The sequence below is a fragment of the Candidatus Microthrix subdominans genome, assembly GCA_016719385.1.
In the GTDB taxonomy this organism is placed as follows: Bacteria; Actinomycetota; Acidimicrobiia; order Acidimicrobiales; family Microtrichaceae; genus Microthrix; species Microthrix subdominans.
In genome coordinates, this window is the sequence record JADJZA010000004.1 from 1 (window position 1) to 51,512 (window position 51,512).

Annotated in this window: 52 protein-coding genes, 3 tRNA genes, 2 pseudogenes and 1 riboswitch; of the genes and pseudogenes, 23 read left to right on the forward strand and 34 right to left on the reverse strand. The window is 66.9% G+C overall.

From position 1 onward, the window contains the following. From IPN02_07355 to IPN02_07365, 3 genes are all read right to left on the reverse strand, one after another. Nucleotides 1-326 (reverse strand): glycosyltransferase family 2 protein (locus tag IPN02_07355; protein ID MBK9296649.1); only part of this gene is annotated, 326 nt, incomplete at its 3' end. A gap of 85 nt (nucleotides 327-411) precedes the next feature. Continuing rightward, the gene (locus IPN02_07360) at nucleotides 412-1,188 is read right to left on the reverse strand and encodes an NTP transferase domain-containing protein (protein MBK9296650.1); all 777 of its coding nucleotides are present in this window, start codon (nucleotides 1,186-1,188) and stop codon (nucleotides 412-414) included. Then, nucleotides 1,185-2,165: a galactokinase gene (locus IPN02_07365; protein MBK9296651.1), complete on the reverse strand. Its 981-nt coding sequence runs from the start codon at nucleotides 2,163-2,165 to the stop codon at nucleotides 1,185-1,187. Before IPN02_07365 ends, IPN02_07360 begins: the two co-directional genes overlap by 4 nt. Nucleotides 2,166-2,224: 59 nt before the next feature. Between IPN02_07365 and IPN02_07370 the strand changes: the two genes are divergently transcribed. Next, the gene (locus IPN02_07370) at nucleotides 2,225-3,016 is read left to right on the forward strand and encodes a 4-hydroxy-tetrahydrodipicolinate reductase (GenBank protein MBK9296652.1); all 792 of its coding nucleotides are present in this window, start codon (nucleotides 2,225-2,227) and stop codon (nucleotides 3,014-3,016) included. Here IPN02_07370 and IPN02_07375 read toward each other — a convergent pair. Together IPN02_07375 and IPN02_07380 are read right to left on the reverse strand one after the other, a co-directional pair. Beyond that, complete coding sequence (locus tag IPN02_07375; GenBank protein ID MBK9296653.1) at nucleotides 3,002-3,643, reverse strand: hypothetical protein; 642 nt, start codon at nucleotides 3,641-3,643, stop codon at nucleotides 3,002-3,004. The genes IPN02_07370 and IPN02_07375 overlap by 15 nt on opposite strands. Nucleotides 3,644-3,718: 75 nt before the next feature. Next, nucleotides 3,719-4,273, reverse strand: a complete 555-nt coding sequence (locus IPN02_07380) for a hypothetical protein (protein MBK9296654.1) — start codon at nucleotides 4,271-4,273, stop codon at nucleotides 3,719-3,721. 216 nt (nucleotides 4,274-4,489) lie between these two features. Between IPN02_07380 and IPN02_07385 the strand changes: the two genes are divergently transcribed. The 4 genes from IPN02_07385 (at nucleotide 4,490) to era (ending at nucleotide 8,390) form a co-directional block, all read left to right on the forward strand. Further along, entirely contained in the window at nucleotides 4,490-5,482 is a 993-nt protein-coding gene (locus IPN02_07385) for a PhoH family protein (protein ID MBK9296655.1), read from the forward strand. Continuing rightward, the gene (gene ybeY / locus IPN02_07390) at nucleotides 5,466-6,008 is read left to right on the forward strand and encodes an rRNA maturation RNase YbeY (GenBank protein MBK9296656.1); all 543 of its coding nucleotides are present in this window, start codon (nucleotides 5,466-5,468) and stop codon (nucleotides 6,006-6,008) included. Before IPN02_07385 ends, ybeY begins: the two co-directional genes overlap by 17 nt. Next, entirely contained in the window at nucleotides 6,005-7,396 is a 1,392-nt protein-coding gene (locus IPN02_07395) for an HlyC/CorC family transporter (protein MBK9296657.1), read from the forward strand. The genes ybeY and IPN02_07395 overlap by 4 nt, the downstream gene beginning before the upstream one ends. 94 nt (nucleotides 7,397-7,490) lie before the next feature. Then, nucleotides 7,491-8,390, forward strand: coding sequence for a GTPase Era (gene era, locus IPN02_07400; GenBank protein MBK9296658.1), 900 nt, complete (start codon nucleotides 7,491-7,493; stop codon nucleotides 8,388-8,390). An 18-nt stretch (nucleotides 8,391-8,408) separates the two neighbouring features. Here the strand turns inward: era and IPN02_07405 are convergent, their stop codons facing one another. Further along, a complete protein-coding gene (locus tag IPN02_07405) occupies nucleotides 8,409-10,487 on the reverse strand; it encodes an ATP-dependent DNA helicase (protein MBK9296659.1) in 2,079 nt (692 codons plus the stop codon). A gap of 61 nt (nucleotides 10,488-10,548) precedes the next feature. On the opposite strand from IPN02_07405, the gene recO reads away from it, so the two are divergent. Continuing rightward, nucleotides 10,549-11,262 (forward strand): DNA repair protein RecO, encoded by a 714-nt coding sequence (gene recO, locus IPN02_07410; protein MBK9296660.1) that lies wholly within the window; start codon nucleotides 10,549-10,551, stop codon nucleotides 11,260-11,262. A 53-nt stretch (nucleotides 11,263-11,315) separates the two neighbouring features. Here recO and IPN02_07415 read toward each other — a convergent pair whose 3' ends face one another. Continuing rightward, the gene (locus IPN02_07415) at nucleotides 11,316-12,185 is read right to left on the reverse strand and encodes a hypothetical protein (GenBank protein ID MBK9296661.1); all 870 of its coding nucleotides are present in this window, start codon (nucleotides 12,183-12,185) and stop codon (nucleotides 11,316-11,318) included. 93 nt (nucleotides 12,186-12,278) lie between these two features. Continuing rightward, a complete protein-coding gene (locus tag IPN02_07420; GenBank protein ID MBK9296662.1) occupies nucleotides 12,279-12,650 on the reverse strand; it encodes a tRNA-binding protein in 372 nt (123 codons plus the stop codon). Between the two features lie 151 nt (nucleotides 12,651-12,801). Here IPN02_07420 and IPN02_07425 point away from each other — a divergent pair, with 151 nt between their 5' ends. From IPN02_07425 to IPN02_07450, 6 genes and pseudogenes are all read left to right on the forward strand, one after another. Further along, on the forward strand, nucleotides 12,802-14,130 hold the full coding sequence (locus tag IPN02_07425) for a glycine--tRNA ligase (protein ID MBK9296663.1): 1,329 nt from the start codon (nucleotides 12,802-12,804) through the stop codon (nucleotides 14,128-14,130). A gap of 21 nt (nucleotides 14,131-14,151) precedes the next feature. Then, nucleotides 14,152-15,690: a hypothetical protein gene (locus IPN02_07430; GenBank protein ID MBK9296664.1), complete on the forward strand. Its 1,539-nt coding sequence runs from the start codon at nucleotides 14,152-14,154 to the stop codon at nucleotides 15,688-15,690. 4 nt (nucleotides 15,691-15,694) lie between these two features. Then, nucleotides 15,695-17,611, forward strand: coding sequence for a DNA primase (locus IPN02_07435; protein ID MBK9296665.1), 1,917 nt, complete (start codon nucleotides 15,695-15,697; stop codon nucleotides 17,609-17,611). After that, complete coding sequence (gene rpoD, locus IPN02_07440) at nucleotides 17,598-18,878, forward strand: RNA polymerase sigma factor RpoD (GenBank protein ID MBK9296666.1); 1,281 nt, start codon at nucleotides 17,598-17,600, stop codon at nucleotides 18,876-18,878. The genes IPN02_07435 and rpoD overlap by 14 nt, the downstream gene beginning before the upstream one ends. Nucleotides 18,879-18,940: 62 nt before the next feature. Further along, nucleotides 18,941-19,013, forward strand: a tRNA-Asn gene (locus IPN02_07445). A gap of 358 nt (nucleotides 19,014-19,371) precedes the next feature. After that, nucleotides 19,372-20,644 (forward strand): annotated as a pseudogene (locus IPN02_07450) (DUF222 domain-containing protein). Between the two features lie 10 nt (nucleotides 20,645-20,654). Here IPN02_07450 and IPN02_07455 read toward each other — a convergent pair. From IPN02_07455 to IPN02_07475, 5 genes are all read right to left on the reverse strand, one after another. After that, nucleotides 20,655-21,488 carry an ECF transporter S component gene (locus tag IPN02_07455; GenBank protein MBK9296667.1) on the reverse strand — a complete coding sequence of 278 codons (834 nt, stop codon included), beginning with the start codon at nucleotides 21,486-21,488 and terminating at the stop codon, nucleotides 20,655-20,657. Beyond that, nucleotides 21,485-23,107, reverse strand: a complete 1,623-nt coding sequence (locus IPN02_07460; protein ID MBK9296668.1) for an ATP-binding cassette domain-containing protein — start codon at nucleotides 23,105-23,107, stop codon at nucleotides 21,485-21,487. The genes IPN02_07455 and IPN02_07460 overlap by 4 nt, the downstream gene beginning before the upstream one ends. After that, a complete protein-coding gene (locus tag IPN02_07465) occupies nucleotides 23,104-24,192 on the reverse strand; it encodes an energy-coupling factor transporter transmembrane protein EcfT (protein ID MBK9296669.1) in 1,089 nt (362 codons plus the stop codon). Before IPN02_07465 ends, IPN02_07460 begins: the two co-directional genes overlap by 4 nt. Further along, nucleotides 24,189-25,190, reverse strand: coding sequence for a hypothetical protein (locus IPN02_07470; GenBank protein ID MBK9296670.1), 1,002 nt, complete (start codon nucleotides 25,188-25,190; stop codon nucleotides 24,189-24,191). The genes IPN02_07465 and IPN02_07470 overlap by 4 nt, the downstream gene beginning before the upstream one ends. 128 nt (nucleotides 25,191-25,318) lie before the next feature. Continuing rightward, entirely contained in the window at nucleotides 25,319-26,782 is a 1,464-nt protein-coding gene (locus IPN02_07475) for an LPXTG cell wall anchor domain-containing protein (protein MBK9296671.1), read from the reverse strand. A 65-nt stretch (nucleotides 26,783-26,847) separates the two neighbouring features. Next, a riboswitch (cobalamin riboswitch) is annotated at nucleotides 26,848-26,987 on the reverse strand. 61 nt (nucleotides 26,988-27,048) lie between these two features. On the opposite strand from IPN02_07475, the gene IPN02_07480 reads away from it, so the two are divergent. Then, nucleotides 27,049-27,121, forward strand: a tRNA-Ile gene (locus tag IPN02_07480). Nucleotides 27,122-27,144: 23 nt separating this feature from the next. Here the strand turns inward: IPN02_07480 and IPN02_07485 are convergent. Then, nucleotides 27,145-27,936 carry a methyltransferase domain-containing protein gene (locus tag IPN02_07485; protein MBK9296672.1) on the reverse strand — a complete coding sequence of 264 codons (792 nt, stop codon included), beginning with the start codon at nucleotides 27,934-27,936 and terminating at the stop codon, nucleotides 27,145-27,147. 156 nt (nucleotides 27,937-28,092) lie between these two features. On the opposite strand from IPN02_07485, the gene IPN02_07490 reads away from it, so the two are divergent. Further along, on the forward strand, nucleotides 28,093-29,256 hold the full coding sequence (locus tag IPN02_07490; protein ID MBK9296673.1) for an acyltransferase: 1,164 nt from the start codon (nucleotides 28,093-28,095) through the stop codon (nucleotides 29,254-29,256). 3 nt (nucleotides 29,257-29,259) lie between these two features. Here the strand turns inward: IPN02_07490 and aqpZ are convergent, their stop codons facing one another. The 3 genes from aqpZ to IPN02_07505 all read right to left on the reverse strand — a co-directional run bounded on the left by aqpZ (nucleotide 29,260) and on the right by IPN02_07505 (nucleotide 31,410). Continuing rightward, entirely contained in the window at nucleotides 29,260-30,027 is a 768-nt protein-coding gene (aqpZ, locus tag IPN02_07495; protein MBK9296674.1) for an aquaporin Z, read from the reverse strand. 88 nt (nucleotides 30,028-30,115) lie between these two features. Next, complete coding sequence (locus IPN02_07500; protein MBK9296675.1) at nucleotides 30,116-30,832, reverse strand: DUF2510 domain-containing protein; 717 nt, start codon at nucleotides 30,830-30,832, stop codon at nucleotides 30,116-30,118. A 2-nt stretch (nucleotides 30,833-30,834) separates the two neighbouring features. Further along, entirely contained in the window at nucleotides 30,835-31,410 is a 576-nt protein-coding gene (locus IPN02_07505) for a hypothetical protein (protein MBK9296676.1), read from the reverse strand. Nucleotides 31,411-31,603: 193 nt separating this feature from the next. On the opposite strand from IPN02_07505, the gene IPN02_07510 reads away from it, so the two are divergent. The 3 genes from IPN02_07510 (at nucleotide 31,604) to IPN02_07520 (ending at nucleotide 33,060) form a co-directional block, all read left to right on the forward strand. Beyond that, nucleotides 31,604-32,410 (forward strand): hypothetical protein, encoded by an 807-nt coding sequence (locus IPN02_07510; GenBank protein ID MBK9296677.1) that lies wholly within the window; start codon nucleotides 31,604-31,606, stop codon nucleotides 32,408-32,410. 9 nt (nucleotides 32,411-32,419) lie between these two features. Beyond that, nucleotides 32,420-32,959 (forward strand): NUDIX hydrolase, encoded by a 540-nt coding sequence (locus IPN02_07515; GenBank protein ID MBK9296678.1) that lies wholly within the window; start codon nucleotides 32,420-32,422, stop codon nucleotides 32,957-32,959. A 24-nt stretch (nucleotides 32,960-32,983) separates the two neighbouring features. Beyond that, a tRNA-Val gene (locus tag IPN02_07520) sits at nucleotides 32,984-33,060 on the forward strand. On the opposite strand, the gene IPN02_07525 is transcribed toward IPN02_07520, so the two are convergent. From IPN02_07525 to IPN02_07550, 6 genes and pseudogenes are all read right to left on the reverse strand, one after another. After that, nucleotides 33,017-34,117: a recombinase zinc beta ribbon domain-containing protein gene (locus tag IPN02_07525; protein MBK9296679.1), complete on the reverse strand. Its 1,101-nt coding sequence runs from the start codon at nucleotides 34,115-34,117 to the stop codon at nucleotides 33,017-33,019. The two genes, IPN02_07520 and IPN02_07525, sit on opposite strands and share 44 nt — an antisense overlap. 270 nt (nucleotides 34,118-34,387) lie before the next feature. Then, a pseudogene (locus IPN02_07530) lies at nucleotides 34,388-34,954 on the reverse strand (recombinase family protein). Beyond that, nucleotides 34,891-35,421, reverse strand: a complete 531-nt coding sequence (locus tag IPN02_07535; GenBank protein MBK9296680.1) for an ImmA/IrrE family metallo-endopeptidase — start codon at nucleotides 35,419-35,421, stop codon at nucleotides 34,891-34,893. The pseudogene IPN02_07530 and the gene IPN02_07535 overlap by 64 nt, the downstream one beginning before the upstream one ends. Nucleotides 35,422-35,510: 89 nt before the next feature. Next, on the reverse strand, nucleotides 35,511-35,936 hold the full coding sequence (locus IPN02_07540; protein MBK9296681.1) for a helix-turn-helix domain-containing protein: 426 nt from the start codon (nucleotides 35,934-35,936) through the stop codon (nucleotides 35,511-35,513). A gap of 181 nt (nucleotides 35,937-36,117) precedes the next feature. Further along, on the reverse strand, nucleotides 36,118-36,438 hold the full coding sequence (locus IPN02_07545) for a hypothetical protein (GenBank protein ID MBK9296682.1): 321 nt from the start codon (nucleotides 36,436-36,438) through the stop codon (nucleotides 36,118-36,120). Nucleotides 36,439-36,540: 102 nt separating this feature from the next. Beyond that, nucleotides 36,541-36,867, reverse strand: a complete 327-nt coding sequence (locus tag IPN02_07550; GenBank protein MBK9296683.1) for a helix-turn-helix transcriptional regulator — start codon at nucleotides 36,865-36,867, stop codon at nucleotides 36,541-36,543. A gap of 260 nt (nucleotides 36,868-37,127) precedes the next feature. On the opposite strand from IPN02_07550, the gene IPN02_07555 reads away from it, so the two are divergent. Together IPN02_07555 and IPN02_07560 are read left to right on the forward strand one after the other, a co-directional pair. Next, on the forward strand, nucleotides 37,128-38,270 hold the full coding sequence (locus tag IPN02_07555; protein MBK9296684.1) for a hypothetical protein: 1,143 nt from the start codon (nucleotides 37,128-37,130) through the stop codon (nucleotides 38,268-38,270). A 12-nt stretch (nucleotides 38,271-38,282) separates the two neighbouring features. After that, nucleotides 38,283-39,686, forward strand: a complete 1,404-nt coding sequence (locus IPN02_07560) for a hypothetical protein (GenBank protein MBK9296685.1) — start codon at nucleotides 38,283-38,285, stop codon at nucleotides 39,684-39,686. Nucleotides 39,687-39,802: 116 nt separating this feature from the next. Here IPN02_07560 and IPN02_07565 read toward each other — a convergent pair whose 3' ends face one another. The 4 genes from IPN02_07565 to IPN02_07580 all read right to left on the reverse strand — a co-directional run bounded on the left by IPN02_07565 (nucleotide 39,803) and on the right by IPN02_07580 (nucleotide 43,225). Next, the gene (locus IPN02_07565; GenBank protein ID MBK9296686.1) at nucleotides 39,803-41,293 is read right to left on the reverse strand and encodes a hypothetical protein; all 1,491 of its coding nucleotides are present in this window, start codon (nucleotides 41,291-41,293) and stop codon (nucleotides 39,803-39,805) included. Nucleotides 41,294-41,350: 57 nt separating this feature from the next. Continuing rightward, a complete protein-coding gene (locus IPN02_07570; GenBank protein ID MBK9296687.1) occupies nucleotides 41,351-41,935 on the reverse strand; it encodes an antirestriction protein ArdA in 585 nt (194 codons plus the stop codon). A gap of 106 nt (nucleotides 41,936-42,041) precedes the next feature. Continuing rightward, on the reverse strand, nucleotides 42,042-43,076 hold the full coding sequence (locus IPN02_07575) for a site-specific DNA-methyltransferase (GenBank protein ID MBK9296688.1): 1,035 nt from the start codon (nucleotides 43,074-43,076) through the stop codon (nucleotides 42,042-42,044). Beyond that, complete coding sequence (locus IPN02_07580; protein ID MBK9296689.1) at nucleotides 43,073-43,225, reverse strand: hypothetical protein; 153 nt, start codon at nucleotides 43,223-43,225, stop codon at nucleotides 43,073-43,075. The genes IPN02_07575 and IPN02_07580 overlap by 4 nt, the downstream gene beginning before the upstream one ends. 215 nt (nucleotides 43,226-43,440) lie before the next feature. Here IPN02_07580 and IPN02_07585 point away from each other — a divergent pair, with 215 nt between their 5' ends. Further along, nucleotides 43,441-43,686, forward strand: coding sequence for a hypothetical protein (locus IPN02_07585; GenBank protein MBK9296690.1), 246 nt, complete (start codon nucleotides 43,441-43,443; stop codon nucleotides 43,684-43,686). Nucleotides 43,687-43,981: 295 nt separating this feature from the next. Here the strand turns inward: IPN02_07585 and IPN02_07590 are convergent, their stop codons facing one another. The 7 genes from IPN02_07590 to IPN02_07620 all read right to left on the reverse strand — a co-directional run bounded on the left by IPN02_07590 (nucleotide 43,982) and on the right by IPN02_07620 (nucleotide 48,843). Further along, the gene (locus IPN02_07590) at nucleotides 43,982-44,227 is read right to left on the reverse strand and encodes a hypothetical protein (GenBank protein ID MBK9296691.1); all 246 of its coding nucleotides are present in this window, start codon (nucleotides 44,225-44,227) and stop codon (nucleotides 43,982-43,984) included. Nucleotides 44,228-44,623: 396 nt separating this feature from the next. Beyond that, a complete protein-coding gene (locus tag IPN02_07595; protein ID MBK9296692.1) occupies nucleotides 44,624-45,421 on the reverse strand; it encodes an IS110 family transposase in 798 nt (265 codons plus the stop codon). 250 nt (nucleotides 45,422-45,671) lie between these two features. Beyond that, a complete protein-coding gene (locus IPN02_07600) occupies nucleotides 45,672-45,851 on the reverse strand; it encodes a hypothetical protein (GenBank protein MBK9296693.1) in 180 nt (59 codons plus the stop codon). 62 nt (nucleotides 45,852-45,913) lie between these two features. Continuing rightward, entirely contained in the window at nucleotides 45,914-47,347 is a 1,434-nt protein-coding gene (locus IPN02_07605; protein ID MBK9296694.1) for a type IV secretion system DNA-binding domain-containing protein, read from the reverse strand. An 816-nt stretch (nucleotides 47,348-48,163) separates the two neighbouring features. After that, the gene (locus IPN02_07610) at nucleotides 48,164-48,331 is read right to left on the reverse strand and encodes a hypothetical protein (protein ID MBK9296695.1); all 168 of its coding nucleotides are present in this window, start codon (nucleotides 48,329-48,331) and stop codon (nucleotides 48,164-48,166) included. Nucleotides 48,332-48,343: 12 nt separating this feature from the next. Beyond that, the gene (locus IPN02_07615; GenBank protein ID MBK9296696.1) at nucleotides 48,344-48,577 is read right to left on the reverse strand and encodes a hypothetical protein; all 234 of its coding nucleotides are present in this window, start codon (nucleotides 48,575-48,577) and stop codon (nucleotides 48,344-48,346) included. Beyond that, on the reverse strand, nucleotides 48,574-48,843 hold the full coding sequence (locus tag IPN02_07620; protein MBK9296697.1) for a hypothetical protein: 270 nt from the start codon (nucleotides 48,841-48,843) through the stop codon (nucleotides 48,574-48,576). Before IPN02_07620 ends, IPN02_07615 begins: the two co-directional genes overlap by 4 nt. Before the next feature lie 71 nt (nucleotides 48,844-48,914). Here IPN02_07620 and IPN02_07625 point away from each other — a divergent pair, with 71 nt between their 5' ends. The 3 genes from IPN02_07625 to IPN02_07635 all read left to right on the forward strand — a co-directional run bounded on the left by IPN02_07625 (nucleotide 48,915) and on the right by IPN02_07635 (nucleotide 51,352). Then, nucleotides 48,915-49,739 carry a hypothetical protein gene (locus IPN02_07625; protein ID MBK9296698.1) on the forward strand — a complete coding sequence of 275 codons (825 nt, stop codon included), beginning with the start codon at nucleotides 48,915-48,917 and terminating at the stop codon, nucleotides 49,737-49,739. A gap of 270 nt (nucleotides 49,740-50,009) precedes the next feature. After that, nucleotides 50,010-50,600: an rRNA adenine N(6)-methyltransferase family protein gene (locus tag IPN02_07630; GenBank protein MBK9296699.1), complete on the forward strand. Its 591-nt coding sequence runs from the start codon at nucleotides 50,010-50,012 to the stop codon at nucleotides 50,598-50,600. A 329-nt stretch (nucleotides 50,601-50,929) separates the two neighbouring features. Continuing rightward, nucleotides 50,930-51,352, forward strand: a complete 423-nt coding sequence (locus IPN02_07635) for an adenylyltransferase/cytidyltransferase family protein (GenBank protein ID MBK9296700.1) — start codon at nucleotides 50,930-50,932, stop codon at nucleotides 51,350-51,352. The last annotated feature ends 160 nt before the right edge of the window (nucleotides 51,353-51,512 follow it).

Sequence of the window (51,512 nt, forward strand, 5' to 3'; positions counted from 1 at the left end):
ATGACGTCGATGGCGTCCAGGTAGGCCCGACCCAGCCCCCGCTTGGGGGTGCGAAGGACCCGGGCCCCGCCGGCCAGGGCGATGTGGGGGGTGTCGTCGGTCGAGCTGTCGACGATCAGGATCTCACCGCGCACGCCCGCGTCGGCCAGGCCCTGGTGGCACCACGCGACGAAGGCCTCCATCGTGATCGCCTCGTCGAGGGCGGGGATCACGATCGACACCTCGGGGTCGGTCACGTCGTCGACGGGGATCCACACCTCCAACGCCGGATCGGTTGGGTGGGCTTGCACCGCGCCGGGTCGGTCCAGCCGGGCATCGGTGCTCATCGTCGGTGCCGGATCATGCTGGGGCGGGGGCTCCATCGTGGGTGGGACGTGCCGTGTATCGGCGCGCCGTGTGGGTGAGATGGTGTCAGCCCGGACGCCCGGGTGCCAGTAGCGCCGCCTCCAAGCGGGCGACCCCTTCGGGCGTGCCCACCTCGTCGTAGGGCCGGGTCGTCTCGTGGGCGGCGACGCGGCCGGCCTTCGACCAGGTCTCCATCATGTGGGCCAGGTCGCCTTGGGCGGGCCCATCGACGTCGAGCAGCGACGACGACAGGACGCTGATCCCGTAGTCGATGTGGGTGGCGCCGGCACTGGCACCCACCTCGCCCCGTGGTTTGCGGTAGCGCACCAGCGGGCCGTCGATCGTGGCGTTGGATGGTTCGGAGCCGTGCCGATTGTCGATCACTGCCATCGTGGCCGGCAGGTAGTCGTCGGCGTGAGCCTCGGCATGGCGCCACAACTCGTTGATGTCGAGGCGCAGCCAGGAGTCGCCGTAGAGCACCAGAAAGCGGGGGGCGAGCAGCCCGCGACGGTGGGCCAGGATCAGGGCGCCGCCGGTTCCGGGCCGGGTAGAGCCGTCGGTTGCGTCGGGATCGCGGCTGTAGGTGACCGACAGGCCGAAGCGCCCGCCGTCGCCCAGCGACGAGATGATCTCGTCGCCCAGATGACCGATGCACTCGACGACGTCGCCGACCCCCTGCGCCGCCAGCCATTCCAGCTGGCGGTGGGCGAAGGGCCGTCCAAGCACGTCGACCAGGTGCTTGGGTTGGCGGCGGCCGAGCTCACCGAGCCGTGTGCCCAGGCCGCCCGACAGGATTGCGCACTGCAACGGCCGGTCATCTCGCTCGTCCAGCGGTTCGCTCACTGGGCGGTCAGCACGGTCGAGCCCAGGTGATCGAAGCGAAAACGCAGCTCGTCGAGACCTTCGGCCTTCATGGCGCGACGCACCTTGGTTGGTTCGGGCGCATAGACGAGGAGGAAGCCCCCGGCCCCGGCGCCAACCACTTTGCCGCCCAGTGCGCCGGCCGAGCGTGCCACCGCGTAGTAACGGTCGATGTCGGGGTTGGACATGCCCGACGTGCGGGCTCGTTTGGCCTCCCAGTGCTCGTGCATCAGCTCCCCGAACGCTGCGGTGTCGCCGGCGATGAGGGCGTTGGCGATCTCGTCGCCGAGCGCCATCGTGTGGTCGAGGTTGGCCAGCATTGCCTCGTCCGCCTCAGTCGAGCGGCGGTCCTGGTCGGCCAGCATCTGCGACGCGGCCCGGGAGTAGCCCGTGAAGAACAACAACAGGTGCTCCTCCAGCTCGCTCAAGGTGTCATCGGACACCTCGAGACGAGCGGCGTCCACTCGGTCGTCGGGATGGAACGCGAACGAGGTGACCCCGCCGTACGCGGCGATGTACTGGTCCTGTTTGCCCACGGGCTCCTTCAGGTGGTCGATCTCGATGGCGCAGGCCTGCTCGGCCAGTTCGTCGGTCAGCACCGGCTGGAGGCGGTGGGCGTACAACGCCCGCAACAGCCCCACCGTGAACGAGCCGGAACTGCCCAGGCCGGTACCGGCGGGAATGTCGGCCATCGACACGATCTCGATGCCCGGCGCCATCTTGTGCAACTCGAGGGCGGTGCGCAGGATGTCGTGGTCGATCTCGGCGGTGGTCGCCACCCGTTCGATCGTCGAGTACTTCAACAGGTAGTCGTCGGTGAAGGTGGTGTTGATCGAGATGTAGACGTAGCGGTTGATCGCCGCCGACACCAGGCGACCGCCGTTGCGGCGGTAGTAGCTGGGCAGGTCGGTTCCGCCCCCGCCGATCGAGATGCGGAGTGGGGTTCGGGTGATGATCATCGGCGTCGATCGTACCGGGCGTGTCACAACCTTCACGATGGCCGCTAGCGTGACCGACCATGACGATACGGGTCGGTGTGTTCGGGGCCGGGGGCAGGATGGGTTCGGCGGTGTGCCAGGCGGTGGCTGCCGACAGCGAACTGGAATTGGTGGCGGCGGTCGACCCGCACCATGCGGGGCTCGACCTGTCGGCGGTGGCCGGCCCGACGGTGGGCGACCTCCAGATCGCCCACGACGCCGATTCGCTGGCGGCCGCCGGCGCCCAGGTGGTCGTCGACTTCACCCATCTCGACGCCGCCCGAGCCAACCTGGCATGGCTGGCCGACGCAGGCATCCACGCCGTGGTGGGCACCACCGGCTTCGACGATGTCGACCTGGCCCGCTTCCGCTCGGAGTTCATCCGCTCGAACTGCGTGATCGCCCCCAACTTCGCCATCGGCGCCATCTTGATGATGCGCCTCGCCGCCGATGCTGCGCCTTACTTCGAGACCGCCGAGGTGATCGAGTACCACCACGACCAGAAGGTCGATGCGCCATCGGGCACGGCAATGCTGACCGCCGAGCGGATCGCCGACGCGTCGGCGCAGTGGGCGGACGACCCGACGACCACGACGGTGGTCGAGGGTGCCCGCGGCGGCGAGGCCCAGCCGGGCGTGCGCATCCACTCGGTGCGCATGCGGGGCATGGTCGCCCATCAGGAGGTCGTGTTGGGGACGACCGGCCAGACCTTGACCATCCGTCACGACAGCTACGACCGCACCAGCTTCATGCCCGGCGTCGTCATGGCCGCCAAGGCGATCGCCGACCGACCCGGCGTCACCGTCGGGCTGGACGTCCTACTCGACCTCTGAGCCCGCCGGGTTCTCTGGGATGTCGGGATCGCTCAGGTCCTCGGCGCTGCCGGCCAGACGACGCAGCTGAATGACGGTGTAGAACGCCAGCACGACCAGGGTGATGCGGGTGAACCAGCTTTGGTAGTCGACGATCGTGTCGACCAGGCGGTCGAGCTGATCGGCGAAGAGGGCGGCGAGCAGCCGGATCAGGGCGATGCGGGCCAGCGTTCCGGCAATGTTGAGCGACCAGAACAGGCGGGGCGGCATGCGGATGACGCCGGCGGCCAGACACACCGGGTTGTTGGGGGCCAGAAAGGTGAGCGCTGCCAGGGTGCGGTGGGCGCCGGGGTTGGCCCCGCTGGTCAGCTCGGTCAGCCAGTCCTTGGCGCCGGGGTACAGGTCGGACCCGAAACGCACGGCGACGTCCCGGTAACGGGCCCCCAGGGCATAGAACAACTGGTCGGGCGCCAACAGGCGCAGCAGCGGCACGGCGAAGAACACCCATTCGGGCACCCGTCCGGCCACTGCGATCAGGATCTTGTTGGTCGAGTTGAAGGCGAGCAACAGCGCCGGACGCGTGTCCACCCAACGGGCGAGGTTGGCGAAGCCGATGTTGTTGGCGGCGATCAGCAGCCCGATCGCCACGAAGACGGCGACGAGGGCCGGCTTGCCAAACGGCTTGACCGGGGGATGGGCCTCTGGTGTGGCGATCAGATCACGCTAGCGCCGGTGGTGCCCGGCGTCGGTCGGGGGTCGGGCGATCTGGGCCACCGAGACGATCTGTTCCGGGTCAACCCAATCGATCGAAGCGCCCGGGGCACCGAAGCCGATCGTCCGATCGCCCAGCGAGACGAGGGGCCCGCGCACGGTGGAGCCATCCCTGAGGACAACGGTCAGGTCCGAACCATCGCGGGCCAGCTCGGCGATCGCACGGGGCAGCGGGGGAGCATCGGGGGAGGTCAGTGGTGCCGCTCGGGGTCCGGTGCGCACCTCGGCCACGGTGAGACGGACCAGGGCATCGACGGCAACGTATGCCAGACGGGTCGGGCCGGCGCCGTTGGTGCTCTCGATCGTCAATAGGGCGTCGTCCGCGGCCAGAGCGATGCCCGCCACCGACGTGTTGCCGATCAGGAAGGCCCGCACCCGCAGCCGCCGTTCGGCGGCGTCGCGGCAGCGATCGGCGATGGTGAGGCCGCGATCGAGGCGGTACGCCTCGACCCGTCGGGCGCGTCGCTCCTCGAGCGCCGCTTGCACCGGGTCACCCGAGGTCTCCACCAGCTCATCGTTTCCACCGCGAACGCAGGTGTCAACCCTTCGGGCCCGGCCGAGACAGCCCCGATCGCGGCCGGTTTGTGCCCCGAGCGGACCTATGCTGGGGGCGAGTCGATCGGCACTGCGCTCAGGCGTCGGGCACCGACGAGTACGCCAGCGATCAGAACCGGGTCTATGACCAAGCCTTCCCCGTCATCTCAGCCTTCCGAACCAGCGCTCATGCCGACTGCCAGCGCTGTCGTTCGCATCCCGGCCAACCACCTGATGGGCACGCTGCTTGGCCCGGCCGACGAATACCTCGACGTGATCGAGCACGCCTTCGCCGGCACCGCCGTGCACGTCAGGGGCAACGAGATCACCGCTGACGGGCCCGAGGCGGCCAACGTCGCCCGGCTTTTTGAGGAGCTGCTGGTGGTCGCCGAGGCCGGCCAGCGCATCGACGCCGGCGTCGTGCGCCGTACCACCGACATGGTGCGCGCCGACGAGGCACCCGCCGACGTTCTGACCTCGACCGTGCTGCGGCGCAGCGTCGGCGGCAACGTTCGCCCCAAGACCGCGGGCCAGAAGCGCTACACCGACGCCATCGCCAACAACCTGGTCACCTTTGGGATCGGCCCGGCGGGTACCGGCAAGTCCTGGCTGGCTGTCGCCACCGCAGTGCAGGCGTTGCAGGCCAAGATGGTCGACCGCATCGTCTTGACCCGCCCGGCGGTCGAGGCGGGGGAGCGGTTGGGGTTTCTTCCCGGCGACCTGATGGCCAAGGTCGATCCGTACCTGCGCCCGCTCTACGACGCTCTTCACGACATGGTGGGGGCCGAGGGCGCAGCCAGGTTGCTCGAGCGCGGCACCGTTGAGGTGGCGCCGCTGGCCTTCATGCGGGGTCGCACCCTCAACTCGAGCTTCATCATCCTCGACGAGGCGCAGAACACCACGCCCGAGCAGATGAAGATGTTCCTGACCCGCATCGGTTTCGGTTCCAAGGCGGTGATCACCGGCGACCGAACCCAAAAGGACGTCGGCACCGGTCGCTCCGGCCTGGACGGCCTGGCCGAGGTGCTCGAGGGCATCGACGGGGTGGCCTTCGTAGAGCTCACCCGACGGGATGTGGTGCGGCACCGCATCGTGGCCGAGATCGTCGATGCCTACGAACGCTTCGACGCCCGCACCGCCGCCGGGGCGCAGGCGCAGGGGCCTCGTGGCCAACCCAGCTGAGGACCGGACCAGCATCGACCCGGCGACGTCGATCTCCGTCGAATTCGATGACGCGCGGGACCGCGCCGACCCGCTTCCCGTCGACCCAGCGCGCCTCATGGAACTGCTGAGAGCGACGCTCGAGGCCGAGGGGGTGAGCGGCCCGGCCCAGGTGGGCCTGAGCCTGGTCGACCCGGCTGAGATCGCCCAGCTCAACGCCGAGCACCTCGACGGTGAGGGCCCGACCGACGTGCTCAGCTTTCCCCTCGAGCCGTTTGCCGACCCCGACTGGCCGGCCGGGCCCGGCGAGCCTGCCCGTCTGATCGGCGACGTCGTGGTGTGCCCGGCGGTGGCCGAGGCTCAAGCGGCTGGTCATGCGGGCAGCCCGGCCGACGAGCTGGCGCTGCTCGTCGTGCACGCCGGACTCCACCTGGCCGGCCACGACCACGCCGAGCCCGCCGAAGCGGCTGCGATGGTGACCCGTGAGCGGGAGATCCTCAAGCGCTGCTGGGGGCCGCTGGCCGGCGACCCGTGGGCGACGCCGTGATCGCCGCTGAGCTCGGCACCACCGAATGGATCCTGGCCTCGGTCGTCGTGGCGCTGGTCGTGACGATCGCCGTCCTCGCCTGGGCCGAAACGGTGATCGGCCGCACCACCCGCGCCCGCGCCGCTGCGATGGTCGACCGTCAGGGCCGGCGCGCCGAGCGGGTGCTGCGCCTGGCCACCAACCCGAAACGCTTCGTCAACGTGATGCTGTTGCTCACCTTGATGTTGCAGCTGATCGAGGCGACCCTGGTCGGCGTGCTGGGGACCCGGCTGTTCGGCCCGCTCGGGTTAGTCGTCGCCACGGCGCTCAACGTCGTCGTCGTCTTTGTCCTCGCCGAGGCCGCCCCGAAGACCTGGGCGCTCGATCATCCCGACTCGGCGATCCAGGCAGCGCCGCTCGTCGAATTTCTGGCGGGCATCCCACCGCTGCGCTGGCTGTCGTCAGCGCTGATCCGGCTGACCAACGTCCTCCTGCCCGGCAAGGGACGCCGAGCCGGGCCGTATTTCTCCGACGAGGAGATCGTGCACTTTGCCACCGACCTGGTCGAGGCGGATGCCATCGATGAGGAGGAGCGCGACCTGATCGAATCGGTCCTGGGGTTCGGCGACACCCTGGTGCGCGAGGTGATGGTGCCCCGTCCCGAGATGATCACGGTCGCGGGGGACATGGATCTGGACGAGGCGATCGACGTGGCCTTGCGGCGGGGGGTCACCCGCATGCCGGTTCACGAGGGGGACGCCGACGACATCGCCACCGTGGTGAACATCAAGGATGCGCTGCGACGCGTGCGCGGTGGCGAAGGCGGGACCAAGGTGGCGTCGGTGGCCGCCCCGGCGCTGTTGGTGCCCGAGACGATCGCGGTCAACCGTGTGCTCCCGCAGATGCGCAATGCCCGCACCCACATGGCGATCGTGTTCGACGAGCACGGCGGCACCGCCGGGCTGGTGACGATGGAGGACCTGCTCGAGGAGCTGGTCGGCGAGATCGAAGACGAGAGCGACCGGGCCGAGCCGCTGGCGCTTCCCAGGGGTGACGAATCGATGCTGCTGCGAGGATCGCTCAGCATCGACGACGCCAACGAGTACCTCGAGGAGCACCTGTCGCTTCGACGGGTCGAACCTCTCCCCGAGGGCGACTGGGACTCGGTCGGCGGCCTGATCGTCGAGCAACTCGGGCGCCCCGCCGACGTCGGCGACGAGGTGGAGGCCGATGCCTATCGGCTCACCGTGCGCGAGATGCGTGGGCGGAGGATCATGTGGGTGCTGGTCGAGTCCGTACCCGATGCAGCTCACCCGCCCCCCCCGACCGATCCAGCCACCCCGGACGATGACTCAGCCGGGATCGATGACGGCGACCGAAGCGACGAACGGAACGACGAACATGGCTGACATCCCGATCGATGATGACGATGCAGAGCCCGCCGACCCTTGGCAGCTGCTCGACGACCTCGACAGCGCCGACGAGCTCGCCGAGGCCGAGGAGATGCCGAGCGGACAACCGGCCACCGGACAACCCGCAGCCGGACAACACAGCGGCTTCGTGGCGCTTGCCGGCAGGCCCAACGTGGGCAAGTCGTCGCTGACCAACGCCATCGTCGGGGAGAAGGTGACGATCGTGTCGCCCCGGCCCCAGACCACCCGCCACGAGATCCGGGGCGTGCTCACCCGCTCGGACGCGCAGCTGGTGCTCGTCGATACGCCGGGCGTGCACAAGCCCAAGACCGAGATGGGCAGGCGCCTCAACCGCACCGCTTTCGAGGCTCGCGAGGACACCGACGCCACCGTCCTGGTCGTCGATGCCTCCAAGGGGGTCGGTGGCCCGGGCGATGCCCGCTTGATGGCCTCCATGCCCGACGACGTCGTCGTGGCGATCAACAAGATCGACCGGCTGCCACCCGAGCGGATCCTCGCCGCTATCAAGGACGCCGATGCCCTGGCCAAGCGCTTCGAGAAGGGGTCGCCTGAGTTCTTCCCGGTGTCGGCGCGCACCGGCCAGGGCGTACCGGAACTGGTCGAGCATCTCGTCGGCCGCCTGCCCGAAGGCCCGCTGTGGTACCCCGAGGACCAGGTGCGCGACTCCTCGGAGGCCTTCTGGGTGGCCGAGCTGGTGCGCGAGCAGCTGCTGGCCACCGCCCGGGAGGAGTTGCCCCACTCGATCGCCACCCGCTGCGTCGAGCTGAACTGGCCCTACATCGAGGTGGAGATCCTCGTCGAGCGCATCTCCCAGAAGGGCATGGTGATCGGCCAGGGCGGCGAGAACCTGAAGCGGGCCGGCATCGGCGCCCGCAAGCTGCTGCCCAAGGGCACCCACCTGGAGCTGAAGGTGAAGGTCAACCGCGACTGGCAGCGCAAGGACGCCGAGCTGGACAAGCTGGGCTACTGAGCAGCCGCAGCACTGGGCCTAGCCGGCGACCGACCCGTCACGGATCTCGCGGAGGTAGTTGATGACCTCGGTGCGGTCCTTGGTGCGGCGCATCGGTGGCAGCGCCGAGATCAGGTCCCAGCGGTAGCTCCTGGCGGTGGCCAGGCGCTTGTCGAACACGACGACCGCACCGCGGTCCTTCGACGAGCGGATCAGCCGCCCGGTGCCCTGCGCCAACAGGGTGGCCGCCCGGGGTACATCGATCGTTTTGAACGCTGCGGCGCCGGCACGTTCGCGACGGGCATCGAGCAGCGGATCGTCGGGCCGAGCGAAGGGCAGCCGGTCGATCGTCACCAACGACAGCGTGGGCCCGGGCACGTCGATGCCCTGCCAGTATCCCATCGTGGCAAACAGGCATGTCGGTTCGTCCTCGGTGAAGCGGCGCACCAGCACCGCCTTGGAGTGCTGACCCTGGCGCAGCACCGGAAAAGGCAGGTCGGGCGCCAACTCCTCGTGGGCGGCGATCATGGCCCGGTGGCTGGTGAACAGCGCCAGGGTGCGGCCCCCGGCAGCCCGGATCAGCCGGTCGAGCTCGTTGCGCATCGCCTCGGGATAGCCCGGTTCGCGCACGTCGGGCAGCGACGTTGCGCAGTACAGCAGCGCCTGGTGTTCGTAGTCGAACGGGCTGCCGACGTCGAGCACCTCGGTGGCCTCGTCGGGCATGCCGAGCACCTTTCCCATGGTGGCGGGGATCGTCGCCGATGTGAGGATCACCGTGCTGGGTCCCGGTGGTGGGCCCTCGCCGCTCCGCTCGTCGCCGAACCCACCGCCGAAGGCCCCTTCATCGGCGTCATGCCGGTCAGCTTCGTCGTCGGGATCCCAGCTGGTCGCCCCGGCGCCGCCGCCGTTCTCCGGGTTCCACAGCAGCCGGTCGAGGGTGTCGGCCACCGCCAACGGTGCCAGGCGCATGCGGGGCGGGCCCGGATCGTCGTTGACGAAGCGCACCAGATCGGCCGCCGGCTCGACCATCTTGGTCAGGTCGTCGGCCAGCGCCGTGGCGGCGGTCATCGCACGGGCCTTGCGCGTGGCCACGTCGGGGCTGGAGTTGTCGGGAACCTTGCGGACCGCGTCCATCGCCGAGCTCAGGTGGGCCTGGGCCAGGCTCAGCGTGAGCATCAGCGCATCGTCGAGGCTGTCCAACCGCTCGCCGCGATGGTCCTCCAGGTCGTCGCTCAGGCCGCTGCCTACCGAATCGATCTGGGCGATCAGCGCCGGGTCGGTCACGATGGCGGCGATCGCCCGGGCGGTGGCTGCGAACCGGCCGGCGGTCACCTCGATGCCGCACACCGACGAGATCACCTCCTCGGTGGTGTGGGCCTCGTCGAGGATCGCCACGTCGTGGGGCGGCAGCACCATGCGGTCGGCGGCCAGGTTGAGCCCCCACAGGTGGGTGTTGACCACGACGACGTCGGCAGCGGCCGCCCGGGCGCGCGCCGCCTCGGCAAAGCAGTCCTCGCCCCGAGGGCATTTCGATGCCCCAGGGCATTCGCGCGGGCCGACCGACACCGCGCCCCAGGCGGCCACCGATGGGTCGCGTTCCAGCTCGGCCTTGTCGCCCACGTGGCTGGTCTCGGCCCACTCGACCAGGCGGGCCAGCTCGCCGCGCTGGTCGTCACCCCCGGCGTCGTCCAGCTCGAGCGATCCCTGGTCGAGGTCCACCGCCACCTCATCCACCCGCTGAAGGCATGCGTAGTTGGAGCGGCCCTTCAGCACGGCGAAGTCGACCCTGCGGTCGAGCGCGGCGGCCAGGAACGGCAGGTCCACCTCGAAGAGCTGATCCTGGAGCGCCTTGGTGGCGGTGGCGACCACCGTGCGCTTGCCCGACAATACGGCCGGCACCAGGTAGGCGAGCGACTTGCCGGTGCCGGTGCCCGCCTGCACGACCAGGTGGCGTTCGTCGGCAATCGCCTCGGCCACCGCCCTGGCCATCTGCACCTGCCCGGGCCGCTCCTCACCACCGCCGGCCAGGGCCCCGGTGACCGCCGCCAGGGCCCCGACGACGGGGTCTGGTTGCGCCGCGGTGCCATCGGCGGGCGTGGAGGTCGGAGCGTCGGTCACGGAGGGCCAAACTACCTGGCCACTACCCCCACTCCGCAGTGCCCGCCGGTAGGTTGCTCGAATGCCCCTGATCCGAGACTCGGCCGTGGTGCTGCGGACCCACAAGCTGGGCGAGGCTGACCGCATCATCGTGCTGATGACCGAGGGCCGGGGCAAGGTGCGGGCGGTGGCCAAAGGGGTGCGACGCACCGCATCGAAGTTCGGCAGCCGCCTCGAGCCGGGCGGTCACGTAGCGGTTCAGCTGCATGAGGGGCGCAGCGAGTTGTTGATCGTCACCCAGGCGGTCCGGATCGACACGTTCAGCGAGAGCCGAGCCGACCTGGACCGGATGGCGGCGGTGGCGGCCACGCTCGAAGCGGTGGAGCACCTCTCCAACGAGGGTGGGCGCGATACCCGCCTGTACCGGATGTGCGTGGGTGTGCTGCGCACGATCGAGGAGCGTCCCGGGCCGCTGGTCGTCCCGGCGTTCTACCTTCGCCTGTTGCAGGCCGATGGTGTCGGCCTGGAGCTGGAGCGCTGCGTCAGCTGCGGCGAACGGGCCGAGTTGGTGGCGGTCGATCCGGCCGTCGGCGGGGCGCAGTGTCGAAGCTGTGCCACCGGCATGGCGCTGGGTGTCGACGCACTCGGCGTGCTACGCGCCGTGTCGGAGGGCCGGGTCAACGACGTGTTGGGGTCGGCCCCGGTGGCCGCCGGAGAGGTGGCCCGGGTGGCGCAGGTGTCGATGGAAGCACACCTGGAACGCCGACTGCGGGTGCCCGGCGCTACCGGTTGGTAGCTCGGACACCCGCAGTTCGGGGAGTATTCAGTTGTCCCCCGGAGGGGAACTGCTCAGGGAGCGATCGGCTCGCCGCGCAGCTGCTTGTAGATGTGCACGTTGGTCATCCAGCCGATCGGCCAGGTGAAGAACACACCGATGCAGCAGAGGATCAGGCCGACCTGACCGATCAGGCCGGAGAGGAACAGCCCGAGCAGTGCGGGGCCCGGGTTGGCCTGCACCATCTCGAAACCCTTCTTGATCGCGTCGATCGGTTCCAGCTTCTGGTCCAGCTGCACCGTGTAGGCGAAGCCGGTCACCACGGCGATGATGATGCCGGGGATGTAGCAGAAGAAGGTGCCGATGCCGACCGCCAGGCCGAGGATGGCCGACAGCGCCAGGTAGGGGCCGATGTCGGTCATGTCGGTCATGTGTTCCAGCGACGGCTTCTCACCTCGGGAGACGGCCAACCCGGCCCTGATCAACCCGCGTGCTGCGAGCCCGAACAAGGCAAAGCCGACGATCGTCGTGATCGCGTTGACAAGCAGTGACAGGAAGAAGCTGTTGCTGTTCGACGTGACGACGCCGGCCCCGACATTGATGCCGCCCGACACGAGGGCCAACACGATCAGCGGGATGAATGCCAGCAGCAGCCAGGTGCCGATGTCCTCCTGAAACTTCTTGAACGCCCACGAGGGCGCCGCCATCACGTCGACCGCACCGCCGCCACCCTGCATGCCGCCGGGCGGGGGAGCGAAGCCACCGCCACCGGGGGGCGGTCCGTAGCCACCGCCGGGAGGCGGTCCTGGGGGTGGTCCCTGTGGGGGCATTCCGGGCGGCGGTCCCTGCGGGGGCATACCCGGAGGCGGTCCCTGTGGGGGCTGGCCGGGGCCGCCCTGGCCGGGTGGCGGTGGTGCGCCGGGTGGTGGTGGGATGTTGCTCATGTTGCTCCTCCTCGAAGGTCCTCACACACTATCGGTGCGAGGTCGCATCCTGATGGACGCTGGTTGATTCCAAGAGGCATCGACGTGGCGACCCTAGGCAACCGGCCGACCCGGCGCTGAAATCGGGTCCGGGGCGAGCAACGCCACCGTGCCCTCGTTCGCGATGGCGCCGAGCACGAGGAACTCGCTGCGAAATCCGGCGATGCGTCGGACGCCCAGGTTGATCACGCCGACGACCTGGCGCCCGAGCAGCTCGGCGGGCGCATAGTTGGTCACCTGGGCCGAGGTCGCCAGCTCGCCGATGGTGGGTCCGAAATCCACCCGCAGCTTCCACGCCGGTGCGCGCGCTTCGGGGAACGCCTCGACGTCGACGATCACCCCCACCCGAATATCGAGCGAGGCGAATGTCTCGACGGACACCGGTTCCTTGAGCGGGGAGGCGGGCGTCTGTGGTGAGGGACCCATGGCGCCAGTCTGCCCCGCCGCGACCTGTCGGGGCAGATGGACGCGCTGGGTGAAACCCCCCTTCTGTCCTGGGTGGCGGCCGCTTGTATCCTCGACGGCTATGTCCGATACCCCCTCTCCTGATATTGCGTCCTCGAACGACGCCACGCCCTTGAACGACGCCACGCCCTCCAACGACCCTGGGCGCTTCGACCAGATCGTCAACCTCACCAAGCGACGCGGCTTCGTCTACCCCTCGGCGGAGATCTATGGCGGCTTTCGCTCCACCTGGGACTACGGGCCGGTGGGGGTGTTGTTGCTGCGCAACGTCAAGGACGCCTGGTGGAGGGCGATGGTGCAACAGCGCGACGACGTGGTCGGCCTCGACGCTTCCATCCTCACCCCGCCGGCGGTGTGGGAGGCCTCGGGGCACCTGACCAACTTCACCGACCCACTGGTGGACTGCAAGAAGTGTGGTCAGCGCTGGCGTCTCGACAAGCTGGAGGACCCCGACAAGTGCCCGGGATGCAAGGCGACCGGCAGCTTCACCGAGCCCCGCAACTTCAACCTGATGTTCTCCACCCACGCCGGGCCGGTGGCCGACGAGGGTGCGCTGGCGTACCTGCGCCCCGAGACCGCTCAAGGCATGTTCACCAACTTCAAGAACATCATCAACACCACGCGGGTGAGGCCGCCCTTCGGCGTGGCCCAGGTGGGCAAGAGCTTTCGCAACGAGATCACCCCGGGCAACTTCGTGTTCCGCACCCGCGAGTTCGAGCAGATGGAGATGGAGTACTTCGTTCCGCCCGAGGACGCTGAGAAGTACTACGAGTACTGGAAGGCCGAGCGCGAGCGCTGGTACCTGGAGCTGGGCATGCCCCGCGGGTCGCTGCGCCTGCGCGAGCACGAGGCCGATGAGCTGTCCCACTACAGCTCGGCCACGGCGGATGTCGAGTACCTGTTCCCCTGGGGCTGGGACGAGCTGGAGGGCATCGCCAACCGGGGCGACTTCGACCTCAAAGCCCACACCGAGCGCTCGGGCGAGCGCCTCGACTGGTTCGACCAGGCCGAGGGCGTGCGTTACGTACCCCATGTGATCGAGCCCGCCGCCGGCGCCACCCGCACGGCGTTCGCGTTCCTGCTGGCCGCCTACGACGTCGAGGAGGTGCGCGGGGAGGAACGCGTTGTGCTGCGCCTGCACCCGAGGCTGGCGCCCTACAAGGTGGCGGTGCTGCCCCTGTCGAAGAAGTCGCCCCTTCAGGAGACCGCTCGGGCCCTGGCCGCCGAGCTGCGCGACGAGTGGAGCTGCGAATACGACGAAAACCAGGCGATCGGTCGCCGGTACCGTCGCCAGGATGAGCTGGGCACGCCCTACTGCGTCACCGTCGACTTCGAGACCTCCGAGGACGGGGCGGTCACCATCCGCGACCGCGACTCGATGGAGCAGGTTCGCATCCCCCTCGAGGGAGTCGCCGACTGGCTGCGCCCACGGCTCAAGTGATGCGATGACCGGCCTGGCGTCGTGACGGGTCCCAGCGCAACCGAGCGGGTGCTGGCGGTGGCTGCGTTCGACCCCGATGTCCTCCAGGGTCTCGTCGCCCGTGACCTGATCACGGCCCAGGCAACGGGTGAGTCGCTCGCCGTCGGCGTGCCCGCTTCGCCCGGCCGGGGCGCGGGCGCCGCCTACTTCGAACTCGATGCCGCGCTGGCGGGCCTCGATCGGGGCGAGGCGGTGGTGTTCGTCGTGCCGAGCACGTCCCCGGCCGACGAACCGGTGATCCGTCACGCCGCTGCGGTGGTGACCGCCGGCGGGGGCACGGCCAGCCATGCGGCCATCGTCGCCCGTGGCTGGGGCGTGCCCGCCGTGTGCGGCGTCGATCGGCTCAGCTTCGAGGCCGGGTCGGCCCGCTTCGGTGCCGCAACCGTGAGGTCGGGCGACGCGCTCGTCGTCGATGGGTCGACCGGTGTCATCCTGCGTGCCCCCGAAGGCGATGTGGCAGTTGGCCGAGTGGCAGCCGGTGAGATGGTGGGCGGGGCCGTCCAGACACCCGCCCGGACGCCGGCACCGACGACGCCCCAGCTTCCCGGCGAGATGACCGAGCTGCTCACGTGGGCCGATGAGATCATCGCCGGCCGCGTGGCGGTGTTCGCCAACGCCGAATCGCCCGCCGACGTGGCAGTTGCGATGCGGCTGGGCGCCACGGGCGTGGGTCTGTGCCGCAGCGAGCACTGGTTTCTGGGCGAGCACCGCCCGCTGCTCGCCCAGCTGTTGCCCGGGGGCTCTGATTCGGAGCACCCGGCGCTGCTCGACCGGTTCGAGCAGGTCAACCGCTTGGCCACCGAGGCGCTGCTCGACGCGCTCGATGGAGCGCCCGCCACCGTGCGGCTGCTCGATGCGTCGCCCGCCGAGTTCGGGATTGCCGGTGGGGTGAGGGGCGAGCGGGGTGTGCGGGCGGCCCGCCTGCGCAGTGATCTGTACCGAGCCCAGCTGCGCCCCCTGACCGGCATCGCTGCCGACCGTGCGGCTCGGGGTGAACCGGCCGGGTTGCGGGTGCTCGTGCCGATGGTGGGCGGGCCGGACGACCTCGAGTTCGTGTCGGGCCTGCTCGACGAGCTGCGACCCGCAGCTGGGGGGGTGGCCCTGCCGGTCGGGGCGATGATCGAGGTCCCCAGGGCGGCGCTGACCGCCGCTCAGATCGCCCGGCGCTCGGCGTTCCTGACGATCGGCACCAACGATCTCACGGCGCTCGCTTGGGGAGTCGACCGAGACGCCCCCCCAGTACCCGGGGAGATCGACCCCTTCGCCTCCCTCGACGTCGATGGGGTCGGCCGCCTGATCGGCCTGGCGATCGCCGACGCCCGGGCGGTAGTGCCCGATCTCGACGTGAGCGCCTGTGGCGAGGTCGCCGGCGATCCCAGCTCGATCGGCCCGTTGATCGAGCTGGGTGTCACCACACTGTCGGTGTCGCCGCATCGGGTTGCCGGTGCTCGGCTGGCCGCCGCCCAAGCGCTGCTCCGCCTCGACACAAGCGGCAGCGCCCCGCCGCTTGGGGCAGGCTGAGGCGATGGGCATCGTCGACGAGGACATCGCGCGGGTTCGCCAGGCGACTGACCTCGTCGCGCTCGTCTCGGAGCACACTCAACTGCGCAAGGTGGGCAGCCGCTGGAGCGGCCTGTGCCCGTTCCATTCCGAGAAGTCACCGTCGTTCTCGGTCAATCAGGCCGAGGGCCTGTACTACTGCTTCGGCTGTCGTGTGTCCGGCGACGCCATCACGTTCCTGCGCGAGCTGGAGGGGCTGGACTTTGTCGAAGCGGTCGAGCGCCTCGCGGCCAAGGCGGGCATTGCGCTCAACTACACCGACCGCGCCGAGTCGGCTACCCGCCAGAAGCGCAAGGGCCTGTTGGCCAAGTTGGAGGAGGCGGTCGACTTCTACCATGAGCGGCTGAAGACCTCGCCCGATGCCTCGGCGGCTCGCTCCTACCTGCGCAGCAGGGGCTTCGACGCCGAGGAGGTGGCCCGCTACCGCATCGGTTGGGCCCCGGACAGCTGGGACGTCCTGTGCCGGTCGCTGCGTCTCGACAGCGAAACCGCCACCGCTACGGGCCTGGGCTTCACCAACAAGGCGGGACGTCTGCAGGACTTCTTCCGGGCGCGGGTGCTGTTCCCCATCTTCGACGCGGAGGGCCATGCGGTCGGCTTCGGCGGGCGCATCATGCCGGGGGAGGAGGGCGCCAAGTACAAGAACTCCCGGGACAGCGATCTGTACCACAAGAGCCGCCTGCTCTACGGGCTCAACTGGGCCCGCCAGGCGGCGGTGCGCAACGGCAGGGTGGTGATCTGCGAGGGCTACACCGATGTGATCGGGTTTCACCGTGCCGGGGTTCCGGAGGCGGTGGCGACGTGCGGTACCAGCCTCACCGAGGACCACCTGAAGCTGTTGTCGCGCTATGTCGACAAGGTGGTGCTGGCCTTCGACGCCGACTCTGCCGGACAGGCCGCCGCCGAGCGGATCTACGCCTGGGAAAAGGCCTTCAACCTGGCGGTCGAGGTGGTGCGTCTGCCGGAGGGATCCGATCCCGACGAGCTCAGCCGGTCCGATCCCGACGCCCTGGCCGCAGCGGTGGAGAGCGCCGAGCCGATGCTGCGCTTCCGCTTGGAGCGCGTGCTGGGGGCCGCGATCGCCGACACCCCCGAGGCCCGGGCCCGTCGGGCGACGACGGCGCTCGGCGTGGTGGCCGAACACCCCGACCCGATGGTGCGCGACCCCTACCTACTCGAAGTGGCCGACCGCTCCCGGCTCGACCCGTCCTTGCTGCGCAACCAGCTGGAGGATCTCAGAACTCTGGTGGTGACGGGTGACGCGGTCTCGACGTCCACCGCCACGACCACGACCCCGGCCAAGCCGGTCCGGCCAGGGGACGGCGATCCTGGGCCGCGAGGTCCGGAGGCCGACGCCTTCGGCGACGAGCCGGCCATCCGCACGCCACCGCGTCCGGTCGGCAAGGTGCACACCACCGAGATGGCCGTGCTGATCCACCTGGCGTCACAACCCGATGGCGAGTTGGCGGCGCTGCCGGCCGAACTGTTTACCCATCCGCTCGCCCGGTCGGTGCGCTCCGCCCTCGTGTCGGCGGGGTCGGTCGCCCAGGCGGTGGCGGAGGCCGATCCCGAGTCGTGGGAGGCCCGCCTGCTCTCGCGGCTGGCGGTCAGTGAGCCCGACGGCACGCCGGAGGAGGCCGCCCACAGCCTGGTGGCCAGGGCGGGTGCGCGGGCGATGGAGGAGCTCGAAGCCGAGCTGCGCCAGGCAGATCGCGACGAGGCGGGCACGTCGATCACCTCCGAGCTGTTGAACCTGCACGCCTGGGTCGCCCGCCGGGTGGATCAGCTCCGGGAACCCGAAACGGCGGAAGTTTCAGCCAGAGCCTTGGTAGCGTATCTACGCGGGGACGAGGGGGAGGACCAATCGGGTGTCGATCATTGAACAAGTAGAGGCAACGGAATGGCGAGGCGTGATCGACGAGGGCAGGCGGCGAGGCAGCCTGACGCTGGACGAGGTGTTGTCGGTTCTCGGGGTCGAACTCACCATCGATGTGCTCACCGAGGTCGAGGCGGCGCTGCAGCCGGAGGGCATCCGACTCGACGTTGAGGTTCATCCCGACCACACGTCCGACCACACGCCCGATCACCGGGACCGATCCGTCGAACCCGCTGAGGAGGTCACGGTGGGTGGGCGCAGCAGCGGGGTGATCGAGCGGCCCCATCGCCCAAGTCGCGCCAAGCAGCGTACGAGGTCGAAGTCATCGTCGGGCGAGTCGGGGGGTTCGGGCGACTCGGTCCGGCTCTACCTGAGCGAGATCGGCCAGGTGTCCCTGATCGACGGCGCCGAAGAAGTCTCGTTGGCCAAGCGCATCGAGGCTGGGCTCGAAGCCGATCAGCGACTCGCCGAAGTGGCGACCGAGGGGAGCCAGGATGCTCTTGGTCGGGAGCAACGCGTGGCGCTGGAGCGCACCCGTCGAGACGGCGAGCAGGCCAAGTCCGCCCTCACCCAGGCCAACCTGCGCCTGGTCGTGTCGATCGCCAAACGCTACGCCGGGCGGGGTATGGCGCTGCTCGACCTGGTGCAGGAGGGCAACCTGGGCCTCATGCGGGCGGTCGAGAAGTTCGACTACACCAAAGGGTTCAAGTTTTCCACCTATGCGACGTGGTGGATTCGTCAGGCGATCACACGGGCCATCGCCGACCAGGCACGCACGATCCGCATTCCGGTGCACATGGTCGAGTCGATCAACAAGATCCACCGCTATCAGCGCCAGCTCATTCAGGAACTCGAGCGTGAGCCGACCGTCGAGGAGCTGGCCGACAAGGTCGACCTCACCCCGACCCGGGTGCGCGAGATCCTGCGCATGAGCCAGGATCCGTTGTCGCTCGATTCGCCGGTGGGCGATGAGGCCGATACCTCGCTGGCCGACTTCATCCCCGACGCCGGTGCAGACGCCCCTGCGGATCTGGCCGCCAAGCAGATGCTGGGCGAGGCGCTCGTCGAGGCCCTCGGCGACCTCGACGAGCGGGAGCGGGCGGTGGTCCGGCTTCGCTTTGGGCTGGAGGACGGCACGATCCACACGCTGGAGGACGTGGGCCGGACCTTCGGCGTCACTCGGGAGCGCATCCGCCAGATCGAATCGAAGACGCTGGCCAAGTTGCGTAACCCCAACCGCTCCGATCGCCTTCGCGACTACCTGGAGAACTGACCGATCGGCGGCCAACCGGTTGGTCCCGGTGTGCACCCGCGCTGATAGAGTGACACGTCCATTCCGGGGTAGCTCAGCTGGCAGAGCGTCTGACTGTTAATCAGAATGTCGTGAGTTCGAGCCTCACCCCCGGAGCAAGATCGAAGGCCCTCGCTCCCGGCGGGGGCCTTCGGTCGTTGTAGGCGGGTTGGCAGTGTGAGCGGGCACGGCAGCGAGCCGGCGATCGCCGAAAGAATCTGAAAAATTCTTGAGCATCTGCTCGGACGTCGGCTTCGTTGTCACAGCTGGGCCTCAGGATGGACCCATGGCTTCGATCACGGGTTTCGAGTCGGCCGGGAGCGGTCCGGAGGGAGTGGGTCGAGGGCGCCCCGGTTGCGGGGATGCAGCGTTGGCGGCTCTGCGCCAGCGGCTGGCCAGGGAAGCGGTGGCACCTCCGTCGTCGTCCGAACCGAGGGCCGATTCGGGGGTGGCCGATGCTGCTGCGGCCCGAGCGTTGGCGGATGCGGAGGCTGCGATTGATGAGTTGTTTGCTGCTGGGGTTGATCCTGCCGATGCTCGTGATGCGGTGGTGTGGATTGAGGAACTCGAGCGGTTGGGGCGTCGGCTGGACGCGGCTCGTGCTGCGCTGGTGGGGTCGATTCAGCGGCAGGTGTTGCACACCGCCGACGGTCATGGGTCGGCGAAGATCATGGTCCGCCATGTCGCCCGTTTGACCGAGGCCGAGGCGTTGGCCCGGGCGAAGACGGCCCGGCTGGCCGCCGATGTTCCGGAGGTGACTGCGGGCGTGGCAGGCCGGTGAGGTGTCGACGTGTGCGGTGCGGTCGTTGGGGCGGGTGGATGCGAACCCTCGGGTCGCTGCAGCGTTACGTCAGCGTGACGACGAGTTTTTGGCTGATGCCCAAACGATGGGTGCGAAGGCGTTTGGGCACAAGGTGCACCGGTGGGCACGGCTGATCGACGAGGACGGCCCGCAACCGCCGAACGAACGCAACCACGAGAAGCGCGACGTCCGTTTGGTGCAGAACCCGTTTGATCTGTCGTGGGATCTGACCGGGTTCTTCGCGTCCGCCCAAGGCGCCGAGCTGAGAGAGATCCTCGACCGCTACGTCGACGCCGAGTTCAAGGCCGATTGGGAGGCCGCCGTCGCCCGTTTGGGTGACGACGTGTTGGCCCGCGGTGGGATCTCCAAGGAGGACCTGGACCGGACCGATGCCCAACGCCGCGCCGACGCCCTGGTGAAAATCTTCCGGGACGCCGCCGGTTCGCTCGCCGGAACCATTGCGCCGGGATGGGTGCACAACATCCACTGGTCAGCTCAGGCCTACGAGGAAATGCTCGCCGCCATGGACGCCGACCGGCAGCCGAGGTTCGACCCGGAGACGTTCATGTGCCGCACCGGCGACGGCCACGATGTCGACCCGACCGAAGCCGCAGCGAACAGCCTGCTCCACAAGGTCCGGCGGGTGATCGTCGACGCGGCAGGAGTCGTCATCGACCTCGGCCGGGCGCGACGGTTCACCGGATCGGCCCGCACCGCCGCCACCGCCACATATACCCATTGTGTCTGGCCCGGCTGTCACGCACCCGCCAGCCGTTGTGAGATCGACCACCTCCACGAACACGGACGGGGCGGCGAAACCACCCAAGCAAACTCGGCGCCGCTGTGCGGCAAACACAACCGCTGGAAACAGAAGGGCTTCACGATCCAGCGCACCCCGGCCGGCACGTGGCACACCACCCGCCCCGACGGCTCGCAGTTGGAGTAGGGCGTACCGTTCAGCGGTGCACGAAGTGGGCCCGCTTGGCGGCCCGGCGCAGCGCCAGCAACACCGGGGGTCCAAGCACCAACGTCATCACCACGGTGCCGACGGCGCGCGTCAGGTCCCATCCGAGCGAGGTGGCCAGATAGAACGCCCAATAACGTCGGAGGGTCTCGGCCAGTCCGGCGCCGGGTTGATAGCTGATGCGCTCGGCTCCGGCGGCGGCAAATGGCCACGACCACAGGTTGAGCAGCGCCCCGTACAGCAGACCGGTGACCGCGCCGTAGGCGGCGGCCACCCACAGCTCGGCTCTGGTACCCCTGCCGGGCAGCCACCCGGCACCGGCGCCGATCCAGGCCATGCCGAACATCTGAAACGGCAGCCATGGGCCGATGCCACCGGTGATGATCGCCGAGGCGAACATGGTGGTGGCCCCCAGCACGAACCCGAACCCCGAGCCGAGCACCGAACCGGCCAAGACGATCAGGAAGAACATCGGGCTGAACCCGGATACTCCACCGCCGGCCATGCGCAGGGCGGCGCCGGCAGCGGTGAGCACGCCGAGCAGCCCGACGGCGCGGGCATCGAACCCGCCCTCACCCAACTCGATGGCGGTGACCAACACCAACAGGGGCAACAGCAGCGCCATGACGACCACTGCGTCCTGGGCGTGTGCCGTCCCGGCTGCCGCCTGAGGGTCGCCGACCAGAAACGGCCACACGTAGGCGACCACACCGACCAGGGAGGTGAGGGCGAGCACGGCCACCGAGCGAGGGCGCAGGTTGACCGCCCGTTGCGGCCCCACCGACAGCACCGGTCGCTGGCGTTGACGTGCGTCGACGACGGTCATCGCACGGCCTCTATCCCGGCGAGCACATCGTCGACGGTGAGGTACGGAAGCGGATGCAGGATGCGGGCCACCTGGGGGGACAGCGTGGGGGAGTGGGTGACCACCTCGACGGCCGGGCCGTCGGCCACGATGTCGCCGTCGGCCAGCACGATTGCCCGGTGCGCCACCTCGGCCACCAGCTCGACGTCGTGGGTGGCCAACAGCACGGCGGTGCCCCGCTCGCTCAGTTCGTCCAGCCAGGCGGCGAGCGCGTCCTTGGCGCGGTAGTCCAGCCCGGTCGTGGGCTCGTCGAGCAGCAGCACCATCGGCTCGTGGGCCAGCACCAGTGCCAGCGCCAGACCCAGGCGTTGCCCGGCGGACAGGTCACGGGGGTGGGCAGCCGGGTCGATGCCGGGCAGCAGGCGCCCGAGCGCCGCTGCGGTGGCACCGTGCGGGGTGCCGGTCTCCCGGTCGGCGCTGCTCAACTCCTCGGCGACGGTGGTGGCCGACAACAACAAGGTGGGGTCGGATGGCACCACGCCGACCCGGCGCAGAAACTCGGTGCCGCGCAGCGACCTGGGGTCCTGCCCGTCGATGCGCACTCGGCCCTCGTCGGGGGCCCGGCCACCGCCCAACGTCGAGATCAGCGTGGACTTACCGGCGCCGTTGCGTCCCATCAGGGCGACGATCTCGCCGGGGTGCAGCTCCAGGTCGATGCCACCGAGCGCCACATGGTCGCCATAACGGACCCACAGGTCTTCGACGGTCACCACCGGCGCTGCGCCGGGTGTCGGCGGTCGGGCCCGGTCGGGGCGTGACGGCGGTTCGTCGGGCAACTTGGCGCGCAGCTCGGCGGCGGCGCGACGGGCGTCGCGCACCGAGCGGGGCAGCGGATCCCAGCCCAGGCGGCGACCCAGCTCGATCACCGGCGGCGCCACCGGGGCGGCGGCCAGTTGGGCGTCCGGTGGCCCGTGGGTGACCGCGCCCGACCCGTCGACGACGATGATCGAGTCGGCGTACTGCACGACCCGTTCCAGCCGGTGCTCCGAGCACACGATCGTCAGCCCCAGGTCGCCGACCAGTCGGGTGAGGGCGGCCAGAACGTCCTCGGCCGCCTGGGGATCGAGCGCCGAGGTGGGCTCGTCCAGCACGAGCACCCGAGGCTGGGCGGTCAGCACGGCGCCGATGGCCACCCGCTGGCGTTGGCCCGAGGACAGGGTGGCGATCGGCCGATTGCGCAGGTCGGCCAACCCGAGCAGATCGAGGGTGTCCTCCACCCGGCGACGCATCACGTCGGGGGCCAGGCCGAGCTGCTCCATCGTCCATGCCAGCTCGTCTTCGACCACGTCGGTGACGAAGCTGTCGTCCACCCGTTGGGGAAGGTAGCCGACGACCGAGGCCAGGTCGCGTGGCGCGGCGGTGGACGTGGCCACGCCGTCGACGGTGACCGTCCCGGCCAGCACGCCCCCGGAGAAGCGGGGGACCAGCCCCGGAATCGCTCCCAGCAGCGTGCTCTTGCCCGAACCGGTCGGCCCGATCACCAACGCAAGGTCGCCCTCCGGAACGGTCAGATCGACGCGGTCGAGCACGACCGGGGCCTCGTCGTCGTAGGCGAAGGAAACGTCGTCGAAGCGGATCACGGCGTAACCGCCGGTTCGAGCTTTGCTGCGCCGCCGGAGAAGACGGCGCAGCCGTAGGCGATCGCCAGCGCCACCATGGTGACGATGGGCAGTTGCGGCATCTCGGGCGGGTTGGTCGACGGCAGCAGGGCCACGCCGTCCAGGCGGGACTGGGCGATGCCACCCAGCAGCACCGCAATGCCGCCGGCGACCAGGATCCAGTCGGACCGGGTCCAGGGCATCTGCCGGTACCGGGTGCGGGTGCTGCGGGTCGAGGCGCCCCGCAGGGCCAGGGTGACGAACAGTGCGCCCAGCGCCATCGCCCCGACCCCGATCAGGCGCGATCCGCCCGGGTTCAACAGGACGAAGGCGCCGAGCGAGGCGACGACGACTGCAGCGATCAGCAGCGCCGCTGCGGTGCGCCGGGTGCCCGGGTCCTCGCCGGGTCGCCGCCCGCCGTACCCGCGTGCATCCATCGAGGCGGCCAGCGTCAGCGAATGGTCGAACGAGCCTTCGAGCACAGCGGTGATCGAACCCTTCAGGCCTCGCAGGCCCCGGTGGGGCCGCCCGCGCAGGCGCCGCGTCTCGGCCAGGCGCCTGACGTGTTCTGCGGCGGCCGGGGTGACCGTGAGGGCCACCGTGGTGATCACGCCCAGTTCGGCGACGCCGTCGGGCAGCGCCCGAACCGTGCGGTGTGGGCTGACCAGCGAAGGGGGCACGGTGAAGGCGGCCAGCAGGGCGATCAACCGCATCGACTCGACGATGCCGGTCAGCATGGCACCGGTGGTGACCGGTCCGCCGACGGTGACGCCGGCCATCCAGGTGGGCAGGTCGAGTGTCGGCAGCGTAAGCAGCACCGTGCCCGGGGTACGGGGCGCGAATGCCGCCACCAGCCCCAGGCGGAGCACGCCGATGACGACGGCGAAGCTCAACACATAGCGTTGGGTGCGGGACCAGGGCGAGCCTGGATCGGAGCGGGCGACGACCACCTGCGTCGAGACGGCGATCACCAGCGCCAAGACGATCACGTTGGTCGTGCGCAGCGCTGCGCTGGCGACGAGCAGGCTCCAGATCCACCAGGCGCCCGGGTGACCGGCGTCGTTCATGGCAGGCGGCGGCGTCGCATCCAGCGGGCCGACACGCCCGAGGCCCCGATCGCACCGACCCCGATGCCCAGGCCCCACCAACCCGCCGACGACGAGCGCTTGGACCCGGGAACGGTCAGATCGCCGGCCTGGGCCACGTTGGTCACCCTCCCCGGCGGGTCGTCGCCGTCGCCTTCGGCCAGTGTGGTTGGGCCGCCTTGCGGCTTGTCGGAGGCGGGCGCAGTCGTCCGAGGTGGCTTGGTGGTCGAGCTCGGGTTCACGCCGGCGATCGTTTCGCTCGGCGTCGGGTCACTCGAGGTGGGTTTCGACGCGCCGTTCGATGACCCATCGGATGACTCGTTGGCGGGCGGCGCCGTCAACGGTGGGGCGGTCGGTTGGGTCGGCGGGACTCGTGTGGCAGTGGGGGCTGCGGGGGTCGGCTGCCTGGCCGTCGTCTTGGGCGACGCAGGCTGCTGAGGTGAGGCGGTCACCTTGGCTTTGGCGGCCGGTGGGGTCGGTGGATTGGCGGCCGGTGGGGTCGGTGGATTGTTGGGCGCTGGGGGCGGGTTGTTGGGCGCTGGGGGCGGGTTGTTGGGTGCCACGGGTGGGTTGTTGGGTGCCACGGGTGGGGCCACCGGAGGGGCTGGCGGCGGGCAGATGCCGTTGCGGTCCGGAGCGTAACGGGGCGGATTCCCACTCGACTCGAGGCTGCCCTCCTGCTGGAAGCGCCAGCCTTCCATCGCTCCGTCGGTCATGCGCCTCGAAGCCGGACCAATCCTGGCGAACACCCAGCGCCCCGACCGGCCGTCCCAGTAGGACCAGTAGGCGTAGGTGCTACCGGTCTTTTCGCCGCAGCCGGTCCTGGGGTAGCCATCGATCGAGCACAGCAGGCCGGACGCGTTGTACGTCGGTTGGGGGACGTTGAGGATCTGGGCCCGCAACGCTAAAAATTGTGCACCGTTCATGTTGCCATCGATCTCGATGCACCGGGCGTCGATCGACGAGCCGTGGTCGATCACGACGGCAACCCGTGGCTTGCCGTTGGATCGACTCGGGGAACACAAGGCCGCAGGTGCGGCCCCCGCTGGGGCAGCAAGCCACGCCGGCGCCACCAGGGCGGCCAGGGTGAGAGCCGCTGCCCAGCGTCTCACCGCATGCCGATCCGACGCCGGACCAGCAGGGCGGCGGCGCCGATGCCCAGCATCGCTGCAGCGGCGAGCAACACCAGGTTGGGCGAGGCACCGGTGTTGGCCAGGAAGCTCGTCGACGTCGGGGTGGCTGTGACCGTCTGGATGGGCTGGGCCGGCGCCGCAGCGGCGTAGGGAGCAGCTGGCGGCGTTGGCACCGCCTCTGCGGCTGGACCGGACACCGGGACGGCCACGTCGGACGGGGCCTCATCGCCGCTCGGCGGCGGAGTCGTGCTCTCGACGGGAATGGTCACGTCCGACGTCGGGGTCACCGCGCTGGTCGGGGGGACGACGGCGGCGGTCGAGCCAGGCGTCGTTGACGGCGTCGTGGGCGTCGTGGGTGGCACGGTGCAGTCGGGGGCGACGGGATCGGCCAGCTCGGCATCGATCACCGGGAACTCAACCTCGCTCAGGCCCCACAGGCCTTGGGCGGTCGAGAAATTGTCGGGCAGTTCGCTGCCGTCGCCCTGTGCCTGGAAGAACAGCCCACCAATATCGGCGGGGTCTTCGGCCTCACACGGGATCTGGAAGGTGCGCAGGGCAGCCAGGCCATCGGTGTCGGTCGTGCCGGTAGCGGTCCGCAGTGCGGTGAGCACCAATGCGCTGGAGCTGGCGTCGGCCGGCTCGGAGGCATCGCCGAAGTACGGCCACCCGCCCGACGCCGTCCGAACGCCGGTGAGCCAGGCTTGGGCGTCCTGATCGGGGGTCACACCCTGGGCGGTCAGGCCCAGGAGGGCCAACGCGGTGGAGTTGGTGTCGGGACCGGAGAAGCTGGCGGCGTCGACGGCGGGGCAGGGCACGGCGGTGTCGGAGCGGTAGGCCACCCAGGAGCCGGTGTTGCACTGCTGATCGGTCAACCAGGCCTCGCCGGCGGGATCATCGATGTCCAGCGAAGCGAGCGCGAGCAACGAAAGCCCTTGGCGGAACGCACCGTCGTAGGTGGGGTCGCCGGTGCCATAGAGGCCGATGTCGGGCGCCGCTACTCGCTGGGTGGCCTGGAGGCGTGTGACCAGGTCGACCCCGCCAGCGTCGGTCGGGTCCTCACCCAGGGCGACGTTGGCCAGGATGGCCAGTGACAGGCGGCCGGGGTCGTCATCGCCAAACGGGGCGACGGCGGTGTCGATGTCGCCGTTGACCGCGTCGAGCATCCGCTGAGCGGTCGGTCCTTCGGCGCCGGCGGCGGCCAGCCCGATGATGCCCTGCAGGGTCGTGCCGTAGTCGGCCACGCCGGGGGTGAAGCCCTCGAGCGCCCCGTCGGCGTTCACCTGGGAGGCGAGCCAGCTGGCCGCCGACTGGTTGGGGTTCTTTGGTGGGGCCGCAGCGGCCGGGCTGATCAGGCTGATCGTCAGCAGCACCGCTGCGACGACGGCCATGGCGGCCGGGAGTCGCGTGGAGCGTTCGGGGTTATGGGTAACGGATGACATGGGGCCTCTCCCGGACACGACAGGGCGGGAGGGGTTCCCGCTCCAAACCGCATGTCCTCGACGGTGAATGGGGAGCGCACGGGGGCAGGCATTCCGACTTGCGGGGCGAACCCCACCTACGGCTGCGGGTCAGCGCCGGACTTGGACCGGCTTTCCCTGACCTCGTGTGATCGGGGCCAGTCAAGCCCATCCCGCCCCGCTGATGCAAGCGGCGTCGGCGCCGCAGACGGACGTCTCCTGCCCTTCCAGCTACCATGCCCGCCGCAGGGCCTGTAGCTCAGTGGTGAGAGCAGAGGACTCATAATCCTTCGGTCGTGGGTTCGATCCCCACCAGGCCCACCGGGAAGGCCGACGAAACGCGCTCAGTCGGCTTCGAGGCAGGCGACGAGGGTCTGGCTCAGCGAACGCAGTGGGGAGGCCTCGGCCCGCTCGGTCAGGCGGTGGAGGGCGTGACCCTCGGGCAACGAATCGAGCGGCGGCATCATGTAGGTCACCCCGGTCAGCCGAAGGCCGGCCGTCTCACCGAGGGTCGCCAGCTCGGATCGGGTGAAGGTGGCGGTGCGACACAGCCGACGGTGCAGGGGCCTCACCCAGGTGAGGCCCGGCATGGTCGGCCCCGGCAGGCGTCGGCCTCGGATGGGGATGCCGTGCTGTTCGAAGGGCCACCAGCGGTTGGGGGTGGTCAACAGCAGGCGACCGCCGGGGCGGAGTACCCGCCTGATCTCGGCCAGCGCACCGGCCACATCGGGTAGGTGTTCCAGCACCTCGATCATGGTGACCACGTCGAAGGTGTCATCGGCGAACTCGAGCGACGTCACCGACTGGGTGTGCACGGAGACGTTGTCGGGGTGGTCCTGGGTGTACAGGGCCAGGCGGTCGATTTCGACATCGATGGCGTCGACGTGTGTGAAGGCCGGTGCCATGGCGTTGGTGTACTCACCGGTGGCGCATCCCACGTCCAGCAGGCGCTCTCCCGACAACGGAGCCAAGGAGGCCATCGCATCCAGGCGCCCCTGAACGTTGCGGGACCCCCGCGCCGATCCGTGGAGGGCACCGAACGAGTGGGCCTCGTCTCCCAGCTCGTCAGCGATGCGTCGTCCCGCCGGGGGTGCGCCGGTTTCCATGCCGCCCTTGTGTTCTCGCCGTGCCGCCATATCGGCACGATAACACCCAGCGTGATCGCTTTTGCAGCGTTGATCGCCCACAGTGGTGGCTCGGTGCGCCTGGAGCGCGCCCTGGGGGCGCCCCACCTGCAACTGGGGGATGGGCCTGGTTCGCAGGCCGCATTGTGGTTCGTACCGTCGACCCCCATGGCGACAATCCGGACCCACCCAACCGTCCAAACCGAGCGGACGTCCCAGGCATCCGGGCTGGATGCCCTGGTCGATCACACGCCGCCGGATCGGGACCGGGCGATCGACGCCATGCGGGCCATCGCCATCGCTGTCGTCGTCGTGTGGCACACGGTGATGTCGCTGACCTATCGCAAGGCGTCTGGCACCTTCTCGATGCCCAATCCGCTGGATGAGATCCCGCTGGGATGGGCGGCCACCTGGGTCTTACAGGTGATGCCGATGTTCTTCATCGTCGGTGGGTTCGCCAATGCCCGCAGCTGGGACAGCTCCCGGCGGCGGGGCGACGGCGCCGGTCACTTCGTCCGAACCCGCATCGTGCGCCTTGCCCGCCCGGTCGCCTACTTCCTCGCCGCGTGGCTGGTTGTCGACGCCGTCAGCTTTGCGCTGGACCCCACGCGGGTCAGCGCCTTTCGTTGGGCGTTCATCGCCTTCGTGCCGCTGTGGTTCGTTGGCATGTACGGCCTGGTGTGTGCTGCGGCGCCGCTGATGCTGGGGCTACATCGGCGCTTCGGGATCGGCGTGGTCGTCGGCTTGCTGGGCGTCATCGCAGCGCTCGAGGCGCTGCGCCTGGGTGGCGACCTGGCGTGGGTCGGCGTGGTGACCACGCCGCTGGTGTGGCTGTTCGTCCATCAGCTCGGCGTGCTCTACGCCCACAGCGACCTGTCGTCGGATCGGGTCTGCGCCGCCGCCGTGACCGTGCTGGGCCTGGTGCTGATCGTGCTGGCGGTGGTCTTCGGCCCGTATGACGCCTCGATGGTGGCCACCCGCGGTGGCAGCTCCAACCTGTTGCCAACCACCGCAGCGATCGCATTCACCGCCGTCTTTCAGCTCGGTCTGCTCGGCCTGGTCGCGCCGGGGCTTCGTCGCCTGGCTGCTCTGCGAAGCGTGTGGAAGGCGGTCGTCACCGTGAACGCCTTTGCCATGACCATCCTGTGTTGGCACATGACCGGACACCTGATCGCCCTGCTGGCGTACGAGCGCTTGGGCGGCACGTTGGCACAGCAGGCGACGGCTGCCTGGTGGGCGACCCGGCCGGCATGGCTGCTTGCATCGCTGGCGACGACCGCCGCGGTGACGGCGCTGTTCGGCCGCTTCGAGCTGGCGGCCCGGACGTCGTGAGGGCTAGCGGGCGGCCGGCTCACCGGCGATCGTCGGCACGATCACGTCCTCGCGGTCCCCGACGAAGTAGCGATGGATCAGCGCGCCGATGGCGGCGCCGAGGATCGGGGCCACCCAGAACATCCACAGCTGGCCCAGCTGCTCGGTCCCGGCGAAGATCGCCTGCGAGGTGGAGCGGGCCGGGTTGACCGAGGTGTTGGTCACCGGAATCGAGATCAGGTGGATGAGCGTGAGGCTCAAGCCGATGGCCAACCCGCCCATGCCGGCGGCGGCGCGCTTGGCCGTTGCGCCCAGGATGACGATGAGGAACACCGCGGTCAGCACGACCTCGACCAGAAAGGCAGAGGCAAGGGAGTAACCGCCGGGCGACAGGTCGCCGTAGCCGTTGGAGGCGAATGCGCCCGCCCCGTCGCCGATCTCCCAGCCGGCCTTCCCGGAGGCGATCAGGTAGATCGTCCCGGCGGCGATCGTTGCGCCGATGACCTGGGCGATCACGTAGCCGATGGCCTTCACCGCTTCGAAGCGGCCACCGACCACCAGGCCGATCGTCACCGCCGGGTTGAAGTGGCCGCCGGACACGTGCCCGACAGCGTAGGCCCCGGTCAGCACGGCAAAACCGAAGGCGAATGCCACGCCTAGAAATCCGATGCCCAGGCTGGTTCCGTTCGCGCCGGTGCCAAAGTCGGCTGCCAGCACGGCGGCACCACAGCCGCCCAAGACCAACCAGAACGTTCCAATGATTTCGGCGGCGAGCGCCTTGGGGTCGAACATCGACCTGTCTCCCTCGTTCTCTGCCGACGGCCAGAGCGCTGACGACGAGGTCACGGTAGTCCGGCCGACGGAGGCTGGGGCGGATTGCTCAGCGCGGTGGCTGGGCTCCGAACATCGAGGCGATCGTTTCGGTCAGGTTCACCCCGGCGCCCGCTCCCGATGGGCGTCGCACGATCGGGTCCCGGCTTCTCATACCGTTACGGTCGACGTGTTCGGTCCAGGACTGTCCATCCCAGTACCGGTAGGTAAATCGGCCGGTCGGGTCGGTAAACCACCCTGCGGCCGTGGCGGTGGTTGCCGCCCGTGGCGTGCTCGTCGACCTCGGGGTGCTCGCCACCATGTTGCTGGTCTCCATCGGCTTGTGGGAGACGACCGCAATGGTGCTCTCGGCACCGTCGAACCTCGGCGCCGATACCTTCGATCCGGCGCTCGAACCGGCGCTGTACCGCTCGGCCATGGTCGAGACTTCGCTGACCGGGGGTTCGTCGTCGGCCAGCGCCAGGCGGTTGGCGGCGGTGTTGAGACGCGAGGCAAACGTGCGGGCGTCCGAGCCCTTTCTGATCGGCACCGGCACCACCATGACGAACGCCTCGCCGACGATGACCAGGAAGAGGCCTTTGGCGGCGCCTCGGTGGTCCATCAGCTCGAGGTCGGCTTCGTCGAGGACCAGACGGCCGGCCGACACGTCACGGCGCAGCGCCGCCGGGGTCTTCACCGAGGCGCGGGCGCCGAGGAGGGCGTGATCGGCGTCGCGGTAGAGGATCCGCTCGCCGACGACACTGATGCCGCGAAAGGTGCGTTCCATGCTCAGTCCTCGAGCCAGGCGGGGGCGCGGTCCAAGAGAAATTCGCTCACCACGCCGCATTTCTCCAGCTCGTCGGACAGGTTCTCGGTGCCCATGAAGACCTCGCTGAGCGACACCTCCACCCGGGCCACGATCGTCAGGCTGCGCTCGGCGGGGTCGGTGACCGAGGCGTAGGTGTCGAGCGCCGACACCTCGATCGGCAGGTCGGGGCCGCCCACTCCGGCCAGGTCGGTGGCCAACACCAGCAGGTCGGGGCCCGACGGCAAGGGTGGCAGCGACCACGTGAAGATCAGCGGGATCTTGAAGCGGTCCTCCGGCTCCTCGGCCTCCCGAAGCTCCATGATGTGGTCCTCGAATGCCAGCAGCACGCGCGGGTCGAGTTCGACGGCCAGGTGAAGGTCGAGCGGGCCGCCGCACGCTGCCTCCGGGTGCAGATCGACCTCCCAGGCCTGTCGCATGGAGTAGGTCTCGACGAAGTGACGCTCATCGTGAACGTGAAAGCCGTGCTCGACGGCCTGGTCTTTCAAGCCGGCGATGTACCCGGCGAGGTCGATGACGGCCACCGAGGGTCCTTTCAGGCTGAGTAACTCGTGGTGCTTGGGCGTGGACACCCGATGCTCTCACGGAATGGCACTCCGGCGCCATGGGGCCTCCTCTCCGGTGCACCGAACCCGTCCGCCCAGGCGCTCACCTCGCACGCTGTGCCCCCAGCGGGCAGGATGGACCGATGCCCGACCCCACCCGCTCGGCAGCCTCGACGTGGCCTCCCAGATGAACGAACCAACCTCGACCAGCCTGCACCCCGAGGATGCCCTCGAGCTGTTGGACAGGGTGGCCATCGGTATCCGTAGAGCGGTGGCCGAGGTCGACGACCGCCGTGCCCGCAGCAACCGGTCCGGCCAGTACGCGCTGGACCTGGCGGCAGACGGAGGGGCGGTGGCCAGCCTGACCGCCGCCGGGCTGGGGGTGTTGTCCGAAGAGTCGGGCCACCACCACCCGGAGCGACCGCTGCAGGTGGTGCTCGACCCGGTCGACGGCTCGACCAACGCCTCTCGCGGGTTGCCCTGGTGGGCGACGTCAGCCTGCATCCTCGATGCTGAGGGGCCGTGGGTCTCCTTGGTTCGCAACCAGGCGATCGGCACCACCTACACCGCGGTACGCGGCGGCGGTGCGGAGCGCGACGGCCGACGACTGGCACCGATCGAAGCGCCGTCGGTCGACGACTCGATGGCGGCGATCAACGGCACGCCGGTCTCCCACCTGGGCTGGAAGCAGTTCCGGAGCTTTGGGGCGGCGGCGCTCGACGTCTGCGCGGTCGCCGACGGTGGTCTCGACGTGTACCTGGACGCGACGACGACGGGCAACGCCCAGTGGGACTTTCTCGGCGGGCTGCTCATCCTCACCGAGGTGGGAGGGGTGATGCTCGACGCCCAGGACCGCTCGATCGTGGCGATCTCGCCTCCCGAGCGCCGCCAGCCGATCGCTGCCAGAAGCCAGGCCGCCGCCGCCGAGGCCCGGCGCCGTGCGCAGAGTTCGGGCTGGTGGCAAACGTCGGTGCACTGGACCGACCGGCTGTAGCCTGAGTCGATGCTGACCGCCCTGCACCGCCTGGCGTTGGGCGCTTTCCGCCTGTTGCCGACACCGGCCCGCCGGTTGGTGGTGCGTTCGTTGTCGCCCACGTTCACCGCCGGGGCGATCGCGGTGGTGCTCGACGTTGATGACCGAATGTTGTTGGTCCGCCAAGTCTACCGGGGACGCTGGGGGCTGCCCGGCGGCCTGATGCAACGCGGCGAAGTGCCGCTGGGGGCAATGCTGCGCGAGGTGAGCGAAGAGGTGGCCATGGCCGTCGTGGTGCAGGGCGAGCCCGAGGTGGTGCTCGACCCGGAGCCGCGTCGGATCGACATCGTTTTTCTCGCTCGTCCGGCCGACCGGTCGATCGAGCCCAAGCCGGCCTCGGTGGAGATCGATGCGCTGCGGTGGGTGACACCCGACGACTTTCCTTCGATCCAGATGGAGACGGCCATGGCCCTGGAGCGTTTACACGCGGCCGGGCGGCTTCCCGAGCAGTGGCACCGGGTGGCCTCGACCGCAGTGGCGACGTGGCGGGCGTCGGTGGCCACCGACTGACCAGGCGCTACGCTCTGCGCCCCCGGGCGCTTAGCTCAGCTGGTTAGAGCACCTCCCTTACAAGGAGGGGGTCGGGGGTTCGAGTCCCTCAGCGCCCACCAGAGTCTCGTATTTCAAACCCCGTCGCGGTTCACCGTGGCGGGGTTTGTTGTTTCCGCCCCAGTTGCCGTCCCCGGTTCCGTTATCGGCTTCGTTCTTTATGCTGGCCCCAACGGCCGCCAGCACCTGCTGTGGCGGCACGTCACGGTGGCGTAGACCCGTCAGGCCATGTGCCTGGCCCTGCAGTCGTTCGGCCTCCCACCGGGCACTGAACGCTTCCCACTGCCGGTCAATCTCGTCTGGCTCAGCCCCAGTCTTTTCTTCGGCCCGGATCCGTGCAGGCACCCTCACGTCGTCGCCGAGTAGTGTCCTGAACGGTTCGGTGAACCGGCTGGTTATCATTCCGGTGTCGTCGATCCAGATCTTCTCGAAGATCGACTGGTTGAGTTGCCGCCGAATGTCGCCCTCAGCCGTCCGGTAGGCCCGGGTCCAGTCACCGACAAACGTCAGTGCGTGGTCCAGGTTGGTCTTGACGGTGTCGTAGGCGACATCCACAGCATCGAGCCGTGTTTCGGTCTGTTCGAGTTCTCGCGTGATCCGGGTCTGCTCGGACTTGAGTAGGTCCAATCCGATGGCGTCGGCGTAGTGGGCTTCGAGCAGTTTCTTCCGTTCGTCTTGGAGCTTTCGGATCCGCCGTTGCCCTGCTGAGCGTTCGGTCTCGGATTCGTCTCGCTGGACGGCGAGTTCCTCAACAATCAGGTCCCGTAGCTCACTGAGGGTCTTCTGGCTGGGTTGGATCGTCCGGTAGTGCTGGGCGACCAGGTCTTCGACTTCGGAGATCAGGATGGCTGCTTGGGCGCAGGCGGTCCGTTTCTGTTGCCGTCCGACGCAGATGAAGTACGGGTATGTGGTGCCGTGTCGGTTGGTTGCTCTGGACACGATCAGTCGGCTGCCGCAGTCCCCGCAGAACACGGTGCCCTTCAGGTAGTGATGGTGCTTGCGCCTTTTCTCACCGGAGCGGCCTTTGGCATCGAGCTGGTCTTGGACTTTCTGCCAGGTGGCGTCGTCAACCAGGGCTTCGTGTTGCCCGTTCGGGTACTCGACGCCCTTGTAGCGCACCCAGCCTTTGTAATACGGATGCCGGAGAAGTCGGTGGAAGTGCGACACCACCAGCGGCTTGGACGGCGTCTTCGGTCCTGGGGTGGTGGTCAGACCTCGCTGAGTGAGTTCTTCGAGCAGGTCTCGGATGGTCCAGTCGCCGCCAGAGTAGGCCTCGAACGCGAAGCGCATCAGCGGCCCACGCTGCGGGTCGATGTCGACCGCTCGGACTTCCCGGCCGTTGACCACCTTCCGGACATTCACATAGCCACAGGGTGCCTTGCTGATCGTCCCACCAGCTTTGGCTTTCTGGACCGATCCCTTGATGACCTCGCTCGCCAGGTTCCGTGAGTAGAATTCGGCGATCGAGCTCATGATGCCGTGCAGCAACATGCCCGATGGTGTCTCGTCGATGTTCTCCGAACACGACACCAGCCGCACCCCGGCAGCTTGGAGCGCCATGTGGATGGTGACGTCGTCGGATCGGTTGCGGGCCAGCCGGTCGACTTTGTGGACGATCAGGTAGTCAATGGAGTGATCCGACACGTGGGTCAGCATCCGTTGCAGTTCTGGTCGGTCTGAGCTTCGGGCTGACTCGCCTCGGTCAACGAACTCGTCTGCCACGTCGGCGTCCAACGTTTCGGCTCGCCGACGGCAGGCCTCGCGCTGGGCGGGGATGGAGTAGCCCTCCACGTCCCGTCCAGCTTCGGCCTGGTCCTTTGTCGACACCCGGAGATATATAAGGGCCCGCGCGCGGGCCCCATCGTCGGGTTGATTGGTTGTTGTCGCAGCGCTCACGCCGCCACCTCCAAAGGTCGATACACCTTGAATCGTTGGTAGCTGGTCACCCCGCCGCAGCGTGGGGTGGGCTCCCGAACGCCGAGCTGATCAAGCCGGAACCGCATGGCAGCGGTGGACACCTCGAAGGAGTCGGCCAGGGCCGGAATGGACTGGGTGCCTTCACCCCAGAGTCGTTTGACCCACCGTTTGGGCATCAGCGCGCAGGCAGCGAAGTAGTCGGCTGCTTGTTCGGCCCGCCGTCCCGCCGCCCGGTCGCCGTCTGGTCCGTACAGATTGATGCGGGCGTGGTGGTCGATGATGTGTTTGAACTCGTGAAACAAGCTGAACCGGCGTCGCAGCGGCGATTCCGATCCGTTGAGCGTGATGATCCAGCGCCGTCCGTCCCAGTGTGTCGTGCCGCTGGCTGGCAGCTCGTCGTCCACCCGGACCGCAATGCGGGGCATCTCAAAGATGACGTCGCTGGGAAGTGTCGGGCAGTCGATGTCGAAGTGCTGGCGCAGCCGGTTGGCTTGCAGCTCAGCCACTCGCAGCGCTTCGCCTTGGTGCATCGCTCTGGTGGGGATGACGGCTCGCAGTCCGGCAAGCGCGCTCCTGGTTGGTGTCCGCTGATGGTTCATGATGTTCCCCCTTTCGTTTCGTATGGCTCCTCGTGTTCGTCGGATTCGTCTTCTCCTGGTGCCGGGCCAGCAAGGGCCACACCATGTCGTTTGGCCAGCCGGGCTGCGTAGCGTTCGATCTCCTCGACCGCAGTGCTGGGCAGATCCCGGTACTTGGTCCGCAGATACGGCATGAAGTGCGGCAGATCGCTTGGGGCGGCGTAGTCGGCCAGGGCGAACACATCCGACAGGCTCAGCCCCAACGCCTCGGTGATCCGTGACAACTTGTCCGGCTTGGGTGCAGCGAACTGTCCGTTCTCGATCCGCACAATGGTGGCGTCGTTCATCTCACACTCCGCCGCCAGCCGCCTCGATGACCAGCCCAGCTCCTCCCGCCTCGCCCGAAGAAATGCTCCCAGTCGTTTGGCTTGTTCCTCATCCATATGTCATTTCCTTTCCCATATATTCTACCACGAACGACTGCGTACGCGCAGCAGTAGAATTGACAACACCAACCACCATCTTCATATTTGATGGTTTTGGTTGGGGCGCATTTGAACACTTCCGGGCGCTCCCGTCGTGACAACGAAGTGACACCCAGTCCCGAGCACCAGCGGCCTCCGGTTAGCCTTTTGGCCACGAGCCCGCCACCTCGCCCGCCCGATACACAGCGGCCCCAACATCTGCGGTACCACCATCGTCAATTGGCTCCACCGCGTACAGCTCCACGCCAGTCGTCTCACCAGCGGCCGAATCCACCCGAACCAGCACCGACCCGGTTGTCTCATCGGCCCGGACCGCCACACGTTCCACGCCGTCCCCGTCGGTTACTACCAGCTGCTGAGTGGTGACCTGGTCCGCCAGGCCTGCCTTCAACTCGGCAAGCTCACGGCGCAGCGAAGCCAGCTCTCGGACCAAATCTCTGCGACGACGAACCTCGAACATCCTGGAGCCCTGGGCCTTTCCGCTGGAGGTGACGGCGGGTGAGGATGGCGCTGATTCCCTCCCAGCGCAACAGGCAATCTCAGGATGCTCTGCCAGGTCAGCTCAGGCTTCGATCCCGTCGACAAGCCTGCCCGCGCTGACGCCCAACCCCGCCGCCACCCGCAGCACCGTCGGAAGCGACGGCACCCGATACCCACGCTCCAAGTTCGACACGAACGTCGCATGCACCTCGGCCGCCTCCGCCAAGCCTTCCTGCGTCATGCCCCGCTCCAGCCGCAGCTCTCGCACCCGAGCACCGAACGCCTCAGCAACTGCACGGTCTCTGGTTCGGTCTCGGGCCACGACGGCCGATCTCAGCCGACACCACCCGCCAAGCCCATAGCCTACTGATAAGGTCACTCGTGTTGTTCGACACGAAGGAGCCCGCATGTGGGACCAGGACTGGTGGCGGCGCTGAAGGGCATTGCCGTCGAGATCGCCAACGGCTCGGCTGACGAGCCACCGAACCGAGAGGAGGTGAGCACCATGGTTGGAGGAGGCAGCGGCTGATACGCCGCACAACGAGATGTCCTTGAGTAGCCCTGAGCCGCTCTCGACATCCAAGAAGAGGCACCCAAAGCGCTCAAGCGAGTGACACAGGTGCCTCTTCTTTGCGTACAAACAATTTGCTACAATGGTTTCATATACACATGAATGAAACCATCTCCCAACTACGAAAGACCAAGACCCTCCTCAGCGTGGTCCTGCTGGTCGTAGCTGGAGCAGCTCTCATCGCCCTCGGCCATCGCATCCAAGACGCAACCGCCTGGTACGGCTTGCTCCCACTCACCGAACTCGGTGGCATCCTGGTCGGCGCAGGCATCCTCTCGGTCTGGCTCGACGCCTACCTCAGCCGAGAACAGAACCAACTCGAAGAACATCGCCTCCGTTCCATCCTCACCGAACAGGCTCCCGTCATGCGCGACGCCGTCCTCCAGGCCTTCGCCGCCAACCACGACGACCTCAAACGCGTCGCCACCCCTGAATTGCTCGACGGCATAATCTCCAACAGCCTGGCGCTCCGCCTCAACAGCGCCGAGTTCGCTCACGAGATCTACACCGACATCCGTGACCAAGCCATCCGAGCCGCTGAGCGCTGGCATGACGCCAACTTGTCCATCCAACTGGCACCACTCCCCATGGGGAGTGGGACGTCCAAACGACGTCCCACCAGCTCAAGTAGCCCGAACCTGTTCTCCGTCACCGTCCGTTGGGAGTACACCACCATCCCTGGACACCAACAGCGCCGCTTCGTCTGCACAGCGGACCGAGCCGAATACGACGAACTCGCCAACTCCAACGACGGCACCACGGGCTGGTACATCGGCCCCAGTAGCAACGTCGACGCTGCAACCACCGAAGCATTCGAGCTGCTGGCCTTCACCGTTGACGGCGACCAGCGACCGATTCGCCGCTCCGCACGGAAGCACGGTCAGACGTACTCCGTGGCCGTCGGTGATGACGCTATGCGGGCCGCCGAACCCGTCACCATCTCCTACACCTACCGCACCACCATCGCTTCCAACGCCAACATGCTCTTCTTCTCAATCGAGCAGCCCACCAGGAACCTCAACCTCCAGTTCGACTACTCGGGCTGCGGCATCGCCAACGTCAGCACACTCGACCTCGTCCCATCTATCCGACCCACTCGCATCGAACGAGCCCCAGCCAAGACACACACCGACACCATCCGAGTCGACCTCGATGGCTGGATCTTCCCGAGATCGGGAGTGGCGTTTGTGTGGACGCTTGACAGCGCCATAATCCCGGCACGTTCAGGTACACCTCGCTGATATGTTGCGCAGATGGCAAACGAGACGATCCTGGGGGCACAGCCGCGGCCAAGAGTTGCCGTAATCGCCCGCGATAGCCTTCTGCCAATCTTTGATGGGCTGACTGATGTCGCTCCAACGGTGGACTTCTTCAATCACTCTTCTGAGTTTAGCTGCATAGAGTACGACATTATCGTTTCGACTCAGTCAAACCTGGTCGGCCAAGACGACGGTTCAGAACGCTTCATGCGTGATGTCTTCCTCGAAGACGACTGCGGTGATGCAGTCCAGGTGTATGTAGCGTCCCCGGGTGGCGGCATCGAAGAGATGCCGTACATCTTCTACGCGGGAGTTCGCCTCCTCGAAGAGGAACAGTTCCCGGGCGCCGTAAGACTCAACTGGTGCCGTGACGTGGTCGTCGCCGAGTGCAAGCCTCCACCGCCCATGAAGTTGCCGGATCTTGTTGAGCTCACTTCGGAGCTTCATGACGAGATGGTGCGGTCAGAGCACAAGGAGGCGTTCTTCCTTGCAGCGGATCAGGCACCAACATGGGAATCGGCGGAGGGCTACCAGGGGTTGGGCATCTACAACGATGGTGTTGGGCGGAAAGCACTCGCAGCAGTCGTTCCTAGTTCGGGTGGAAGTGAGGCACTCCTGTTGCCGTCATACGTGCCGAACTTGGCCCGATGGTTGAACACACTAATACCCAGATGGCGTCAACGATCACCTGAGCGATTTCCTCAGGAGCTGGATTGGTCGAGCGACGATGAGTGGTCTACCGCTGAGGAGCGCTACGTGAGGCAGCGGATAGGACGGATCCAGAACGACAAGCGCGCAGCTGTATCCGAATTCGACGAGCAGATTAAGTCGCTCTCCGCCGAACTCCACCGCGTCAACCTGGCCGCCGATAGCGGTCCGAGGCGGATGCTGACCAACCAAGGTACGGAACTGGTCGATGCTGCCGCCCAAGCCATCCGGGACCTTGGCTTCGACGTTATCGACGCAGACCGTGACCTGGACTCTGAACGAGGTCAGAAGCTGGAGGATCTTCAGATCCGTGAGCCCAATCGTGAAGAGTGGATTGCTCTCGTCGAGGTGCGCGGCTACAAGGGAGGGGCCAAGACAAGCGACTTCCAGCGGCTTGCACGATTCGCAGCCAGGTACGAACGCGAGACCACGGTGTCGCCAAGCAGGAGATGGCTGATCGTCAATCATCTCATCAACGAACCTCCAGCTTCGCGACCGAAGGCCTTCGAGAGCGCGCCGGAGGACCTTGAACTATTTGCCGAGGACGGTGGTCTCGTCATTGACACCCGAGACCTGTTTCAGGTTGTTCAGATGGTAGAAGCCGGGACTCTGGGCTGGGAGACAGCCGTGGACGCACTTAGTACTCAGACCGGTCTGTTCGATCTGCCTAGTTCGGACCCGCCCGAGTAGAATAGGCATCAGGACGCGCCTGGAACCGGAAGTTGAAGAGTCGATCGTCGCGACGTGGATTCGCTATATAGAGCTGCGATTCGTGGATCAGTCGAAGCAGGCAGCGAGTATGGTCCTCAAATCCCGTCCGAATCGGACGCTTCCGCTTCAAGGCATGAGATTTCTCCTGCGGCTAGTCGTTCGTTAAGCCGACCGACTCTTGAATCTGATGCTAGAAGAGCTACAATTTCGCCGTGTTGCCATCCAAGGTTTCGTAGTATCACGCCTCTAATCAGCCACGACAGATATTCAGAAAAGTAATACATATCAAAGGTGTCAACCTTGGTCCGGACGTCTTTGCTGCGCCCATGGGTGACAGTGTTCCGCGTCTTGACTATCGCTCCAAGTACGCGATCTGGGAACAATTCAGAGTCGCTCCCGACGGCAGCCTCGCGCAGCGCGAACATGCGCTGCCGGAGTGTGACGTCCCTTGCGAACCTCAGTTGGCCCTTCATGAACGCCTTGAGATCCTCGTCCTGCACATGCGTGATTGCTTCATCCCTGAGCTGCTTGTATTCTGCCTCGGTGTAATTGAATTGAGAGAGCTCGGAATCGCGGTGCAGAGCCTCCGCTGCGTGGCATAGCGTCACGAAACGGACTTCTGCGTAGGTCCCTGTGGGCGCTCGTTCGATGCCGAAGGTAAGGTGCATCGAACGCTCGTACTGTTGATAACTCGCGAACCAGCTCTGGACAAGCTCTATGAGCTGTTCTTGGCTCAGACCGTGAGGATCCACGAGATACTGGTCGATCCTCGAGGTCGTGCCAAGATCAGACGGCTCGCCTAACCAACCGTTGTTGAATACGACCGGGAAAGTTTGAGGGATCGTTCTGCCTTGACCAATATCGAGATCTTCTTTGATGCTGATACTGGTACTCCTGCTACTGCTGCCAGTTACGAGGTTGCTGAAGTCGACGAGCGGCGAAAGGTAGCGGTCGAGCGCCTCAGTGAAGGGAATCTCCTCGGCAAACACGAATCGAAGCTGGACCTGCTCCTGGAGGCTGGCAAAGCCAACAGTACTTGGGCCTATTCCTGACACCTTAACTCCGGGAACCAACTCCAATAGTGTTCCGTTGATTTGGATGGCCGTGTTGTTGCGTGGCTCATATTTGAACATGGCGCCGCCGAATTCGTCACTACCTGTCTCTGTTGTGTGCATGCTGGCCGCGAGACCTGACAGACCGCAGCGCAGAAGCCACTCTTCCAACTCCGGTATCCGTACAATGAGGCAGCTGACGTCGGGCTGTTCGAGTGATTTGTCGTGTGCTCCAAAGAGGGCGAACCTAGGCTGGAAGACGGAACGGCCCTTGCCGGGAATGTTAACTGAAAGGTTAGTGCGCTCGCATTGGTAAAGAGTTACGTACTGGTTGGATAGCTCGCCCAGGATCGTGGGTACAGACTCCAGATTGAAAGCTTCGTTTGGGTCGCGGCGGAACCTGCCGACGAGCTCTAGCCTCAGCGACTCGCCCGGCTCATAGATGAGTTCCCCCGACAGGGAGTTCTCCTTGTTGTTCGGCAGGTACCAGTCGCCCGACTCCCGGAATGGCTCGGTCAGCTTTCGTTCGCCCATGCCACCAGAATAGGGCAGTGTGGTTCGGGGTCGGTTCCGGAAGCGATCAATCAAAGTTCAGTAGTCGCAGTCGAACACATGCACACCGTCCCCATCTTGGCCAACCTGCAGCTCACAGGCGAGGTCTCGGGCGAACGCTTCGATATCGAGCCGTATGTACGGCCGCAGCATCTCCGGCCCCAGCCCCTCGGTATCGACTCCGAGGTCATCGAGTAGCTGCTCGGCGTAGTCCTCCATCGAGTCCCAGCGCCCGAGGTAGTGCTGGTCGAATTCGTCCAGCTCCTGCTCACCGGTGCCAACACAGCCCACCCAGTGGGCGAAGGCCGGTCCGTGTTTGGCCAGCCCTGCTCCGATTCGAGCGATGGTGTCGGTCTGTTCGTATTCGGACAGGTGGATGCCGCCGAAGCCTTCGTAGTCGTGGATGGCCCACTCTTCGGCTCCGGGTTGGCTAGATCGTTCCAGCATGGCCGTGATGGCCTCCTCGATCTCGTCTTCGTCTTGGTCGGCCCGGATCCAGGCTCCGTGCAGCACTCCGGCGTTGTAGTCGGACAGTGACGCCGCGTAGATCTTGGGTGTCGGCCAGTCCGATCCTTCGGCTCGTTGGTCGGTTCGGTCCTGCTCCTGCCCGTCCCCGAGGCCCATAGCCCCGTCCGGATGTCGGCGCTGGCCGTGTTGTTGGTCATCTTCGTGTGGTTGTCGTGGTTGGTTCTCCATTTCGTTGTCTCCTTTGCGTATTCGTGGTTGTTGTTCAGGCCGCCTTTGCGGGCGGCTGTTGTCGCTGCTTCTCGATTCGTGTCCGTGCCAGCTCGGCGTAGCCAGGGTTGAGTTCGATGCCGAGCCAGTCCCGACCGTGCCGCCGGGCGGCGACTGCCACGGTTCCGGCTCCGAGGAATGGATCGAGCACGATGCCGGGCCGATGCTCGCCGCCGCAGTCACAGCCCGGTTCCAGCTCCCCAGCCACTGCCAGGTGCCCTACCAGGCGGTGGGTGCCACGTCGCCACGGCTTGTCGCAGTTGGTGCAGACCCGTTCGGGGCAGCTGGCCAGCAGCGGTCTGGTGACGAGCTGTTCGGGGAAGGTGGCGAAGTGGGCGCCTCGGAAGTTGGAGGTGGCCAGGTGCCAGACGTCCCCGGGGTTCTTGCCGAGCGGGTGTCCGGCCCTCCCGGCTGCCTTGGCGGCTTTCAGCCCGGATTGGTTCCCGGCCAGCGGCCCGGCCCAGTCCGGTTTGGACAGCGAAGCCGTTCCCGTGGTTTCTCCACCTGATCTGTCCGCCGTGCTGCCGGCTGTTCGAGTGGTGCGGTGGGGGATTCGGATGGCGTCGAGGTCGAAGTAGTAGTGCCGGCTGTGGGTGAGTAGGTAGATGCTCTCCCAGGTGCAGCTGAGCCGGTCCTTCACCGAGGAGGGCATCGGGTTTGTTTTGGCCCAGACGATCTTGTTGCGGACGGTCCACCCCCGCTTGGTGAGCTCCAGGGCGATTCGTTCCGGTCCGAGCAGCAGGCTCTTGGCGGGTGCTCCGACCGATTCATGTCGGCTGTAGCTGTCGCCAAGGTTGAGCCACAGACTCCCGGTCGGCTTGAGTAGCCGCCCGCTGGCCTCGACTACGTCAACGAGCTGCTCGACCCAGCGTTCAACTGAGGCTTCCAGCCCAATCTGGTCGTCGGTGCCGTAGTTGCGCAGCGCGAAGTAGGGCGGGCTGGTGATGACACAGTCGACCGACGATTCCGGCAGGGTGGGCAGCACGTGGCGGACGTCGCCCTCGATGATCTGGTTCCTGGGCAGCCTCACGGCTTACCTCCGGACAACACCTCCACCGCCTTGTCGGTGGTGGTGACGACAAACAGCTCCCGCTCGACCGTCCGCAGCCCGGCGATGGTCCGCTCCAAGAACTCCCGCCGTCGTTCGCTGGGGGTGATCCACAGCACCTTGGGGAACACGCCGGTATGGTGTTGTTCGGTACCGGTGGTCCAGTAGTCGTGGTAGGTCCGGCACTTCCGCCCGATCCGCTACCGGATTCGGTGCCCAGGTCGACCTCGATGAACCACAACAGCTCCGACTGGCTGGTGGCTGTCACCATGTACAGGTCGGGTTTGAGTGTCTCGACACCGCCCAGTCCTCGCTGGAAGCTGCGCCAGCAGTCCGGCTCGGTCTGGTGGTCGACCAACTCCAGGGTTCCGGCCGTCTCGGCGATTCGGGCGTCGACGACCAGCTGGGCGATTGCCAGGGTGTGGTCAACGAACCCGGCCGACGGCTCACGCCAGCGTCGTCGACTGTCCCCTTCGAGCAGTCGGTGCCCGATAGGGCCGATTCCGTAGACATGTCCGGCCGATCCAGCTCGCACCCCGCCGACCCGTCGGTCGAGGCGGACCAGCAGTCGGTCACGGGCCAGGCGGGCTAGTACCCGGCGGGTTGCTCTGGCTGCGGTCAGCGGCGTGGCGTGCCCGGTGAAGTGCAGCCGTTCGATCTGCCGTGCGCCGAGCAGCCGGAACCGCCTGACGGATTCCAGGATGTCGCGGTCCCGCTGGGTGAGTCCGTCGCTCAGTCTGGACAGGGCTCTCGGTCCGACCCGGCGAGCACTCACAGACAACCTCCAGAGTGCATACCAGTCGGCTCCTCCGGGGTGACCCTGGCGGTGCCAGCACAGGTTCCCCGGCCCGGGGTTGACCACACGACCGGACGGGCGACCGGACACCTCACGACTGCCTCCGTGGGCGCTGCCCGATCCCATTCCCACCCTTATCTGGTGGCTGGCCGACAGCGTCGGCCAGCTGGTCCTCAACCGCTTGGCGGTCCTGCCCGTAGCGTTCCCGGCTCCGGCGTCGCACCACTCTCGGGTCGCTGATCGATGCCGGTGGAGCGATGGTTCGCCCCGAACCGAAGTCGGTGATCTGCCCGCCAGCGGCCAGCGAGGCGTAGACCTCGAAACGCTCCAGTCCCATGAAGTCCTCGGCATCGAGCCGTGTGGTGGTTTGGCCACCGCATGGGCGTCGTCAGATCCGAGCTGGAAACAGACCCGGCTGCGGGCGTTGGCCAGGACGGCTTGGCGTACCGACGGTGTCAGCTGGGCCAGGTGCTGGTGGGCCAATGTCAATCCCAGTCCCAGTCCGCGGGCCTGAGCCAACACGTCGCTCAGGTCGGTTGGCAGGTGCAGGTAGTCCTGGAACTCGTCGATGAAGCACATCACCGGGTGCCGCCGACGTGCCTCAATGGCCGAGCGGGCCTGGGTGGCCTGCCACAGCTGGGGTGAAATGAGGTGTAGTTGGCTCGGGTCTGGGCGCGTCAAGGGTGGGGTCGGGGCGAAGCCCCGAAGATTCTGATTTGGGGGGCCGGTTGGGTCAGGCAGCGGGGGTGAGGTTGACGGTGTATCCGGCTGCTTGGAGTTCCTTGACGTGCCGGTTCACTTTGGCTTTGGGGTCTTTGCGGTTGTCGTAGTAGCCGGAGCCCAGGTCGCGGTAGATCTCCCCGGTGATGGCCATGTGGTAGGCGGCGACCAGCATGCTGTGAGCGATCGCGACAGCGGCTTTGTTCGGTCCTCGCCGCCGAGCGATCCGCTTGTAGCGCTCGGAAAGGAACGTCCCTTTGGTTCTCGCCGCTGCACGGGCGGCTTCCACAAGGGCGCCTTGGAGATGCCGGCTGCCTTGTCGTGTCCCGGCAGGCCGACGCTTTCCAGCCGATTCGTGTGAGGCCGGCGCTAGCCTGGCCCACGCAGCAAGATGCTTGGCAGAAGGGAACCGGCCCATATCGGCACCGATCTCAGCGACCATCATCTCAGCGGTCCGGGTCGACACCCCAGGGATCGTCGACCACAACCGGACCAGCTCGTCAAAAGGGCGGGTCGCCTCAACAATCTCATCTGACAGCTCGTCGATCGTGGTATCCAGGAAATCGATGTGGGCGATGATCGCTTTGGCGACCACGGAGTGTTGGCGGCCCCAGCGGCCCTCCAACGCCTCGACCAACGCGGGGATCTTCGGCCGCATCCGTCCCTTGGCCAGCTCGGCGAGAACCTCGGGGTCCACTTGCCCGGAGATGAGCATCTCGATCATCGCCCGAGACGACTTCGACCACACCTTCGATGCGACCGACGTCAACTTGATCCCGGCATCCTGGAGAACCTTCTCCAGACGCTGCATCTCGACCCCACGGGCAACAATCTGGGTTTTCCGGTAGCGGGTCAACTCCGTAACGCCCGGATCTCGGGCTCTGGGACCATCGACGCCCGAACCATCCCGTGTGCGGCCACATCGGCGAGCCACTCCGCATCGGACATGTCGGTCTTCCGACCCGGCACGTTTTCACATGATGGGCGTTGACGAGCCACATGTCGTCGAAACGGCCCTCCAGCCCATAGAACACCGGTTTCCAATACACCGGTCGATTCCATCACCACCAACTCAACGTCGGCATCCGCGAGCCACTCGCCCAGCCCACGGACCCCTTGACGGTGGTGGAGAACCGCTCCTTGATCACCGACACCTCGACGCCGTCGAATATCTCAACACACGCGGTCACCGAGTCCCGATGCACATCCAAACCGGCCACCCGGTTCGAAATCCGTCTCATAATGCTCACCCTCCCAGGTCATGCCCGCGTGATGCGGCCGCTGAGGGAAGACCAGGAACGAATCAAAATCTGGGGTTCGTGCTCGAAGCAACACTCCCCGGTCCTTCGGGCCTCGCACCAGACTGACTGCGGGCTCTCGGCTCCAAGAATGAACGGCGACCACACCCCAGCGGCCACCCACCCATCATTTCATCCTCACCCCGATGGCGCACCCGCCATAGAGACTGACTGAACACCAGCGACCCGAGCAGTCCGGCGGCTTCGGAGCCGAGCGTCCCCTTGGCGAGGGACACCAGCAGGATCTTCCGTTCGGTGAACACCTCGGACAGGGCGAAGGCCGGGCGGGTCTGTCCGAGCACGGCCCGAAGTCGTGGCCGCAGGAGAAACGGACGGAGCTTGTTCATCACCGGTGCGATGACCTGTTGGCGTTGTTCCTCGGAGATCGAGTCGTACCAGGACCAGAACGGCCCCAGCGCCACCCGGTCCTCCAGCCCGCCGATCACCCGACGCCTGTATGCGGCATTGGTCAACAGCACCGGCAGCATCGGCAGACAGGCCTCATCCCGGCCCACCAAACTGAGCAGCCCGGCGTGCAGGATGTCCTGGGTGCGAGGCCCCCAGTTGTCCCGGTACAGACCGTGAAACACCGCCAGCACCTGATCTGCCACCAACTCCGGCACCGCAGCCCCAACTCTCAGCGGGTTCAACCCCACCGGCCGCTCAGCATCGGTCGGGTCCAACACCACCACATCGTCCAGCCGATCCCGTGGCACTCGTGCCAGCACGTCGTCGATGAGGTCACCTTTGGGTTCGATGACCACCACGCCTCGTCCGGCAGCCATGTCCTGGCAGATCAGGCCGAGCAGCAGGGTTGACTTGCCGACCCCGGTCGGCCCCAAACAGTGGGTGTGCAACAGCGAGTCCGTCGCCGAAAGCGCCAAGGTCCGTCGCTCACCTGGCATCCGACTCTCAGCCACCACCCGCCCCGAACGAGCCACTGACGACGACGCTGCCAGCAGACGGCTCCGAGCCTGGGGCAACCCAGGAAACGGCCCGTCACCCGACGGCCAACACAGCAGCCCGGCCAGCTCCTCAACGTTGAGACGCAGCGGCCATGCCCACGGCTCGCGCACCTGCACAATTCGCCGGTAGGAACACGGCACCAGCGTCATCTTCACCCCGGCACCTTCCAACACCCGAAGGCCTCCCAGCACCGCCAGCGCCAGTTCTTTGGCTCGGCTTCGGCTTCCAGCGCTCACCGCAATCCGGGCGACGGCCCGGAAACCCGGCTGTGTCACCTTGTCGCGCAGCGCCCGCCGACGTTCACCGTCCACCGGCCGACCACCGCCAACGATCTGGCGGCCATGCTGGGTGATTGAGCCGGACGGAAGCTCGTCGACACTGTTCGGCACCGCCACCGCGGGCAGGCGAGGACCGACCAGCCACTGCACCGTGACCGATTCTTTGGTGGCCAGCCGACCAAGTGCACTGAGCACCGACCGGGCCGCCACCTCCCTTGATCCGTTCTTAGCGCCCGATTGGCCGTCTCCAAACGAACCGACCAGCCCCAACCGTCCTTGGGAAGTCGCCGTGTCATTGGGCTGGTCGTCACCGCCGGACAGAACGCCTCCAACCGATCCGTGAGGGTCGCCAGCACTGGGGAGTGGCCCCCTACCCGGTACTCGACCTTCCCGGCCTGGCCGGACAGCTCGAATACCAGCGGAGCCTGTCGCCGTTCGGCGGCCAGCGACCGCACGAACGCCTCCACGCTTGAGGAAACGAGGTCTCGCCCGAAATCCAGCCGAGTGAACGCAGCGTCTTCCAGCGACCCGGGACGCAGCATCCACGATGCCGCTCCGACTGTCGACGCGCCACCTGCCAGCACCACCAGCTCAGCGCCGTTCACGACGCCTTCCGATCTGCACCACGCGAATCCGCCGCACCATCCGTATCTGCCGTCTCACGCCGCTCGCGGAGCGCCTGGGCTTGAGCCTCAGCCTCTGCCTGGGTCTGCGCCAACGCAATGAACGCCCGACTCAACTTGCGCAGATCCGGTGGCGTCCGACGTTTCGATCCCACCCTCCGATGACCACTCCCGCCACTTCCGTGTCCGTTGTTCTTTCCATTTCCCATGCACCCTCCTTCCAGTTGTTGTTGTTTGACTGCACCGCTGGGCATAGCCACCAGCCGTGCCGGACTGCTGCACATACGCAGCACTTGCCTTCTTCTGGTATACGCTGCGCTTACGCAGCAGTCAATGAGGTTTGTTCATTCCACAACACCGACCGGACCAACCCACTACCTGGTGGGTGCTACCGGCGGCCTCTCAGCAGCCAGCCGACGATCCCGGCCGTCACGACCAGCACGGTCGCAGTCGGCAACATCGGCTCCACCAACACCCACACCGCCCGGGCATAGGCCGCCACGATGAGTACCACCATGGCGGCCTGTACGACCTGGCGGACCAACTTGGTCCACACGACCGAACCCGCTCAGACGTCCGGGAAACCGTCATGGACGTTGCCCCGACGCTCGGCCTCTTCGGCCATGGCAACGAAAGCCGACCGCGTCAACCCATGCAGCTCCCGCTGGGCCCGCATGGCCTCAGCCCGAATCCGCATCGCCTCCGACGCATACCCACCACCACCGAGCCGGAAGCCCAACAGGTAGGCCAACACCGCCACGGCCAGAAGCAGCCCGACGGCCAAGATGAGGAGGGGGATCATCGGCGTCCCTCCCGGTTCAGGTCCTCGATGGTCGAGGCGATGATCTCGCCCTTGCCCATCCGAGCAACATCTGCAAAGAACCGCAGATCGTCAGCCATGAAGGCATCGCCCTGGGCCAACGTCGCCGCCCAACGAGACAACATGGCCTGCCCGGTCATGGCCTCCCGCGTCAGCTGATCCACCGCCTGGAGTTTGACCGCCTGCACCGCAGTGTGGGCTTGCACCGAAGCAGCCCGCACCACCGCATGACGCTCGATCTGGGTCAACGTCCGGCCCGTCCTCCGGTCCCTGGCCACCATCCCGGCCCCCACACTGGGCACTACTTCCCCACGAGAACGTGGTACAAGTTCTGACATGTCTCTGGTCCTTCCAATCGGAATCTGTGAACAGAACCCATTGGACAGAAGAACCCACCGGCAGTCGTGACATGGAAATGACACCCGACAACGACACCATCGAGCGGCACCAGCAACCGGGCGAGGACGAGCTGAGCAAGGCAGGAACGGCTGGGGACCAACCCAACGACCCTGATGCCGAGACCGGAACCGGGCTCTACAAGGCCGTCCACGACGAACTGCTCACCATGCGCAAACACCGAGACGGGGTGACAATCGGGAACCTGGCCCACACCACCGCAATCCTCGAAGTCCTCGGCGCCGGTGACCCGCGCCTCGCCTACAACCAGCTCAAACACGTCCTGTTGAGCCTCGACCAAGACCTTGCCGTCACTGCAGCCGGGTACTCACTCGGATACGCCAGCGACTACGACAGCCACCTCGGCCGACTTGACGACTTCGGACGGGACTACACCTACGACCAACGCCAAGCCCGGAGGTACAGCGACAAGGGCATTGAGCAGATAGCTCGGCACATCTCCAGTGAGTGGATGCTCGAAGCCTCACCGACGCTCACTATTGAGGTGGTGAAGGCCAACGACGAGGTGCTGGAACTGGTCATAAGGTCCGAGCGATTGGCCATTGTTGAGATGCGAGATCCGGTGGTGGAGATGGTCAGCTCGACCGGCAAGCGAGAGAGCTTCCCGGTCGATTGGCGGCCGCTGGCAGGCGAAGCAGGAGCGCTACGACAAGAAGCGAGCGTTCGAACAGACCAGCTACGTCAGCCCGATGTTGCCGTCTCAGTGCTATGGACGGGAGAGGCATAGCCGTTGTTTCATCTTGCCGTTCTTCGCGGACTCGATGGAGCTTCACTGCCGCTCGATCTAATGACGTTTGGCGCTCGTGCGACTGTCAGTCGCTGTTTCTTGGATAAAGCCGGGTCTGCGGACCCGCCATGACGTTTACGTCCGCAGGGTACCGCCAACCATCACTGTCGGACCGCGAGCCGACTGGGGGAAAGTCACAATGATCACCGGATGGGCAGTTGACAACGGCCAACCTTTAGTTGCCAGCGTAACTGCGGTACAATGGCAAACATGGCATATTCCGCAAAAGACCGCAGGCGACGCCAACTGTCGCAGAATCTCCTGACCTCCTCTGGTGTGAAGAAGTATCTTGGCGCGCTAGGGACCAATACGTGCGACTTGCTCGTCGAGGTAGGAGCGGGCCGAGGCACCCTTACGGCCGAACTAGCGAATTTCGCAGACAATGTCGATGCCTTCGAACTGGATCCAGAGTTCGCCAAGGCCGCCTCTAAGGCAACCAGCCAATTGCCGAACGTTCAAGTGCATCTCGGTGACTTCCTGGGTTCGAGTGTCCCCGCTACCCCGTTCACCTTGGCCGGAAACCTTCCATTCTCCCGTACTAATGAAATCATGAGATGGGCACTGGCAGCCCGGACTCTCGAACGGGCGGTGGTCATTACACAACTAGAATTCGCGGAAACGGGCAGGCGACTATGGGCGATGGAGTCTGCGACGGTCCAAAGCTGGCCGACTCACGATTGGCGTCTCGTTGGTAAGATATCAAGGCACGACTTCCGACCGGTCCCGAAGGTAGACGCAGGCATCCTGGAGCTCACGGCGACCATCCCCGCTGATCGTGCACTCGGCGATGAATCATTATAAGGATTTGGTGGCCCTCGGTTTCGGCGGCAAGGGAGGGAGTCTGTTCCGCTCGCTTCGACCTAGGTACTCTCATAGAACCCTACTGCGGGCCTTCAGCCGTGCCGAAGTACCCGAGAAGACGGTCGTTGCGTTTGTTCATCCGGATCAATGGCTCCAGATATTCAATCAACTTGAGCCCCTAGAGCGACGCGCCTTGGCCGCCCACCGGCGGTCCGGCTCCGGCAAGCTCGCGACGACTACCAGATCTTGATGACGAACAAAGGTCGATACCCTGCGACTGGATCATCAGCTTGGCCAGAACCCATCGTGGACGTACTACACTCACCAGTATGCCGGAGACTGTATACGCGGACATAGTTGGAGATCTCTTTCATGCGGGCCACGTCAGTCTTCTGAGGACCGCCCGCTCAATGGGTGATCAGCTCATCGTCGGAGTGCATGGGGACGATGACGTTGCGCTGTATAAGCGACTGCCCGTCCTAACCATGGCGGAACGTATTGCAGTAGTGGAGGGGTGCCGCTACTGCGACACGGTAATACCATCTGCACCGTTGGTCATTACTGAAGAGTTCTTGGGTCAGTACTCGATCGATGTAGTAGTCCACGGCGACGACATCGACGATGCGAGTCTCCAACATTCATATGGAGTGCCGCTGGCGCTAGGCATCATGCACCTGGTTCCGTATAGCACGGTAGTGTCGACTACCGAGATCATTCACCGGATCACTTGCCGAGCAGACTTGGCGGTCTAGCTCAAGCAACTCCAGTGATGCCAGAGGATTTCACCCACCTTAGCTAGGAGAAAGCCGTATCGTGATTATCGGAAGCGGAAAATTGGTTCGATGCCATCGTTCGGCGTCTCTCTGGGCCCGTGGCGGCCTACCTTGCTCCAGAAACGAATTGTCACTGCTG

Bases quoted from the DNA above. Each gene is read 5' to 3' on its own strand.
- IPN02_07365 (MBK9296651.1), bottom strand. From the start codon at position 2,165: ATGATCATCACCCGAACCCCACTCCGCATCTCGATCGGCGGGGGCGGA.
- IPN02_07370 (MBK9296652.1), top strand. From the start codon at position 2,225: ATGACGATACGGGTCGGTGTGTTCGGGGCCGGGGGCAGGATGGGTTCG.
- IPN02_07385 (MBK9296655.1), top strand. From the start codon at position 4,490: ATGCCGACTGCCAGCGCTGTCGTTCGCATCCCGGCCAACCACCTGATG.
- era (MBK9296658.1), top strand. From the start codon at position 7,491: ATGCCGAGCGGACAACCGGCCACCGGACAACCCGCAGCCGGACAACAC.
- recO (MBK9296660.1), top strand. From the start codon at position 10,549: ATGCCCCTGATCCGAGACTCGGCCGTGGTGCTGCGGACCCACAAGCTG.
- IPN02_07415 (MBK9296661.1), bottom strand. From the start codon at position 12,185: ATGAGCAACATCCCACCACCACCCGGCGCACCACCGCCACCCGGCCAG.
- IPN02_07420 (MBK9296662.1), bottom strand. From the start codon at position 12,650: ATGGGTCCCTCACCACAGACGCCCGCCTCCCCGCTCAAGGAACCGGTG.
- IPN02_07435 (MBK9296665.1), top strand. From the start codon at position 15,695: ATGGGCATCGTCGACGAGGACATCGCGCGGGTTCGCCAGGCGACTGAC.
- IPN02_07455 (MBK9296667.1), bottom strand. From the start codon at position 21,488: ATGACCGTCGTCGACGCACGTCAACGCCAGCGACCGGTGCTGTCGGTG.
- IPN02_07465 (MBK9296669.1), bottom strand. From the start codon at position 24,192: ATGAACGACGCCGGTCACCCGGGCGCCTGGTGGATCTGGAGCCTGCTC.
- IPN02_07475 (MBK9296671.1), bottom strand. From the start codon at position 26,782: ATGTCATCCGTTACCCATAACCCCGAACGCTCCACGCGACTCCCGGCC.
- IPN02_07485 (MBK9296672.1), bottom strand. From the start codon at position 27,936: ATGGCGGCACGGCGAGAACACAAGGGCGGCATGGAAACCGGCGCACCC.
- IPN02_07490 (MBK9296673.1), top strand. From the start codon at position 28,093: ATGGCGACAATCCGGACCCACCCAACCGTCCAAACCGAGCGGACGTCC.
- aqpZ (MBK9296674.1), bottom strand. From the start codon at position 30,027: ATGTTCGACCCCAAGGCGCTCGCCGCCGAAATCATTGGAACGTTCTGG.
- IPN02_07500 (MBK9296675.1), bottom strand. From the start codon at position 30,832: ATGGAACGCACCTTTCGCGGCATCAGTGTCGTCGGCGAGCGGATCCTC.
- IPN02_07510 (MBK9296677.1), top strand. From the start codon at position 31,604: ATGAACGAACCAACCTCGACCAGCCTGCACCCCGAGGATGCCCTCGAG.
- IPN02_07515 (MBK9296678.1), top strand. From the start codon at position 32,420: ATGCTGACCGCCCTGCACCGCCTGGCGTTGGGCGCTTTCCGCCTGTTG.
- IPN02_07540 (MBK9296681.1), bottom strand. From the start codon at position 35,936: ATGGATGAGGAACAAGCCAAACGACTGGGAGCATTTCTTCGGGCGAGG.
- IPN02_07545 (MBK9296682.1), bottom strand. From the start codon at position 36,438: ATGTTCGAGGTTCGTCGTCGCAGAGATTTGGTCCGAGAGCTGGCTTCG.
- IPN02_07550 (MBK9296683.1), bottom strand. From the start codon at position 36,867: ATGCGGGCTCCTTCGTGTCGAACAACACGAGTGACCTTATCAGTAGGC.
- IPN02_07555 (MBK9296684.1), top strand. From the start codon at position 37,128: ATGAATGAAACCATCTCCCAACTACGAAAGACCAAGACCCTCCTCAGC.
- IPN02_07560 (MBK9296685.1), top strand. From the start codon at position 38,283: ATGGCAAACGAGACGATCCTGGGGGCACAGCCGCGGCCAAGAGTTGCC.
- IPN02_07565 (MBK9296686.1), bottom strand. From the start codon at position 41,293: ATGGGCGAACGAAAGCTGACCGAGCCATTCCGGGAGTCGGGCGACTGG.
- IPN02_07570 (MBK9296687.1), bottom strand. From the start codon at position 41,935: ATGGGCCTCGGGGACGGGCAGGAGCAGGACCGAACCGACCAACGAGCC.
- IPN02_07590 (MBK9296691.1), bottom strand. From the start codon at position 44,227: ATGGGACTGGAGCGTTTCGAGGTCTACGCCTCGCTGGCCGCTGGCGGG.
- IPN02_07595 (MBK9296692.1), bottom strand. From the start codon at position 45,421: ATGCAGCGTCTGGAGAAGGTTCTCCAGGATGCCGGGATCAAGTTGACG.
- IPN02_07600 (MBK9296693.1), bottom strand. From the start codon at position 45,851: ATGAGACGGATTTCGAACCGGGTGGCCGGTTTGGATGTGCATCGGGAC.
- IPN02_07615 (MBK9296696.1), bottom strand. From the start codon at position 48,577: ATGATCCCCCTCCTCATCTTGGCCGTCGGGCTGCTTCTGGCCGTGGCG.
- IPN02_07630 (MBK9296699.1), top strand. From the start codon at position 50,010: ATGGCATATTCCGCAAAAGACCGCAGGCGACGCCAACTGTCGCAGAAT.
- IPN02_07635 (MBK9296700.1), top strand. From the start codon at position 50,930: ATGCCGGAGACTGTATACGCGGACATAGTTGGAGATCTCTTTCATGCG.